This window comes from Marinobacter algicola DG893 (assembly GCF_000170835.1).
In the GTDB taxonomy this organism is placed as follows: Bacteria; Pseudomonadota; Gammaproteobacteria; order Pseudomonadales; family Oleiphilaceae; genus Marinobacter; species Marinobacter algicola.
Genome location: NZ_ABCP01000032.1, coordinates 1 through 40,604, shown reverse-complemented (window position 1 = coordinate 40,604; position 40,604 = coordinate 1). Strand labels below are relative to the sequence as shown.

General features: G+C 57.9%; 39 protein-coding genes. 23 read left to right on the top strand and 16 right to left on the bottom strand.

Annotated elements, in window-relative coordinates:
- Nucleotides 1-46 precede the first annotated feature (46 nt).
- Complete coding sequence (gene orn / locus MDG893_RS15910; RefSeq protein WP_007154836.1) at nucleotides 47-589, top strand: oligoribonuclease; 543 nt, start codon at nucleotides 47-49, stop codon at nucleotides 587-589.
- Nucleotides 590-606: 17 nt separating this feature from the next.
- Here the strand turns inward: orn and queG are convergent, their stop codons facing one another.
- On the bottom strand, nucleotides 607-1,671 hold the full coding sequence (queG, locus tag MDG893_RS15905; RefSeq protein ID WP_007154835.1) for a tRNA epoxyqueuosine(34) reductase QueG: 1,065 nt from the start codon (nucleotides 1,669-1,671) through the stop codon (nucleotides 607-609).
- 155 nt (nucleotides 1,672-1,826) lie between these two features.
- Here queG and MDG893_RS15900 point away from each other — a divergent pair, with 155 nt between their 5' ends.
- The 11 genes from MDG893_RS15900 to MDG893_RS15850 all read left to right on the top strand — a co-directional run bounded on the left by MDG893_RS15900 (nucleotide 1,827) and on the right by MDG893_RS15850 (nucleotide 14,880).
- Complete coding sequence (locus tag MDG893_RS15900; RefSeq protein WP_007154834.1) at nucleotides 1,827-3,398, top strand: bifunctional ADP-dependent NAD(P)H-hydrate dehydratase/NAD(P)H-hydrate epimerase; 1,572 nt, start codon at nucleotides 1,827-1,829, stop codon at nucleotides 3,396-3,398.
- Complete coding sequence (tsaE, locus tag MDG893_RS15895) at nucleotides 3,398-3,904, top strand: tRNA (adenosine(37)-N6)-threonylcarbamoyltransferase complex ATPase subunit type 1 TsaE (RefSeq protein WP_007154833.1); 507 nt, start codon at nucleotides 3,398-3,400, stop codon at nucleotides 3,902-3,904. The genes MDG893_RS15900 and tsaE overlap by 1 nt, the downstream gene beginning before the upstream one ends.
- A gap of 76 nt (nucleotides 3,905-3,980) precedes the next feature.
- Nucleotides 3,981-5,294, top strand: coding sequence for an N-acetylmuramoyl-L-alanine amidase (locus MDG893_RS15890; protein ID WP_007154832.1), 1,314 nt, complete (start codon nucleotides 3,981-3,983; stop codon nucleotides 5,292-5,294).
- A gap of 19 nt (nucleotides 5,295-5,313) precedes the next feature.
- Nucleotides 5,314-7,224 carry a DNA mismatch repair endonuclease MutL gene (gene mutL, locus MDG893_RS15885; protein ID WP_007154831.1) on the top strand — a complete coding sequence of 637 codons (1,911 nt, stop codon included), beginning with the start codon at nucleotides 5,314-5,316 and terminating at the stop codon, nucleotides 7,222-7,224.
- Nucleotides 7,225-7,231: 7 nt separating this feature from the next.
- Nucleotides 7,232-8,275, top strand: a complete 1,044-nt coding sequence (miaA, locus tag MDG893_RS15880) for a tRNA (adenosine(37)-N6)-dimethylallyltransferase MiaA (RefSeq protein ID WP_040474683.1) — start codon at nucleotides 7,232-7,234, stop codon at nucleotides 8,273-8,275.
- A 40-nt stretch (nucleotides 8,276-8,315) separates the two neighbouring features.
- A complete protein-coding gene (hfq, locus tag MDG893_RS15875) occupies nucleotides 8,316-8,564 on the top strand; it encodes an RNA chaperone Hfq (RefSeq protein ID WP_007154829.1) in 249 nt (82 codons plus the stop codon).
- A 119-nt stretch (nucleotides 8,565-8,683) separates the two neighbouring features.
- The gene (gene hflX, locus MDG893_RS15870; RefSeq protein WP_007154828.1) at nucleotides 8,684-9,982 is read left to right on the top strand and encodes a ribosome rescue GTPase HflX; all 1,299 of its coding nucleotides are present in this window, start codon (nucleotides 8,684-8,686) and stop codon (nucleotides 9,980-9,982) included.
- A 78-nt stretch (nucleotides 9,983-10,060) separates the two neighbouring features.
- Entirely contained in the window at nucleotides 10,061-11,257 is a 1,197-nt protein-coding gene (gene hflK, locus MDG893_RS15865; RefSeq protein ID WP_007154827.1) for an FtsH protease activity modulator HflK, read from the top strand.
- 2 nt (nucleotides 11,258-11,259) lie between these two features.
- Entirely contained in the window at nucleotides 11,260-12,135 is an 876-nt protein-coding gene (hflC, locus tag MDG893_RS15860; protein ID WP_040474686.1) for a protease modulator HflC, read from the top strand.
- Between the two features lie 184 nt (nucleotides 12,136-12,319).
- Nucleotides 12,320-13,501, top strand: coding sequence for an ATP phosphoribosyltransferase regulatory subunit (locus MDG893_RS15855; protein ID WP_007154825.1), 1,182 nt, complete (start codon nucleotides 12,320-12,322; stop codon nucleotides 13,499-13,501).
- A gap of 83 nt (nucleotides 13,502-13,584) precedes the next feature.
- The gene (locus MDG893_RS15850) at nucleotides 13,585-14,880 is read left to right on the top strand and encodes an adenylosuccinate synthase (RefSeq protein WP_007154824.1); all 1,296 of its coding nucleotides are present in this window, start codon (nucleotides 13,585-13,587) and stop codon (nucleotides 14,878-14,880) included.
- Between the two features lie 23 nt (nucleotides 14,881-14,903).
- Here MDG893_RS15850 and cmoB read toward each other — a convergent pair whose 3' ends face one another.
- From cmoB to MDG893_RS15825, 5 genes are read right to left on the bottom strand one after another with little or no spacing between them, the layout of a single operon-like run.
- Nucleotides 14,904-15,899 carry a tRNA 5-methoxyuridine(34)/uridine 5-oxyacetic acid(34) synthase CmoB gene (gene cmoB, locus MDG893_RS15845; RefSeq protein ID WP_007154823.1) on the bottom strand — a complete coding sequence of 332 codons (996 nt, stop codon included), beginning with the start codon at nucleotides 15,897-15,899 and terminating at the stop codon, nucleotides 14,904-14,906.
- Nucleotides 15,900-15,910: 11 nt separating this feature from the next.
- Entirely contained in the window at nucleotides 15,911-16,666 is a 756-nt protein-coding gene (gene cmoA / locus MDG893_RS15840) for a carboxy-S-adenosyl-L-methionine synthase CmoA (protein ID WP_007154822.1), read from the bottom strand.
- Nucleotides 16,659-17,030 carry a PA3694 family proteiin gene (locus MDG893_RS15835; protein WP_007154821.1) on the bottom strand — a complete coding sequence of 124 codons (372 nt, stop codon included), beginning with the start codon at nucleotides 17,028-17,030 and terminating at the stop codon, nucleotides 16,659-16,661. Before MDG893_RS15835 ends, cmoA begins: the two co-directional genes overlap by 8 nt.
- A 33-nt stretch (nucleotides 17,031-17,063) precedes the next feature.
- Nucleotides 17,064-18,065, bottom strand: a complete 1,002-nt coding sequence (locus MDG893_RS15830) for a serine/threonine protein kinase (RefSeq protein WP_007154820.1) — start codon at nucleotides 18,063-18,065, stop codon at nucleotides 17,064-17,066.
- A gap of 9 nt (nucleotides 18,066-18,074) precedes the next feature.
- On the bottom strand, nucleotides 18,075-18,497 hold the full coding sequence (locus MDG893_RS15825) for a hypothetical protein (protein WP_007154819.1): 423 nt from the start codon (nucleotides 18,495-18,497) through the stop codon (nucleotides 18,075-18,077).
- Nucleotides 18,498-18,642: 145 nt separating this feature from the next.
- On the opposite strand from MDG893_RS15825, the gene MDG893_RS15820 reads away from it, so the two are divergent.
- Nucleotides 18,643-19,758: an NAD(P)/FAD-dependent oxidoreductase gene (locus MDG893_RS15820; RefSeq protein WP_007154818.1), complete on the top strand. Its 1,116-nt coding sequence runs from the start codon at nucleotides 18,643-18,645 to the stop codon at nucleotides 19,756-19,758.
- Nucleotides 19,759-19,773: 15 nt separating this feature from the next.
- Here the strand turns inward: MDG893_RS15820 and MDG893_RS15815 are convergent, their stop codons facing one another.
- Complete coding sequence (locus tag MDG893_RS15815) at nucleotides 19,774-20,475, bottom strand: ComF family protein (RefSeq protein ID WP_244264441.1); 702 nt, start codon at nucleotides 20,473-20,475, stop codon at nucleotides 19,774-19,776.
- A gap of 127 nt (nucleotides 20,476-20,602) precedes the next feature.
- Here MDG893_RS15815 and bioB point away from each other — a divergent pair, with 127 nt between their 5' ends.
- From bioB to MDG893_RS15770, 9 genes are all read left to right on the top strand, one after another.
- Nucleotides 20,603-21,709: a biotin synthase BioB gene (gene bioB / locus MDG893_RS15810; RefSeq protein WP_050776515.1), complete on the top strand. Its 1,107-nt coding sequence runs from the start codon at nucleotides 20,603-20,605 to the stop codon at nucleotides 21,707-21,709.
- 28 nt (nucleotides 21,710-21,737) lie between these two features.
- Complete coding sequence (bioF, locus tag MDG893_RS15805; protein WP_007154815.1) at nucleotides 21,738-22,916, top strand: 8-amino-7-oxononanoate synthase; 1,179 nt, start codon at nucleotides 21,738-21,740, stop codon at nucleotides 22,914-22,916.
- Nucleotides 22,913-23,665: an alpha/beta fold hydrolase gene (locus tag MDG893_RS15800; protein WP_007154814.1), complete on the top strand. Its 753-nt coding sequence runs from the start codon at nucleotides 22,913-22,915 to the stop codon at nucleotides 23,663-23,665. The genes bioF and MDG893_RS15800 overlap by 4 nt, the downstream gene beginning before the upstream one ends.
- On the top strand, nucleotides 23,653-24,477 hold the full coding sequence (locus tag MDG893_RS15795; RefSeq protein WP_007154813.1) for a malonyl-ACP O-methyltransferase: 825 nt from the start codon (nucleotides 23,653-23,655) through the stop codon (nucleotides 24,475-24,477). The genes MDG893_RS15800 and MDG893_RS15795 overlap by 13 nt, the downstream gene beginning before the upstream one ends.
- Nucleotides 24,478-24,496: 19 nt before the next feature.
- Entirely contained in the window at nucleotides 24,497-25,189 is a 693-nt protein-coding gene (gene bioD, locus MDG893_RS15790; protein WP_007154812.1) for a dethiobiotin synthase, read from the top strand.
- 51 nt (nucleotides 25,190-25,240) lie between these two features.
- Complete coding sequence (locus MDG893_RS15785) at nucleotides 25,241-25,486, top strand: hypothetical protein (RefSeq protein ID WP_007154811.1); 246 nt, start codon at nucleotides 25,241-25,243, stop codon at nucleotides 25,484-25,486.
- 78 nt (nucleotides 25,487-25,564) lie between these two features.
- A complete protein-coding gene (locus MDG893_RS15780) occupies nucleotides 25,565-26,251 on the top strand; it encodes a putative metalloprotease CJM1_0395 family protein (RefSeq protein ID WP_208855212.1) in 687 nt (228 codons plus the stop codon).
- 237 nt (nucleotides 26,252-26,488) lie between these two features.
- A complete protein-coding gene (locus tag MDG893_RS15775) occupies nucleotides 26,489-28,288 on the top strand; it encodes an acyl-CoA dehydrogenase C-terminal domain-containing protein (protein ID WP_007154809.1) in 1,800 nt (599 codons plus the stop codon).
- 215 nt (nucleotides 28,289-28,503) lie between these two features.
- Nucleotides 28,504-30,294, top strand: a complete 1,791-nt coding sequence (locus MDG893_RS15770; protein ID WP_007154808.1) for an acyl-CoA dehydrogenase C-terminal domain-containing protein — start codon at nucleotides 28,504-28,506, stop codon at nucleotides 30,292-30,294.
- A gap of 67 nt (nucleotides 30,295-30,361) precedes the next feature.
- Here the strand turns inward: MDG893_RS15770 and MDG893_RS15765 are convergent, their stop codons facing one another.
- From MDG893_RS15765 to leuS, 5 genes are all read right to left on the bottom strand, one after another.
- Complete coding sequence (locus MDG893_RS15765) at nucleotides 30,362-30,997, bottom strand: endonuclease (protein ID WP_007154807.1); 636 nt, start codon at nucleotides 30,995-30,997, stop codon at nucleotides 30,362-30,364.
- A 188-nt stretch (nucleotides 30,998-31,185) separates the two neighbouring features.
- Nucleotides 31,186-31,449 carry a hypothetical protein gene (locus tag MDG893_RS15760; RefSeq protein WP_007154806.1) on the bottom strand — a complete coding sequence of 88 codons (264 nt, stop codon included), beginning with the start codon at nucleotides 31,447-31,449 and terminating at the stop codon, nucleotides 31,186-31,188.
- 87 nt (nucleotides 31,450-31,536) lie between these two features.
- Entirely contained in the window at nucleotides 31,537-32,544 is a 1,008-nt protein-coding gene (gene holA, locus MDG893_RS15755; RefSeq protein ID WP_007154805.1) for a DNA polymerase III subunit delta, read from the bottom strand.
- Nucleotides 32,541-33,131, bottom strand: coding sequence for an LPS-assembly lipoprotein LptE (locus tag MDG893_RS15750; RefSeq protein WP_007154804.1), 591 nt, complete (start codon nucleotides 33,129-33,131; stop codon nucleotides 32,541-32,543). The genes holA and MDG893_RS15750 overlap by 4 nt, the downstream gene beginning before the upstream one ends.
- The gene (gene leuS, locus MDG893_RS15745) at nucleotides 33,115-35,700 is read right to left on the bottom strand and encodes a leucine--tRNA ligase (protein WP_007154803.1); all 2,586 of its coding nucleotides are present in this window, start codon (nucleotides 35,698-35,700) and stop codon (nucleotides 33,115-33,117) included. Before leuS ends, MDG893_RS15750 begins: the two co-directional genes overlap by 17 nt.
- A 287-nt stretch (nucleotides 35,701-35,987) precedes the next feature.
- Between leuS and MDG893_RS15740 the strand changes: the two genes are divergently transcribed.
- Nucleotides 35,988-36,536, top strand: a complete 549-nt coding sequence (locus MDG893_RS15740) for a zinc ribbon-containing protein (RefSeq protein WP_007154802.1) — start codon at nucleotides 35,988-35,990, stop codon at nucleotides 36,534-36,536.
- Between the two features lie 153 nt (nucleotides 36,537-36,689).
- Here MDG893_RS15740 and lnt read toward each other — a convergent pair whose 3' ends face one another.
- From lnt to MDG893_RS15720, 4 genes are read right to left on the bottom strand one after another with little or no spacing between them, the layout of a single operon-like run.
- Nucleotides 36,690-38,240, bottom strand: a complete 1,551-nt coding sequence (gene lnt / locus MDG893_RS15735; protein WP_007154801.1) for an apolipoprotein N-acyltransferase — start codon at nucleotides 38,238-38,240, stop codon at nucleotides 36,690-36,692.
- Nucleotides 38,230-39,081: an HlyC/CorC family transporter gene (locus MDG893_RS15730; RefSeq protein ID WP_007154800.1), complete on the bottom strand. Its 852-nt coding sequence runs from the start codon at nucleotides 39,079-39,081 to the stop codon at nucleotides 38,230-38,232. The genes lnt and MDG893_RS15730 overlap by 11 nt, the downstream gene beginning before the upstream one ends.
- Nucleotides 39,078-39,551, bottom strand: a complete 474-nt coding sequence (gene ybeY, locus MDG893_RS15725; protein WP_007154799.1) for an rRNA maturation RNase YbeY — start codon at nucleotides 39,549-39,551, stop codon at nucleotides 39,078-39,080. Before ybeY ends, MDG893_RS15730 begins: the two co-directional genes overlap by 4 nt.
- Complete coding sequence (locus MDG893_RS15720) at nucleotides 39,548-40,531, bottom strand: PhoH family protein (RefSeq protein ID WP_007154798.1); 984 nt, start codon at nucleotides 40,529-40,531, stop codon at nucleotides 39,548-39,550. The genes ybeY and MDG893_RS15720 overlap by 4 nt, the downstream gene beginning before the upstream one ends.
- Nucleotides 40,532-40,604 lie beyond the last annotated feature (73 nt).

Genomic DNA, 40,604 nt, shown 5'->3' with positions numbered 1-40,604 from the left:
GCCCGGCCGTTGCCCGAATCACGAGTTAACCGCTGGAGACCAATGAATGCCAGAAGCCAACTATCTTGTCTGGATTGACCTGGAAATGACGGGCTTGGATCCGGAAAAAGAACGGATCATTGAAATCGCGACTATCGTCACCGATTCTGATCTGAATACGATCGAAGAAGGACCGGTGATCGCGGTGCACCAGTCCGATAAACTGCTCAGTGAAATGGATGAGTGGTGTACCCGTACTCACGGCGAGAGCGGACTGACCCAGCGGGTAAAGGACAGCAAGTACGGTGAGATCGACGCCGAACAGAAAACCCTGGAGTTTCTGCAACGGTATCTGGAGCCCGGCCAGTCCCCATTGTGCGGCAATAGCATCGGCCAGGACCGGCGCTTCCTGGTGAAATACATGCCGGAACTGGAAGCTTTCTTCCACTATCGCAACCTGGATGTGAGCACCATCAAGGAGCTGGCCCGGCGCTGGCGACCAGATGTGCTGGACGGGGTGAAGAAGAAGGGCAGCCATCTGGCTCTGGACGATATCCGCGACTCCATTGAGGAGCTACGGCATTACCGGGAACACTTTTTCCAGCTGTAGGCCACAGCGCTTTCAAGCTATAAGCCGTGTCTGCGCAGGGCCCAGTGCACATGCTCCCGAACCATCTCTGACGGAAAGTCAGCCCGCTGTTTCAGGGCCTCGATCACCGGAATGGTCGATGGCGCATTGCCAAGGCCTACCGCAAGGTTTCTTAGCCAGCCCTCGTAACCGGTGCGGCGGATGGCGGAGCCTTCGGTGCGTTTGAGGAACTGTTCCTCGGTCCACAGGAACAGGGTAGCCAATTCGCTGTTGTCGAGGCCGTGGCGGGGCTGAAAGTCTTGTTCCGCCGTCGGTTTGCTGAATTTATTCCACGGGCAGACCAGCTGGCAATCGTCGCAACCGAACACGCGATTGCCCATCTTGGAACGCAGTTGTTCCGGAATGCTGCCCTTAAGCTCGATGGTGAGGTAGCTGATGCACTTTCGGGCATCGAGTTTGTGAGGGCCTTCAAAGGCATCGGTGGGGCAGACGTCCAGGCACGCGGCGCAACTGCCGCAATGTTCCTTGTCGAAAGGCTCGTCCAGCGGTAGTGGCGCACTGGTAAAGATCTCCCCAAGAAAGAAGAATGACCCGGCTTTCGGGTGAATCAGCATGTTGTTCTTGCCAATCCAGCCCAGGCCCGCGCGCTGGGCAAGGGCCCGTTCCAGAACGGGGGCGCTGTCAACAAAGGCCCTGTAATCGTATCCGGATACCGCCTCGTCAATGCGCTTTGCCAGAGTTGCCAGTCGTTTTCGCATCAGCTTGTGATAGTCACGCCCGGTGGCATAACGGGTAACGTAGGCCTTCTCGGGGTTAGTGAGTATTCGCCCCGGATTATCGGGCGCAGGCAGGTAGTCCAGCCGCACGGAAATGACCCTTTGTGTCCCTTCCACCAGTGAGGTGGGGGTATAGCGTTTGTCACCATGATCTTCCATGTACGACATCTCGCCATGAAATCCTTTTCGGAGCCAGTCCTTCAGGCGTGCTCCATGGGCGCCGGTGTCCGGGAGGGTGATACCGACATCACTAAAGCCGAGCTCCAGGGCCCAGGATTGGATCTGTTCCGGCAGAAGTTCGAGGTTTTGGTCGATCGATTCGGTCATGGAATGCCAGTCGAGTGGCGGCCGGTTTTCCCGGCGGCCCGAACGGTAACGAAGTTTAATTTGATTAAGTTATGACCTTTTCCACTGTTTTGCTATTCTTTACAGGTATCTGGCCGATTTTCTTAATCCGAATTCTTTAGCGGGAGCCGACGTTCATGCCCCTGTCTGGTGGTCATAGTTTACCAGAAGACCTCTACTCCGCCGATGCGGTGAGGGAGATTGATCGCTATGTGATTGATCAACAAGGGGTTGACGGATTTGACCTTATGCAGGCCGCGGCTGCCGGTGCGTTTCGCAGGCTGGTACGCAACTGGCCTGAGCCGGGTAGGGTTCTGGTGCTGTGTGGTGCCGGCAACAATGGCGGTGACGGTTATCTGGTGGCGGCAAACGCCGTACGCCATGGTTTGGAGGTGGACTGTATTGCCGTTGCGCCGACGGGAAAGCTGTCCGGTGATGCCCGCAAGGCCTGGCAAAAATCCGTAGCCGACGGAGTAAACGTTCGGGAACTTGCTGACCTGGGTAGCGGCGATGCGCAGCGGTTCATTGCCGGCGCCGGGTTAATCGTGGATGCCATGCTGGGAACCGGCGTAACGGGTGCTCCCAGAGAGCCGTTTGCGGCTATGATCGACGCCTGCAACGAGGCGCCCGCGCCCGTTCTGGCGATTGATTTGCCGTCCGGTCTGAACGCAACCACCGGGGCGGTGGCCGGACAGGCGATACGGGCTGACGCAACAGTGACCTTTATTGGCCTCAAGAGCGGCCTGTTTACGGGGCAGGGGGCCGAGCGTGGGGGTGACATCCTGTTCGAGTCACTGGATACCGATGACTGGGCCTCCGAGAGCGGTCAGCAGCCTCTGGCCCGTCGGGTTGACTGGCCGTCGATTCGTGCGGTCATCCCCAGGCGATCAAGGGCCGCGCACAAGGGACGTTTCGGGCATGTGCTTGTGGTGGCCGGGGACCGGGGTTTTGGCGGTGCCGGCCTATTGGCAGCTGAATCAGCAGCGAGAACCGGGGCCGGACTGGTTACATTGGCCACGCGTCCGGAATACGTCTCACCGGCGCTCGCTCGCTGCCCATCGATCATGGTGCAGGGGCTGATTCATGGTTCTGAGTTGCCGCCGTTGATTGAAGCGGCGGATGTCATCGTCTGTGGCCCCGGCATTGGCCAGGGCGCCTGGGGTCAGCAGATGCTTCAGCAAGTCGTTGCGAGCGGTAAGCCAAGGGTGCTCGACGCAGACGCGCTCAACCTGATGGCCTCACGGGTGGCGCAGCCGGCACACAATCATATCCTTACCCCGCATCCCGGAGAGGCGGCGCGGCTTCTGGCGTGTGATGTGGCGGAAATTGAAGAGGATCGTGTAGGCGCTGCCGGGCGAATCTCCCAGATGTTTGGCGGAGTGGTATTGCTTAAGGGTGCCGGCACGGTGGTCGCAGGCGGAGGCGCAGTACCAGACGTTGTCAGCGGGAGTAATCCTGGCATGGCAACGGGTGGCATGGGGGATGTTCTTTCGGGCGTGCTGGGCAGTTTGTACGCTCAACTGAAGGATGCCCGTGTTGCAACGTCGGCAGGGGCCGCATTGCATCTGGCGGCTGCGAACCTGGCGTCTGAAACCCGCGGTTATATGGGGCTTTTGCCGATGGACGTTATTGAGGCCCTGTCACAGGTATTGGTGGATTCTGAGCGCCAGCCGGGTCGTCGTTCCGCTGGCGTCGGTGGAGACGAATGATGAACGTTACAGCGCAGGAGCTCTCGCTGTTCCTGGAAGATGAGGTGGCGACGGAAAACCTTGGAAGGGGGCTCGCTACGGTTGTGGTTCAGGCCGGGCAGAGAGCCACAGTGTTTCTCGAAGGCAACCTGGGTACGGGAAAGACAACCCTGAGCCGTGGAGTCATGCGTGGCCTTGGCCATGAAGGGGCTGTTAAAAGCCCGACGTACACCATTGTGGAGCCGTATGAGCACCTGAGCCCTCCCGCTTACCACTTCGACCTTTACAGGTTGGGTGATCCGGAGGAGCTGGAATACATGGGTATACGTGATTATTTTCAGGGCCAGTGCCTTTGTTTGATTGAGTGGCCTGAAAGGGGGCAGGGAATCCTTCCGGAACCTGACCTTTGGATACGTTTGAGCGTCAATGGAGATGGGCGTAGAGCGCTTGTCTCGGCGGTAACGGTTGTCGGTGCGGGGTTGCAGGCCAGCCTTGCCGCAATACCGTTGTCGAGTTATCGAGGTTAATTATGTGTGATCAGTGCAGGTGGGCAGAAAAATGATGGCAAGAATATTCTCCCGATGGTGCCTGGCCGGTAGTGTCATGCTGACGCTGTTGTTTCCTATAGCAGCAACGGCGGGCGTTAATGTGGAAGGCGTGAGGATCTGGCCTGCGCCGGACCATACTCGGCTGGTGCTGGATGTTGCCAACAAGGTTGATCATAAGGTGTTTGCCCTGTCGGGGCCTTCGCGTCTGGTGATTGATCTTGAGAATACGACGCTCAAGGCCGATTTTGACAAGCTCGATCTCTCCGGCAGTCCCGTAAAGCGTATTCGAAGCGCCCCACGCAACGGCAATGACCTTCGGGTAGTGCTTGATCTGAAGAGTGACATCAAGCCGCGCAGCTTCCAGCTTGAACCCAATCAGCAGTACGGTCACCGGTTGGTCGTTGACCTGATTGACGAAGGTGGACTGAAGGCTCGAAAGCCTTCGGAGCCGACCGTCACCGAGAACGCCAACGGCAAGCGGGATATTATCGTGGTGGTTGATGCCGGCCACGGCGGTGAGGACCCGGGAGCCATCGGACCTCGGGGCACCCGAGAAAAAGACGTGGTGCTGAGGATGTCAAAAACCCTGGCGGAACTGATTGACGCCAAGCCGGGTTATACCGCCAGGCTCACCCGTACCGGTGACTACTACATTGATTTGCGCAGCCGTACGTTATTGGCCAGGAAACACAATGCTGACCTGTTCGTATCGGTTCATGCCGATGCCTTTCGCACACCCCAGCCGCGTGGCGCTTCGGTGTTTGCGCTGTCACAGCGGGGTGCGACCAGTGAAACTGCCCGCTGGTTGGCCAAGACTGAGAACCGCTCTGACCTGATCGGGGGTGCCGGCGGGGTGTCCCTCGATGGTCGAGATGACATGCTGGCCGGCGTGCTGCTGGATCTGTCCATGACAGCCAGTATCAATTCCAGTCTCGGTGTCGGGGACTCTATCCTCGGCAGGCTTGGCAGTGTCGCCAAGCTTCACAAGAAAGGCGTCGAGCAGGCTGCGTTTGCGGTGTTGAAATCACCCGATATTCCATCGGTTCTCGTTGAGGCGGGATTTATCTCCAACCCCAAGGAAGAGCAGAACCTTTCCAGCGCCTGGTATCGTGAAAAACTGTCGCAGGCGGTGTTTCGGGGTATCGATGACTATTTCCAGAAAACGCCCCCGCCAGGCACGTTGCTGGCATGGCAGAAGCAAAACGGCCGTGGCGATGGCAGCGTCAGCCAATACCGGATTCGCCGGGGTGATACGCTCTCGGGTGTCGCTCGTGAGAACCAGACAACCGTCAGCGAACTGATGCAGTATAACGGCCTCAATGATGACCGTGTTATGGTAGGGCAAACCATTCGTATTCCTGCATCCTGACACGAGGTCCCCTGGTAACATGCCCTCCATTCGATTACTGACGCCCCGCCTGGCCAACCAGATCGCTGCCGGCGAGGTGGTTGAGCGCCCGGCTTCGGTCGTGAAAGAGCTGGTAGAAAATGCGCTCGACGCCGGTGCCCGCCGGGTCGATATCGAGGTGGAGCAGGGGGGCGTCAAGCTGATCCGGGTGCGCGATGACGGCATGGGCATTGACGAGACGGACCTGCCCCTCGCGCTCAGCCGCCATGCCACCAGCAAGATTGAAAATCTCGAAGATCTTGAAGCCGTGGCGTCCCTTGGTTTCCGGGGTGAGGCGCTGGCCAGTATCAGTTCGGTGTCCAGGCTGGCACTGACCTCACGTACAGAGCGACAGGAGGCGGCCTCACGGGTGGAAGTGGAAGGGCGCGACATGGACGCCAGCATTTCCCCGGCGGCCCATCCGGTGGGCACGACAGTGGAAGTCCGTGACCTGTTCTTTAATACGCCCGCCCGCCGCAAGTTTCTCCGTACTGAGAAGACCGAGTTCAACCATGTTGAAGAATGCATTCGTCGCCAGGCCCTGAGTCGATTCGATACCGGGTTTACGCTTCGACATAACCAGCGTGTGGTCCAGAGCCTCAGGCCGGCGGAGAATCCGCTGGACCGGGAGCGTCGGATTGGCTCTCTATGTGGTCAGCAGTTTATCGACAATGCCGTGGTGATCGATGCTGAGGCCACGGGGTTGAAGCTCTGGGGCTGGGTCGCCCTGCCAACCTTTTCCCGCAGCCAGGCCGATCTGCAGTACTTTTTCGTCAACGGGCGGGTGATAAGGGACCGGCTGGTGGCGCATGCCGTGCGTCAGGCTTACCGGGATGTGCTTTACAACAACCGTCACCCGGCGTTCGTGCTGTATCTGGAAGTGGACCCCGCAAACGTGGACGTGAATGTTCACCCCACCAAGCACGAAGTGCGTTTTCGCGATGGGCGCCTGGTTCACGATTTTATTTTCCGGACGCTTCACAAGGCGCTGGCAGATGTGCGCCCGGATGATCATCTTAAGGGAGCGGTGGCCCAGTCCCACGGTCGGGAGGCTGGTACGGCAACCGGTGGTTTTGGTGTTCAGGCTGCCATGCCCGGTGTCAATCATCAGCCCGCGTCCGAACCGTTTGCAGATTCCGGCGGCAGCTCACCGCATGCAGGTTTTTCCGGGGCTCCGAGGCCCTCGCAGCATGAATGGCAGGCCCGTGATCAGATGGCGTTCTACCAGTCCCTGAATGGGGGCGGTGGAACCGGGGCGCAGCCCGCGATGGCCGACTCCGGTGATTTGGCCGTTGCGGCTCCTACGCCACCGCAGGACAGCAGTGATGAGCCGCCCCTTGGCTACGCTATTGCCCAGTTGCATGGAATTTATATCCTGGCCCAGAGCCGTCAGGGCATGATCGTGGTGGATATGCATGCGGCTCATGAACGCATCACCTATGAGCGTATGAAGCGTGCCCTGGAGGCGCAGGACCTGAAGAGTCAGCCGCTGCTGGTGCCGGTTTCCCTGGCTGTCAGCCAGAAAGAGGCGGCGTTGGCGGAAACCCATAGTGAAGAACTTTTGCAGTTGGGGTTGAGGGTGGAGCGCATTGGCCCCGAAACCCTCGCCGTGAGACAGGTACCTGCGTTGCTGCGGGGCGCGGACACCGAGCAACTGGTTCGGGATGTGCTGTCTGACCTGATTGAGAACGGCGAAAGCGACCGTGTCGAGGCAGTTATACACGAATTGCTTGGCACCATGGCATGTCATGGCTCGGTGCGTGCCAATCGTCAGCTGACTATTCCGGAAATGAACACCCTGTTGCGGGACATGGAGGCCACTGAACGCAGTGGTCAGTGCAACCATGGTCGGCCCACCTGGACTGTGGTGACTCTCTCGGAGCTGGACAAATTGTTCCTGCGTGGGCGTTAACACCGGTATGACGGTATCAACAGCTAAAGACTCGAAGCCCCTTGTCATATGCTTGATGGGGCCGACGGCTTCGGGTAAGACCGACCTGGCCATCGAGCTCTGCCAGCGACTTCCCTGCGACATCATCAGTGTTGATTCGGCGATGATTTACCGGGGTATGGACATTGGAACCGCCAAGCCCTCGCATGAGGAACTCTCCCAGGCTCCGCACCGGTTAATCGATATCTGTGACCCTGCTGAAACCTACTCGGCAGCAGACTTTCGTCGCGATGCCCTGCGTGAAATGGACGACATTGTGTCCGCGGGGCGGATTCCGTTGTTGGTCGGTGGCACCATGATGTACTTCAAGGCATTGCTGCATGGTATGTCCGACCTGCCGTCTGCCGATCCGGGCGTTCGTGAGTCTCTTGCGCAGGAAGCCAGGGAGCGAGGTTGGGGGGCTCTTCACCAGGAGCTGGAGCGGCAGGACCCGGTGGCGGCCAGGCTCATTCATCAGAATAACCGGCAGCGACTCATTCGGGCGCTTGAAGTGATTCGTCTGACGGGGCGGCCGATTTCCTCAATATGGCAGGACAAGGCGAGCAGCGTTCAGGCAGAGGGCCGTCAGAACAGTGACGGCATTGAGGATTACACCTATTTCACCCAATGGCAGGCAGACGAATCGCCGTCTCTTCCGTATACTGTAGTGCAGCTTGCGATGGCTCCCGCCGAGAGGCGGGTGCTCCATGAAAGAATAGCCCTGCGTTTCAACGCCATGCTGAATGCGGGTTTTCTTGATGAGGTCAGGGTGCTGAAGGCCAGGGGTGATCTGAACGCTGGCCTGCCCTCCATGCGTTGTGTCGGATATCGCCAGGGCTGGGCTCATCTGGCCGGTGATTATGATTACGACACCATGGTGGACAAGGGCGTTGCTGCTACCCGGCAGCTTGCCAAGCGACAGCTGACCTGGTTGCGAAAGTGGTCCGATGTGGACTGGCTGGACAGTGGCGACAAACTTATATCAGACACTGCCTTGAAAATTATTGAGTTTCGCACCACATTTAACAATTGAAGTTGACGATCTGCCTTTACTTATAAACAGGAGAAAACACATGTCAAAAGGGCACTCCCTACAAGACCCTTACCTTAATGCATTACGCAAGGAACGCATTCCGGTTTCCATCTTTCTGGTCAATGGTATCAAGCTTCAGGGCCAGATCGAGTCTTTTGACCAGTTCGTGATTTTGCTGAAAAACACTGTCAGCCAGATGGTCTACAAGCACGCCATTTCCACTGTGGTGCCCGCGCGGAACGTTCGTATTCCGCCACAGGCCCCGGGCGGAGAAGAATCTGAAGACTGATTTATCCGGGCACACCGGTGTTGTCACCCGCGCTCCCGAAGGGCCCGAACAGGTTCTTCGGGCCGCGGGTGTTTGTTTTGGTGACAGGTGCGGCCTGACTGACTTGGAGTTGTTGCTACTTGTTTGAGCGTCCCGACGTTGGTGAACGGGCGATTCTCGTTCATATCGAGTTTTCCTCACACGAAGAAGCCGAGGATCTGGGTGAGTTCCGCGAACTGGTCTGGTCCGCCGGTGTCGAACCGGTGGGCGTTGTCACCGGTTCGCGCAAGCAGCCCAGCCCGAGACTGTTTGTTGGCGAGGGGAAGCTGGAAGAGATTCGTGATGCCGTGACCGCCAACGAAGCGGATGTGGTGCTTTTCAATCACGCGCTCAGCCCCAGCCAGGAACGAAACATTGAGCGTGAACTGAGTTGTCGTGTGCTCGATCGCACGGGCGTTATCCTGGATATTTTCGCTCAGCGTGCCCGTACCCATGAAGGTAAGCTCCAGGTGGAACTGGCTCAACTTGAGCACATGTCGACCCGCCTTATCCGGGGCTGGACGCACCTAGAACGCCAGAAAGGCGGTATCGGACTGCGTGGCCCGGGTGAAACCCAGCTGGAGACTGACCGGCGGTTGCTTCGGGAGCGTATCAAATCCATTCATCGCCGCCTTGAAAAGGTCCGTAAACAGCGCAACCAGGGTCGCCGGGCCCGAATGCGTGCGGATATCCCAACCGTCTCCCTGGTGGGTTACACCAACGCGGGCAAGTCCACGCTGTTCAACCGAATAACGACATCAACTGTTTACGCGGCGGATCAGCTGTTTGCGACCCTGGACCCAACACTCAGGCGGCTGGAACTTCCGGACATCGGCCCGGTCGTAATGGCCGACACGGTTGGCTTTATCCGTCACCTTCCCCATAAATTGGTTGAGGCCTTTCGTGCCACCCTTGAAGAAACCACAGAAGCTTCTATTTTGCTGCACATCATTGACTGCCACGATCACCGGCGTGACGAGAACATGGAGCAGGTAGAAGAGGTGCTGGCGGAAATTGGCGCCGACGAGATTCCGGTGCTGCAGGTTTTCAACAAGATCGACTTGCTGGATAACTTCCAGCCGCGGGTTGAGCGCAACGAAGATGGTGTTCCCGTTCGTGTCTGGGTTTCTGCGGTCACCGGGGAAGGGCTTGAAGACCTGTTTGATACCATCGTCGAGCGATTGGCGGAAGACGTGATCCACCAATTCGTGCTGCTGGGCCCGACGGACGGCAAGTTAAGGGCGCTTTTGCACGAAGCGGGCTCGGTAGTGACGGAAAATCACCGTGATAGCGGGGATTCGGTACTGGAAGTACGTCTTCAGCATCGCGACTGGTTACAGCTTTTGAGCCGCGCTGGCGTGCGCGAAAATGATGTAAGGCTTGACGAACAACGTACATAGGCCGGCTGTGCTATTGCCGGGGCGCTTATAAATCCCTAGTATTTGCAGCCATTCGATTAGTTTGGAACGGAGAACACTATGGCCTGGAATGAACCGGGTGGAAACCGCAACGACAATGACCCTTGGGGCACCGGTGGCGGTCGTGGCGGAAATGATCAGGGCCCACCGGACCTGGACGAGGCGCTGAAAAAGGGTCTCGACAAGCTCAACCGTTTGTTGGGTGGCAAGGGCAACAAGTCCGGAGGCAATGGCGGCAGTTCGTCCTCGGGCGGCGGTGCCGGCGGTTTTGGGGCCATCCTGGCGCTGGCGGCCATCATTTTTGCCGGATACGTGATCTTTCAGTCGTTCTACACCGTGAACGAGCAGGAGCGCGCGGTTGTACTGCGCTTTGGCGAGTTCAGTCGTACTGAAACGCCGGGCCTGCGCTTCAAGGTTCCGTTGATCGATAGCGTGTATCTGGTCCGGGTGACAAACGTCCGGAATGCGGAGTCCACTGGCCAGATGCTGACGCAGGATGAAAACCTCGTCTCTGTTGACCTTCAGGTTCAGTATCGTGTTGGCGATGCCAAGTCTTACGTGCTGAACGTCCGTGATTCCAATCAGGCATTGGCTTTCGCTACTGACAGCGCCTTGCGCCATGAAGTTGGCAGTTCAACACTCGACGACGTGTTGACGGAAGGTCGTGCCGAGTTGGCTGTTCGTGTGGAGCAGCGCCTGCAGAGCTTTCTGGAAGAATACGGTACTGGCTTGACCATTGTTCGTGTCAACGTCGAGAGTACTCAACCACCCGATGCGGTGCAGGATGCCTTCCGCGAAGTTCAGCGCGCCCGTGAGGACGAACAGCAGGTCAAGGAAGAAGCCGAAACCTACCGCAATAAAGTGGTCCCTGAAGCCCGTGGCCGGGCACAGCGCCTGACTGAAGAGGCCGCGGCCTACAAGGAGGAGGTGATTGAGCGTGCCCGTGGTGAAACCTCACGCTTCCTGGCGGTTCTTGATGTGTACCAGACCGCACCGGAAGTCACCCGTGAGCGCATGTATATCCAGGCGCTTGAAGGTGTTCTGTCAAATACCAGTAAAGTGCTGGTGGACACCCAGAGCAGCGACAATATGATGTATCTGCCTCTGGATAGGCTGACGAATCGTTCCGGTGCCAACACCGGCGGCCAGGGTGGTTCCGGAAGCTCCGGCAGTGACATCGACATCAAGACCCTGTCAGACCAGGTAATTCAAGAGCTGCGAGGCAGGCAGGATAGCGGCGTTCGGAGGAGCAGATAATGTTGGGACCCAAAAGTATTGTAGGCCTTGCTGGTGCCCTGATCGTCGTACTCGTTACGCTCTCCAGTGTGTACATCATTCCGGAAACCCACCGGGGTGTGCTGCTTCGGTTTGGTGAACTGATCGAAACAGACATCAAAGCGGGTATTCATTTCAAGGTGCCGGTGATTGATCAGGTGCGGGAGTTTGATATCCGCCTGCTGACCACCGACCTTCCGTCGCGTCAGTACCTGACGATCGAGAAGAAGCCTCTTGATGTGGACTCCTACATCGCCTGGAAGATTCGCGACGTGGACCAGTTCTACCGTGCCACCGGCGGTGACGAGTACCGCGCCTCCGAGTTGCTGTTGTCGCGGGTGGACAATGGCTTACGGGATGAGTTCGGTGTTCGGACCATGGTTGAGGTTGTGTCCGGTCAGCGTGACGAGCTGATGCACACCCTGCGGGACCGTGTGAACGAGACCTCGCTCAAGGAATTTGGCATTGAAGTGGTGGATATCCGCGTTAAAGCCATCGAGTTCCCGGGGCAGGTAAGTCAGAACGTTTATCGCCGCATGGCTACTGAACGTGAAAAGCTGGCGCAGGAGTTCCGCTCTCGCGGTCGCGAGTTGGCCGAGGGTATTCGTGCGGATGCTGATCGCCAACGCACCGTTATCCTGGCGGAAGCCTTTGCCAAAGCAGAGGAAATGCGCGGTGAAGGCGATGGGCAGGCCGCTCAGATCTATGCCGATGCGTACGGTTCAAATAGCGAGTTCTATAGCTTCTATCGCAGTCTGGAAGCCTATCAGAACACCTTCGCCAACGAAGACGACATCATGGTCATCGACACTGATAGCGACTTCCTGAGGTTCCTGAAGGACCCCCAGGGCAACCGCTAACCACGACGATGGCAACGACAAAACCGGAATACCTCGGTATTCCGGTTTTTTTGTGCCTGCCAACAGTGTAAAATTCTGCCGGTTTTGGTTCGGGTTTTTATCTTTCCCCGAGCATCGCCCTAAATCCTGTGCACTCTCGTGGCAAGAAGCTTCCGCCCCGGGACAGAACGGACAACCGAATCTCATGACAGTATCTGATCGCTGGCTACTGCCGGACGGTGTGGAAGACATTCTTCCGCCGCTGGCTGGACAGATTGAATCCCTGCGCCGGGATGTAATGGATACCTGCCAGCGTTGGGGTTACCAGCTGGTTATCCCACCGTTGATCGAATACCTCGAATCACTTTTTACTGGCACCGGCCACGACCTGGAGCTCCAGACCTTCAAGCTGACTGATCAACTGACCGGTCGGATGATGGGGCTTCGTGCCGACATGACGCCACAGGCGGCGCGCATTGATGCCCATACCCTAGGCCAGGAAGGCATCACTCGGCTGTGTTATGCCGGGCATGTACTCCATACCCGGCCACGCCATATGCTGACGGGACGTACGCCTATCCAGGCTGGTTGCGAACTGTTCGGAAGTGCTTCCGAATCGGCGGATATGGAAGTGATCAGCCTGATGCTCGAAACACTGCGAGTGTCGGGTTTACCCCGAATCCATCTGGATCTTGCCCATGTCGCGATCTACGAGACGTTGGTCGGAGAAGCCGGGTTTGATCGCGATACCGGCGCGGCGATCTTTGATGCCATGGCCCGCAAGTCGGTGCCGGAACTGGATGAACTGCTTGGCGGGTGTCCCCCGGGTTCCGCTGGGAGCATGCTCAGGGAGTTGGCCCGCGTCAGTGGTGGAAAGGACGCCCTACGTGAGGCAAAGCGCATACTTGAGGGTGCGCCGGAACCGCTTCGTCAGGCGCTGGATCAGCTGGATCGGGTGGCGGATATGCTGGCCGGAAACTATCCAGAAGTAAGCTTTGGGTTCGATTTTTGTGAGCTTCGTGGATACAACTATCACACCGGGCTGGTGTTCGCGGCCTACGTGCCGGGGCACGGCGATGCGGTTGCCAAGGGTGGCCGCTACGATGCCATTGGCAGCGACTTCGGCCGCGCACGTCCGGCGACGGGCTTCAGTCTTGATATCCGCGCGCTGGTCTCACTAGGTCAGCGAGCTAGCCGCGCCGGTAAGGCAATATGGGCGCCAGCCACCGAAGACCCTGCGCTGGTTGGTGTGATTTCCGGCCTGCGGATGACGGAAACGGTTATCCGTGCCCTGCCGGAAGACGAAGGCGTTGATCCGGGCTCGCGTAATTGCGACCGCGCCCTGGTGAAGCGTGACGGCCAGTGGGTCGTGGAACAGCTGGACTGATGACCTTCGGGGTCGGGCCACTCATTTACAGGTAAACCTGCGGGCACCCTCGTCGTTTGACGAGGCCGCATTGAGAGAGAGTCATGGGTAAAAACGTTGTAGTGCTGGGCACCCAATGGGGTGATGAAGGAAAAGGCAAGATTGTTGACCTGCTGACCGATAAGGTTGCGGCGGTGGTACGCTTTCAGGGCGGCCATAATGCCGGCCATACCCTGGTTATTGAAGGCAAGAAAACCGCCCTTCATCTGATTCCGTCTGGCATTCTTCGCCAGAACGTTCAGTGCCTGATCGGCAACGGCGTTGTGCTCTCTCCGGAAGCGTTGCTGAAGGAAGTCCGAGAACTCGAAGGCAACGGGGTTGCTGTGCGGGAGCGTCTGAAAATCAGCCTGGCATGCCCGGTCATCCTCAAGACCCACGTCCGTATCGATCAGGCGCGCGAGCGCGCGCGAGGTGTCGACAAAATCGGCACCACCGGCCGCGGTATTGGACCGGCCTACGAAGATAAGGTTTCCCGCCGCGGGGTTCGCGTTGGGGACCTGTGTGATCCGAAAAGCTTCGAAGAGAAGCTCCGGGAAATCATGTCCTATCATAACTTCGTGTTGACCGAGTACTTCAAGGAAGAGCCCGAGGACATTGATCAGGCCTTTTCCGAGCTGATGGCCATGGGCGAGGAAATTCTCCCCATGTCTGCTGACGTCACGGATATTCTCCATGACCTTCGCAAGCGCGGCGAGCACATCCTCTTTGAAGGTGCGCAGGGCTCGCTGCTGGACATTGACCTGGGTACCTACCCCTACGTCACTTCCTCAAATACCACGGCTGGCGGTACTGCCACGGGGTCTGGTTTTGGGCCGCTGTTCCTGGATTACGTGCTGGGGATCACCAAGGCCTACACCACTCGTGTCGGTTCAGGTCCGTTCCCGACCGAGCTGTTTGACGATATGGGCCATCACCTGGCGGTCAAGGGCAACGAGATTGGTACCACCACCGGGCGTTCACGCCGTTGTGGCTGGTTTGATGCGGTTGCACTGCGTCATGCCATCCAGATTAACAGCGTATCGGGTATCTGCCTGACCAAGCTGGACGTACTCGATGGCATGGACACGGTGAAGGTGTGCATTGGCTACAAAACGCCTAATGGCGAGATTACCCGCCCGCCGATCGGTTGCGACACCTACAAGGACATCGAGCCGGTGTACGCGGAGCTTCCGGGGTGGCAGGAGAGCACTGTAGGCCTGACCGGCCTGGACCAGTTGCCGGAGAACGCCAGGGCCTATATCCGTTTTCTGGAAGAGCAGATCGAAGCACCGATCGATATCATTTCCACCGGTCCTGACCGGGTGGAGACGGTCATTCTGCGCCACCCCTTCGGCGAGTAACACCTGGCTTATCGCGGGCAGCTTCAGGGCTTGTCCGCGATAACCGTCGCCCTTTTCGGGCCCGGATAACCTTCCACGGTCTTCGTTGGGTCGTCCGGGTCAAGAAAGTCCTGCAGCGACTGGAATTGCATCCAGTCAGTGCTGCGTTGCTCCTCGGTCGTTGTTTCTGTCACATCCACCACGCGAGCATTGCGAAAACCGGTACGATCCAGCCAGCGTAACAGCGTGTCGCAACTGGGCAGGAACCAGACGTTGCGCATCCGGCCGTAGCGGTCCTCCGGCATCAGACTGTAACCTTCCGGCCCATCCGCTATCAGCGTTTCCAGCACCAGTTCGCCTCCCGGACGGAGTGTGTCTTTCAACTCCAGTAAGTGGTCCAGTGGTGAGCGGCGATGGTAGAGCACGCCCATTGAGAAAGTGGTATCGAACGCTTCCAGCTTTGGTGGCAGATCTTCCGCGCGCACCGGCAGCAGGTCAATGCGCTGCTCCGGGCCTACATACTGTTTGACGCTGAGAAACTGGAACAGGAAGAGCAGTCCCGGGTCGATACCGATCACCCGGCCGGCTCCTTCGCCCAGCATACGCCAACAGTGATAGCCAGAGCCGCAACCGACGTCCAGTATCTGCCGACCACTCAGGTCAGACAGGTAGGGGGCCACCCGGTCCCACTTCCAGTCAGAACGCCACTCGGTGTCGATATAGGTGCCAAAGAACTCAAACGGGCCCTTACGCCATGGCATCAGTCCTCGCAGTCCGTCTTCAAGATTTGCACGGTCTTGCGCGCTGAGGGTCTGGCCGGTGTTGAGGGCAATGGCCGACTGGTTCAGATTCGCATTGACATCATCAATGTGGGGCAGGGTGTCCAGAGCCCGCTTCCATCGGGCAATATCCCCATGGGGGTTGTCGTCAAAGCGCTTTTGTAGCTGCTGTTGCAGCTGCTTCCGCCAGCGTTCAAGGCCACGGCTATCAAGATCGTCAAGCAGCGGGGCAAAGCATCCCTGCCAGTCGAAGGTCGTCATGAAAGCTCCGTTCAGTGCGATTTAATGGCGAGCATGGAAACAAAGTTGAAACACTGGTACCAAACCATCACCTGACTGAACCCCGCGTTTATCAGTCTCTCACGGTGTTCGGCCAGGGTTTCCGGTATCAACACCTGTTCCAGGGCGGAACGCTTCTGGCTGATCTCCAGGTCGGAATAGCCGTTGGCCCGCTTGAACTCGTGATGGAGTTGCGTCTGTGTTGATTGCTCGGTATCGGATTCAAAGCGAATTTTCTCGGAGAGAATCAGTACTCCGCCAGGCAGAGTGGCGCTGGCAATTCGGCCCATCAGTTCTGCGCGTCGGTCTGGCGCCACGAACTGCAGTGTGAAGTTCAGGGTGGTCACCGACGCGTTCTCAATCGGCGTGTCGAGGATGTCCTCGCACCGCAGTGAAACCGGCAATGGGTGGTCATCCAGAGCAATGTAGTGCTCGCAGCGCTCAATCATGGCAGCCGAGTTGTCCACGCCCGTGAGGGTGCAGTCGCGGTCCCCAATGCCATGACGCATGGCCAGAGTGGAGGCGCCGAGCGAGCAGCCGAGATCGTAGCAGTAACTGCCAGGGCGGGCGTACTGTTCGGTGATTACTTCAATCATCGGAATAATCGTGGTGTAACCCGGCACTGAGCGCCGAATCATATCCGGAAATACCCGAGCCACCGATGTGTCAAACCGGAATTCTCCGGTTTCCCGTTCATTGGCGAACAGGCGGTCCAGCGCCTGGCCCGGCTTTTTGTTCCTGTCACCCATTGTCTGCTGGCTCCTGGCCCTCATGGACAGGCCTGTCGTGTGCGGGTGCCGGGCCTCGGCTGCAGCGTACACCCCGGTTCTTGTAATCCACGAGGATGCCCCGGAAATCCGGGTCCACATCGGCGGCGATGGCCAGATAACCCTGCTCGCAGACCGCATGCAGTTCCGAAGACTTGGGCGACATGCGAAACTCCTCACCGGGTTTGATATGAACGGCCTCGAACTCGCCCACTGGTACGTGATCTTTGTTGTCGGCGTGATCTATCCGCCCGCTGGCCTCCAAAACCACAATGGTGACTATGATGGTGGTAATGGCAGTGGCAATCAGGCTGCGGATGGTAAATCGGGCCTCACTCTGGCTCATCAGTCGTGCTCCGGTCTGTCGGTAATAGCGGCCTCAGTATTGGCCGGGTACATTAATGGAAGGGGCCTGTAGCGCTGCCAGTTGTTCCCGAAGTGACAGGATCTGGTCGGACCAGAAACGCGGCTGGGCAAACCAGGGGAAGAAACGTGGGAAGGCCGGGTCGTCCCAGCGCTTGGCCAGCCAGGTGCAGTGCGAAATCTGGCGGAAGCAGCGCATGGGTTCAATCAGATGCCGCTCGCGACGATTGAAATCGCGGAACATTTCATAGCCTTCCAGTAGTTCACCGAATTGCTGGCCGCGCTCAACGTCATCACCGTTCAACAACAACCAGAGGTCCTGAATCGCCGGCCCGGTGCGGCAATCGTCCAGGTCGACAAACAGCATCTGCTCCTCGCGGCAGAGGATGTTGCCGGCGTGGCAGTCACCATGAATTCTCAGGGAGTGCACCTCGCCAGCGTCATCGATCCGACGGGCGCAGTGGTCGACAAGATCGGGAATCAGCGAGTCCCATGCTGGTCGAAGGTCGTCTGGAATCCAGCGGTTTTCCGTAAGGAATCGGTTGTTGTTCTCAATGCCCGAAAGAATCGACATGACCGGGCGATGGTTGAAAGACTCCGTGTCACCCATATTGTGGAGCTGGCCCAGCCATTGGCCGAGACGATACAGGGTATCTGTCACGCTGGTGTCGGGTGCCTGCCCACCCCGTTGCTGAAACACGGCAAACAGAAAGTCCCCGCAGCGGCCCAGCGTATCGCCGGAAGGCATAGTCATTGGCGCAACGACCGGAATACTTGCGTCGAGCAACTGGACGGTAAACTGATGTTCTTCCCGGATCTGGGCTTCGCTCCAGCGACCCGGGCGATAAAACTTGGCGATGACCGGTGGCTGGTCTTCAATGCCAATCTGGTAAACACGGTTCTCGTAGCTGTTGAGGGCAAACAGACGTCCACTGACCACAAACCCGGCGTCTTCCAGGGCATCAAGGATGGTATCGGGGGTAAGGGCGTCGTATGGATGGCTGGAGGTTTCGGTCATAAATAAGGTTTAGTATCTCGAATTCTGTTGGGACTTCATGCTGGCAAGGTGATACCAGTTTTCGTCCAGCTCCCATCGCACCCGATCAATGCCAGACGCGCTGAGGACGATGTTGCCAGCCTGGGCCTGGACTTGGGCCAATTCGCGCTCGGCCCGTTGCCAGTCACGATCATTGTCTCCCAGGTTACGCATGCTCGGAAAAATGGTGGTGAGTGCTTCGTGCGTCGAGGTTTCATGGGAGCGCAGTGAACTCATGATGGCGGTCCCTCCTTCAACCCTGAGGACGCGATGCTGATAAGGGTAGTTGGCCACCATTTCATCGGCCTTCAGTGCCTGGTTCAGGCTGATGACTTCAAAGCCTCTCCAGCCAAGCCAGCCAACAAATATGGCCGCCACCAGCATTACAATAATAAACTGCTTCCTGTCAGACATCGGTTCCCTGCTCCGTGCACTCAATTCACGGGCAAGTATAACGTTTCGGGGGCGACACCGTAATGCGATTCGGGCTTTTTAGCCACCGAGCGTGCAGGTGATGCTGACAAACGATCGAAACACAACGCGGGTGACTTCAAGTCATATGACAGGGCGAGACATATTTCAGGCAGATACCGTGGTGATCGGCGCCGGCATTGTCGGCCTCGCAGTGGCCAGAGCGCTGGCCATGCAGGGCAGGGAGGTGCTGGTGTTGGAATCCGGTGCTCACTTTGGCGAAGGGGTGTCGTCCCGCAATAGTGAGGTTATCCATGCTGGCATCTACTATCCCGAGGACTCCCTCAAGGCCCGGCTGTGTGTTCGTGGTCGTCGGATGTTGTATGAGTATTGTCAGACGCGTGGTATTAACCACCGTCGATCTGGTAAGTGGATCGTTGCCAACGGGGTGTCCCAGGTGGAGCGGCTAGATACCATCGCCAGCCAGGCCCTTCGCAACGGTGTTCCGCTCCAGAGGGTAACCCGCAGGGCCTTGCAGGTGTCTTTGCCGGACGTTACTGCCCAGGAGGCGTTGTACTCACCGGAAACGGGCATTGTAGACAGTCATGGGGTGATGCTGTCGTTGCTGGGAGATTTTGAGGGCCATGGCGGTCAGTTGGTATGCCAGGCGCCGGTGGAGCTTGCGGTAACCGGCCACGGAGAACATCGGTTGTGGATTGGAGGGCAGGCGCCCTGTGAGCTCAGGGCGCAGCGGGTGGTGAATGCAGCCGGGCTGGGCGCCGTGCCACTGGCGACGAGCTGGGAGGGTGTACCCGCGGATATTGTGCCCCGTCAGTGGCTGGCCCGTGGTGTCTATTTCAGCTATTCCGGCCACCACCCTTTCAAATCGTTGGTGTATCCGATTCCTGAATCGGGTGGCCTTGGTGTTCACCTGACGCTCGATCTAGCCGGCCAGGCGCGATTCGGTCCGGATGTCGAATGGATAGAGCGGGAGGACTTCTCGGTTGACCCCGGTCGGGCAAAGTCGTTCGCCAATAGTATTCGCCGGTGGTGGCCAGCGTTGGATGAGTCCCGCCTGAAGCCCGCCTATGCCGGCATTCGCCCCAAACTTCTTGGCCCGGATGGTGGGTTTTCGGATTTCCGTATCGCTGGAGAATGTCGGCACGGTGTTCCCGGGCTGGTGCACCTGTTTGGCATTGAGTCACCGGGATTAACGGCTGCTTTGGCCATCGCGGATGAAGTGGCAGAGCAACTCGCTGATTGAAGCGTTTGTGTGCCGTTATCCAGGGGTTCTTGCCAGTGCCCAGATCTGAACCTCCCTGGCGCCGGCCTCAAGCAGCGCTTCAGTCAAGCTGCGTGCAGTCGCTCCGGTGGTGATCACATCGTCAACGATGGCAATACTGGCCGGTGGTGAACGAGTAACCTGATAGATCCCCCGCAGGTTGGCCAGGCGCTCTTCGCGGTTCAGCCCCCTTTGCGGTCGGGTGCGCCGGTTCCTGACGACAAGGTCGGCGCTCCAGGGAATGCCCGATTGACGGCTGATGTGCTCTGCAATATCCGCTGCTTGATTGAATCCTCGTTCCCGTCGACGGGCCGGGTGCATCGGGCTGGCCAGAAGCAGGTCCGGCGTGCGTTCTGGATAGTTTTCCAGCATCAATACCAGGTGGGCGCTCAAATCATGGATCAGGGGCCGGGCATAAGCGCGCTGGCCGTTGTATTTGTAGCGCTGGATCATGCCATCAACCGGAAAGCGATAACGCCAGGGGGCGACGATACGGCTGAAGGGCGGTGGGTCATTCAGGCATTGACCGCAGATGAGCTCATCGCCAGCGTAGGCGATAGGCAGCGCGCAGCAACGGCAGTGCGAGTGGTTGGCGGGCAAGTCTTGCCGGCAGGGAGTACAAAGTCCGAAATGGGCATGGGGTTCGAGGCAGGCCACGCATTGCCCACCGTGTAGCGGAAATAGGCCTTTGGTGTTCATTTGAGAGCGCGAAATCCTTTTCGTGCTGTTAACCTTTGGTGTTATCAAGGTTGACAGCGATCTCAGTCCCTTTATCATCTGTTCAATCCGTAAACCAGAATCCCGCTAAAGTTAACAGGACTGAGTCATGACTGCCACCGCACACGCTGATGCACCCTCTATAGCGCCTTCTGCCACGCCTTCTAGTTCACCGCGCCACGATTGGACCATGCAGGAAGCCCGTGCGTTGTTCGAACTGCCATTCAACGACCTGCTGTTCCGGGCCCAGAGCGTCCATCGTGAGCATTTCGATCCCAATGAAGTGCAGATCAGCACGCTACTGTCCATCAAGACCGGTGCCTGCCCGGAGGACTGCAAATACTGTCCCCAGAGCGGTCATTACAATACCGGCCTGGAAAAGGAAAAGCTGCTGGAAATTGAGAAGGTGGTTGCAGAGGCTAAAGCCGCCAAGGCAAAGGGCGCATCCCGTTTCTGTATGGGAGCGGCATGGCGTAGCCCGTCTAAGAAAAATATGGAATATGTGGTGGATATGGTGCGCCAGGTGAAATCCCTGGGCCTGGAAACCTGTATGACCCTCGGCATGCTGGAGCAGGAGCAGGCGGACGAACTGGCTGAAGCCGGGCTGGATTACTACAACCACAATCTGGACACGTCCGAGAAGTACTATAGCCACATCATTACCACTCGCACCTATCAGGATCGGCTGGACACTCTGGAGAATGTCCGTAACGCCGGCATGAAAGTATGTTGCGGCGGCATCGTAGGCATGGGCGAAGATCCTGATGATCGTGTGGGCTTACTGGTTCAGTTGTCGAATCTGCCCCACCACCCCGAGAGTGTTCCGGTGAACATGCTGGTGAAGGTGGCAGGAACGCCGATGGAAGATGTGGAAGATCTGGACCCGTTTGACTTTATCCGCACCATCGCTGTTGCTCGAATCATGATGCCGGCCTCGCACGTGAGACTGTCTGCGGGCCGCGAAAATATGAATGAGCAGATGCAGTCCCTGTGCTTCCTCGCTGGTGCGAACTCGATTTTCTATGGCGAAAAGCTGCTGACGACCGCCAACCCCGAGGCGGATGCGGACCGCGAACTGTTCAAGCGTCTGGGCATTCGGCCTGAGGAGCGCGAGCAGTCCTGCACCGAACAGGAAGCGGAAGAGGCCATCGTTGAGGCGGTCGAATACGAACAGACCCGTCACATGTTCTACGATGCCACCCGTGAGTCTGCCTAGGCAGGCAATGTGCCTGTGAGAACTGACCATGCGTGACTTCGCGGCAGAGCTGGAAGAGCGAAAACAGGCGGGGCTTTACCGCACCCGCCGCCAGATCAGCGGTCCCCAACAGCCCGCATTGGTTTCCGATGGCGTGCCGCTGTTGTCGTTCTGCAGCAACGATTACCTGGGGCTGGCAAATCACCCCGAGATCATTCGGGCCGCCACCGACGCCATGCCTAGCACCGGTTTTGGCGGCGCCGCTTCACACCTGATTTGTGGTCACCACGATGCCCATCACCAACTGGAACTGCGGCTAGCGGATTTTACCCGACGCAGTTCGGCACTGTTCTTCTCAACCGGCTATATGGCCAATATGGGCGTGATCTCGGCGCTGGCGGGTCGCGGCGATACCATCTTCTCGGATCGCCTGAACCATGCCTCCATCGTCGATGGCTGTATCCTCAGCCGCGCCAGGCTGCGTCGTTATCGCCATAGTGATATGAATGCCCTGGCCGACATGCTTGCCGCTACCGATGGCCACAAGTTAGTGGTGACAGACGGCGTATTCAGCATGGACGGGGATATCGCGCCATTGAGGAAGTTGGCGGCATTGTGTCGGGCGCACGATGCCCTTTTGGTGGTGGATGACGCCCATGGGCTGGGCGTATTGGGGCCTCAGGGGCGTGGCAGTCTTATGGAGTTGGGGCTGTCTGAAGAGGACGTGCCCATACTGATCGGCACCCTGGGCAAGGCGGTGGGCACCAGTGGCGCTTTTGTGGCCGGCCCGCAGCTGTTGATGGATTACCTGGTACAGAAAGCCCGCACCTACATCTACACCACCGCCATGCCTCCGGCCATTGCACTGGCCACCTGTGCCAGCCTTGACCTGATCGAACGGGAAGACAGCCGTCGCAGTCACCTGCAGATGCTGGTTTCAGAGTTCCGTCAGGAAGCGTCGGCATTGGGCTATGAGTTGATGCCATCGCGCACACCAATACAGCCAATCATGGTGGGCGACAACTGGGCGGCCCTCGCATTGAGTCGGGCCCTGGAAGAGAGAGGGCTGATGGTTACCGCGATCAGGCCACCGACTGTGCCGGAAGGCCAGGCTCGTTTGCGGGTCACCTTCAGCGCCGCGCATTCGTCGCAAGACCTGGCAACGTTGCTGTCCGCGTTGGCGGACTGCCGTTCACTGCTGAGCAAGCCCTCTGCAGAGGTGGTATGAACGCTGTGGAATCACGAATCCCGCTGGTGGTTGTGGGTGGTTGGGGTGTCGATGCCGCCATGCTGCTCCCGTTGTTTGATCGCTGGCCAGGGGAGATTCATCTCATATCACTGAACGATGCCCTGATGTCCCGATGCGATTCGGTCACTGAGGTGGCGGATTATCTGCTGGAGCGTTATCCGTGCCCGTCAGTTTGGGCGGGTTGGTCCCAGGGGGCACAGGTGGTTATGGCGGCTGCCTCGCGCAGTTTTGCTCAGGTCAGCAAGGCAATCACTTTGGCCGGGTTCCCCCGCTTTGTAGCCGGGCCGCAGTGGCCTGCCGGAATGGCAGTGGATAGCTTTGAAGCATTCCGGGGACAGGTGTCTCAAAACGCCGGTCTTGCCTGGCGGCGCTTTCAGCAACTTTTGATTCACGGCTGCCCCGATGGCTCACAAGCCCGGCAGGAATTGCGCCCGTGGCTCGCAAGAGGGCCTTCAGTCAGCGACTTGAACCTGGCTCGGGGGCTGGAATGGTTGGGTAGCGAAGATCAGCGGTCTCTGTGGAGTGCTCTAGCTGTGCCGACACTTCATCTCCAGGCGAGCGAGGATGTGGTCGTTCAGTGCTGGGAGCACACGTTTGATCCGTCTCAAGTCGCCAAGGTCGTTACGGTCCCCGGTATGACGCATTGGCCTCGGGGGCAGTCGCTTTCGCGTTGCCAAGACGAAATCCTTCGGTTTGTTTTCGGCAAGGAGGTTCAATGGACCCTGTAACAACCAGTGCCCACGACTGGGTGCCTCCGAAATCCACGATTGCTCGCGATTTCGGCTCAGCTTCCCACACCTACAATCCCGCTGCCCGGCTGCAGCGCTATATGGGTCAAGTCCTGCTGGACCAGTTGAAAGAAGGGCTTCATCAGGCCCCGTGCGCGGATGGACTCCAGATACTCGATCTGGGTAGCGGCACCGGGTGGTTTACGGGGCAGTTGGCGTCGATTCCTGGGAGCCAGGTGACAGGCGTTGATATTGCTGCAGGCATGCTTCGTTACGCCCGATCGGTTAACCCGACCGGCATTCGGTGGATCGAGGCTGATGCCGAGGCGTTGCCGTTGCCGGATAACAGTGTGGACGTGGTCTTCAGCAATTTGATGATTCAGTGGTGCCGTGACCCGGCCGGTGTGCTTGCCGAATGCCGTCGGGTTCTACGCCCAGGCGGTCGGCTACTGGTATCGACATTGCTGGAGGGTACCCTCGACGAACTTCGGGAAGCCTGGTACAGGGCAGACCCTGGGCATCAGCACGTGAATCGTTTTGAACCGGAAGCGCGTTTTCGGGAACTGGCACTCGAAACGCTCCCGGCCCCGCAACTGACGATCGAGACGATTTCACTGGATTATCCCTCACCGCTGGCCCTGCTGGCGGAGCTCAAGGCTATCGGCGCCGGGTACAAAGGCGTATCGCGGCGTCAAAGCGCAACTGCGCCTGGCCGTTTGCGGGCCATGTGCCGTTATTACCCTCGAGACGGGGAAGGCCGAATACAGGCATCTTACACATCGGCATGGCTGGGTTGCCGTCTGCCGGACTGACATGGGGATTCATTGATCTATGGCCAGAAAGAGTTACTTTGTGACGGGGACCGACACAGGCGTGGGAAAAACACTGGTGTCTGCTGCGATTCTTGAGGCGGCCGCAACCCTGGGGAAGAAAACGCTTGCGATGAAACCGGTGGCGTCTGGTTGCGACGACACACCGGAAGGTCTGCGCAATGAAGATGCGTTGATACTGATGGAATCGATGTCGGAACCGTTGCCTTACGATCAGGTGAACCCGGTAGCCTTGCTGCCCGCCATCGCGCCCCATGTGGCAGCTGCCCAGGCGGGGCGGCACCTCACGGCGGAACGTTTGGTTGGATTCTGCCGCGGGCTGCAGATGCGTCCCGCGGATTTGCTGTTGGTGGAGGGCGCAGGCGGCTGGCGGGTGCCGCTCAATGACCGTGAAACCTACGCCGCCATGCCCGTCGCTCTGGGCATGCCTGTCATTATGGTGGTACCCCTGAAGCTGGGCTGTATCAACCATGCATTGTTAACCGCTGAAGCTATCCGCCGTGATGGCCTGTCTATAGCAGGTTGGGTGGCCAACCGGCCGGACCCAACGGCCATGACCTGTGAGCAGGAAACCCTTGATTATCTGATTCAGAACCTGCCCGCACCATGCCTGGGCGTGTTGCCATGGCAGGAGCGTGCCAATCCGCGGGAGCTGGCTAAAGCATTGGATCTTTCCATTTTGTTTGAAAATTGACCAAGTTTATGGCTTACTGGTGTCAATATATGGTCATTGGGCTGCGCGGTTATGATCAGCAATACATTAGGCATTGGTATTCAGGGTATCCAGGACGGCATGCAAGGCATGGAAAATGCCGCCCGCAGGATTGCCCGCGGTGGTGTTGATGGCCCCCAGGGCACGGCAGAAGGTGTCGGTGGCCTCGTGGAACCAATCATTGATCTAAAACTCTATGAGCGCAGCGTTGAAGCCTCGGCCCAGGTAGTGAAAACCGCCGACGAAACCCTGGGAACGCTTCTGGATATTACGGCCTGAACCCTCTCAGGGCGATCCAGGCCCTCATGATGTGACAACTTGTCTGCTGACATGATGATTTCGGGCTCCCTTCCGTCAATGACTTCTGTCTTTCCCTCGCCTTCCGGTGGCGCGGGTGCCGCCCTCCAGCCGTCTTCGGACGTACCTCCTTCATCTCGAACTTCTCCTGAAACCTCTGGAACCGACCGTGTTGCCGACGGCAATGCTGCGGAGGATCCTACCCGCCCGGAAGGTTCCAGTGTTGAGAAGGTTCAGGGACTGGATGAGGCGGAGCTGAAACAACTTACGGAACTGAAAGCCAGGGATCGTGAGGTTCGCGCCCACGAGGCGGCCCACCAAGCGGTTGGTGGCCAATACGCCGGTTCCATTTCCTATGTCTATGAGCGAGGCCCCGACGGTGCTCAGTACGCTGTCGGTGGCGAGGTCTCGATCAGCACCTCGCCCGTGCGGGGAGATCCCCAGGCGACAATCGATAAGATGCGTGTGGTCAGGGCTGCTGCGTTGGCACCAGCAGAGCCTTCCTCGCAGGACCGCGCGGTGGCGGCAGAGGCCATGCAATTGATGTTGCAAGCACAAGCTGAGCTCTCCTCAGAATTGGGTCGCACTGACGAGCCCGGGCAATCTGGAGTGTCCGAGGATGAGGCGGGTGACGAAACCAGTGCAAACCAGTCGCGGCAAGCAACGAATGCCTATCAGGTCATCTCCGGCGTCGGGAGCAACGATGTAAGCGCCAACCCCTCTGTCTCCTTCCGGGCAACCGCCTGAAAACAAGCTGCTTTTTGTTCTCAATCCTCCCCGTTTGCCGAAATCATCGGTAAACATTCGCGACAAAACACAACACAAATTTTGATTGCGCCTATTGACAATTCTGTGCCTCTAAACGTATGTTTCAAACAAGTGTTTTATTGGCGTTCAGCATCCCTTGCTGAGCGTATGAGTAAATCCCGAGGCTGAGTGCTGTGACCGTGTCGCAGCTGAGACCGAAAACCTGAGGTGGATTCCATGCCTGACTACAAAGCGCCCCTGCGTGACATTAAATTCGTAATGAACGAGCTGCTGGACAGCGAGCAGCACTACGCCAATCTGGAAGGCGCCGAAGATGCAACTCCGGATATGGTCGATGCCATCATCGGGGAAGGTGCCAAGTTCTGTGAGCAGGTTCTGTCTCCACTGAACCAGGTGGGCGATAAAGAAGGCTGTACCTGGAGCGAAGATGGCGTGAAAACGCCAACCGGCTTCAAAGAGGCCTATCAGCAGTACGTGGAAGGCGGCTGGCCGTCCATGACGGCTGATCCCAATTATGGCGGCCAGGGCCTGCCGCACTCCCTTGGCCTGGTGATGAGCGAGATGGTCGGTACCGCCAACTGGTCCTGGGGCATGTATCCCGGCCTGAGTCATGGTGCGACCAACACCATTGAAGCCCACGGCACCGAAGAGCAGAAGCAAACTTACCTCACCAAGCTGATCAGCGGTGAGTGGACCGGCACCATGTGCCTGACCGAGCCTCACTGTGGTTCCGACCTGGGCACGCTGCGTTCAAAGGCCGAGCCAAACGCAGACGGCACCTACAGCATCACCGGTACCAAGATCTTCATTTCCGCCGGTGAGCATGACATGGCCGAAAACATCGTGCACATCGTGCTGGCCAGGCTGCCAGGCGCTCCCGAAGGTACCAAGGGCATTTCACTGTTTATCGTGCCCAAGCAATTGCCTAATGACGACGGCTCTTCCGGTGAGCGCAATGCCGTTTCCTGTGGCTCCATCGAACATAAGATGGGTATTCACGGCAACGCCACTTGCGTGATGAATTTCGACGGCGCCAAAGGCTGGCTGATCGGGCCTGAGAACCGGGGGCTGAACTGCATGTTCACCTTCATGAACACGGCACGTATCGGTACGGCCATCCAGGGTCTGGGTGCTGCGGAGCTGGGCTTCCAGGGCTCTCTGGCCTACGCCAAAGACCGTCTGGCCATGCGTTCGCTGAGCGGGCCGAAGAACCCCGAAGGTATCGCTGACCCGATCATCGTTCACCCGGATGTCCGTCGCATGCTGCTGAGCCAGAAAGCGGTTGCAGAAGGCGCCCGTGCTCTGATTTACCTGACTGCGCAGCAGGCTGATATCGTTCACAGCGGTAAGACTGAGGAAGATCGTAAAGCGGCCGATGAGGCCCTGGGTTTCCTCACCCCGATCGCCAAGGCGTTCCTGACCGAAATCGGTTACGAAGCGGCCAACCTGGGTATGCAGGTCTTCGGTGGCCACGGGTTTATCTCCGAGTGGGGTATGGAGCAGAACGTGCGTGATGCCCGTATCGGCATGATCTACGAAGGCACCACCGGTATTCAGGCGCTGGATCTTCTGGGTCGTAAAGTACTGATGACCCAAGGTGAGTCCCTGAAAGGCTTCACCAAGCAGGTTCACGTGTTCTGTAAGGAAAACGCCGACAACGAGCAGTTGAAAGAATTCGTTGAGCCGTTGGCCGCCATGAACAAGGAGTGGGGCGAACTGACCACCAAGGTCGGCATGTCCGCCATGAAGAACCGCGAAGAAGTTGGCGCGGCCTCCGTGGACTACCTGATGTACTCCGGTTACGCTGTTTTCGCGTATCTTTGGGCCCGTATGGCCAAGGTGGCGCTGGACAAAATGGTGGAAGGCACCTCTGAGGAAATGTTCTATAACGCCAAGGTCCAGACAGCGCGCTTCTACTTCAAGCGCATGTTGCCGCGGGCCAGGGGGCATGCGGAAAGCATGCTGGCGGGCTCGGACAGCCTGATGGACATGCCGGAAGAAGCCTTCGCCCTCTAAGGCGGGTTTCAGGAAACTCAAAAAGCCCGCTCTCCCAGGAGGCGGGCTTTTTTGATGACAGGGCCGCCGGTGCTCCATGAGTTGGGGGCGCTGATAGGGTAGAATAGGCCACCATAAAAAATAACCTGTGCGGACACATAGCCGAGGAAGTGATCAGGACCGAAGGTCCAACGTTGTTCATTTCGCAGACTGACTGAATTGTGGAGAGTTTTGAGATGGCTGATTATCAGGCACCTTTACGTGACATGCGCTTTGTCCTGAATGAAGTATTTGATGCGCCGGCTCTTTGGGCGTCTCTGCCCAAAGTGGCAGAGAACGTTGACCCGGACACTGCCGACGCCATTCTGGAAGAGGCCGGTAAGATTACCAGTGGTGTGCTGGCTCCTCTGAACCGCGAGGGTGATGAGCAAGGTTGCAAGTGGAATGATGGTGAGGTGTCCACACCCGAGGGGTTTCGCGAGGCCTATCAGACCATCGTTGAGGGTGGCTGGAACGGCCTGGGCGGCAATCCGGAGTTTGGTGGTATGGGCATGCCAAAAACTCTGGTGGCCCAGTTTGAGGAAATGATGCAGGCTGCCAACATGGCTTTTGGCCTCGCCCCGATGCTGACAGCGGGCGCCTGCCTGGCCCTGGACGCCCATGGCAGTCAGGAGCTCAAGGAAAAATACCTGCCCAATATGTACGCGGGTACCTGGTCAGGCGCGATGGACCTGACAGAACCTCATGCAGGCACGGATCTGGGGATTATCCGCACCAAGGCCGAACCGAATGGCGATGGCTCCTTCAGTGTAACGGGCACCAAGATTTTCATTACCTGGGGCGAGCACGACATGGCGGAGAACATCATCCACCTGGTGCTGGCGAAGCTGCCGGATGCTCCCAAGGGGCCCAAGGGGATTTCCCTGTTTTTGGTGCCCAAGTTTGACGTAAACGAAGACGGTTCCCTTGGCGAGCGCAACAGCCTGAGCTGTGGTTCCCTCGAGAAGAAGATGGGCATCAAGGGGTCCGCTACTTGCGTAATGAACTTCGACGGCGCCAAGGGCTGGCTGGTTGGCGAAGAGAATAAGGGGCTGGCGGCCATGTTCACAATGATGAACTATGAGCGCCTGGGCGTCGGCATTCAGGGCATTGGCGCTGCTGAAGCCTCACTGCAGAGCGCTCGTGAATACGCCCTTGAGCGCATCCAGAGCCGAGCGCCCACGGGTGCCCAGCAGCCGGAGAAAGCTGCTGACCCGATTCTGGTCCACCCTGATGTGCGCCGCATGCTGCTGACCATGAAAGGTTATGTGGAAGGAGGGCGTGCTTTCTCCACTTACGTCGCTCAGTGGCTCGATATCGCCAAATATTCCGACGATGACGAGCGCCGCAAGCATGCCGAAGGTATGGTGGCGCTGCTGACACCGGTGGCGAAGGCTTTCCTGACTGATCGCGGTCTGGATGCCTGCATCATGGGGCAGCAGGTTTTCGGTGGCCACGGTTTTATCCGGGAATGGGGCCAGGAACAACTGGTTCGCGACTGTCGCATAACCCAGATCTACGAAGGCACGAACGGTATCCAGGCGCTGGACCTGATGGGCCGGAAAGTGGTTGGCAGCCAAGGCAAGCTTTATGAGCTATTTGCCGAGGACGTGGCTACCTTCATCGAGGAAAACAGCAGCGACGAGAACTTGCGCCCCTACCTGGAACCATTGGCGGCAGCATTTGAGCGCCTGTCGGATGTGACCGAGCATGTGATCAAGCAAGCTGGTGACAATCCGGATGCTGTTGGCGCGGCTTCCGTGGACTACCTCGACCTGTTTGGCTTGACGGCCCTCGGCTATATGTGGGCCAAGATGGTTAAAGTGGCGGCACCGAAGGCTGATAGCGACACCTCCGGCTTCTACACTGGCAAGGTGAAGAGCGCACGCTTCTACTTCGATCGATTGCTGCCGAAAACCGTCGCACTGGCGGAAGGCATTCGCAGCGGTAGCGACTCGATGATGGCGCTGACGGCTGAGGAGTTCTGAACCGTCGGCAGTCAGCAAAAAGGCAGGCCCGCGGGCCTGCCTTTTTTATGCTGCGCTATGTACTCGCTTACAGATTTTCTATCCGGCCTGGATCAAGAACAAAAGGATTTTCGTTACCCTGGATGTCGGCCACCTGGCGATGGCGGACAAGCTCCCGGTCATCCGGTGGGTCAATCTGGTTCCAGCTCTTGAACACCCGGGAAGCACCTGCCCAGGGCAGGTCGTAGGTGTCCACCATATAGGCCACCGTGCGGGCGATATCGCCTTTTACCCTTTGCGGGGGCTCGAAAAACTGCGCGCTCTCGCGAATTCCGCACTCGTCCGGGCTGCTTGTGTCGCCCAACTCTTCGTAAATCGCGTTTCTCCGGGACATTTCAATGCGACTGCGCACGGGAACCATGTTATGAAGATCTGATGCGATCTGCCGGTACCTGTCATCATCGTCGCATTGGCTGCTGGTTCCGCACCCAAGCGCGTTGCGAACTTCCGCCAGAGGGTATACATAGCCTTCCGTAAGGACAAAGCCTTTGCGCTCGAAGGGTGTGCCGCAGAAGAAGGAAGTGCCGCCCTGGGCATACAGGTTGCCCCAGAACTCATTGTTCACAACGGTGTCCGGATCACTGAAGCGGGTGTTCTGGCTGATAACGAGAGACGGGACAAGCAAGGCCGCCAATGCGACCAAAACAACGTTTTTAGTTTTCATGAGCCATTTATACCTCTCAGCGCGTGATAGCGCCTTTGCTGATCGGGCCAGGATGGGAAGTGGACAGATTCGGCCGGTCAGAAAAATGACGGTTTATTCATTTATAATTGAGAAGTATGACACAGAGGCTCTGCCGGGAGAGAGCCTCTGTGTGGCTATTTGTGGCATTATGTTAACTGGTTAACACTTCACTTCTTTCGGTTACGTAGATTCTGATAACCCGTTCTCAAATCTTCTCCCAGCTTATGAGCGGTCTGGCGAGCCTCTTTTGATGCATCTTCAGCATCGTGAAGGATGTGGTCGAGTTTGCTGCGAAACCGTTCCCAGTCCTTCTCCAGATCGTCCCACTCGTCTTTCACGTCTTCATGGGCCAGATGCATCTGAACCCGCGCTTCGTCACGGTACTGTTTAATCTTTTCGGACAGTTTTTTCAGTTCGTCCTGGAAGCTCATATCATGCACCTCCTTTAGCCGTTAACAACTATACGATGCTACCGAATATTGAAAGCTGTCAAGCTGGATGACGGCCATTTCTCTACGTCAGGCGGGCCTTGCGAGCAAGGTGATCAGGTCATGCAGATAATGCCAGGGGGAGAGCGTATCAAAGCCTTTGGCGGCCCTGTCAGTGGTGCTGCATAATTCCAGTGCGGTATTGAGCTGGTGGCGGTTCAGGCGTCTTGCTGCCTGTTCAACGGCCCTTGCGCGCTGGGGCTGGAACACGCCGCGCTTTTTGAGGAAGCCAGCGGTATTTTCCCGTTTGGCAGCAGCGATATTCAGTTCCATGGTGAGGTTCAGGTCCCGTGTGAGTACCGCTAGCAATCCCAGCGGGTTCTCGCCTTCCTGCTGCAGTACTCCAACGATTTTGCGAGCGTGGGCCGCCCGGCCGGCGAGGAGTTCCGTCACCAGCTCAAAACCATTGAAGCGGGAGCTGTCCTGGACAGCCTGTTCGACGGTGTCTTCATCGATGGTGGCACCGGTGCCCAACAACGCCAGGCGATCCAGTTCCTGGCTTGCCGCCAGGAGGTTACCCTCGAGGCGTTCCGCCAGGATGTCCAGTGCGCCGCGGGTAAGGCTGAGGCCGTGATTGCGAGCCCGCTGCTGCAGCCAACCCGGGAATTTATCAGTATCAATGGGCCATACCGGTACGTGTACGCCTTTGTCCTGCAATTCCTTGTACCACTTCCGGCGGGTTTCGGCGGCGTCCAGCCGTGCACTGATCAGTAGCAACACAATATCGTCGGGAGGGTTCTGCAGCACGCTTTCGAGAACGGCGCGGCCATCACCCAGTTTGCCGGTAGGCAGGTGTATTTCGATACGGCGCTTCTCGGCAAACAGCGACAGCGCACCAAACTCTTCGCCCACGCGGTTCCAGTCCAGCTGCTGGTCGGCGTGGAAGGTTACCCGGTCCTGATAACCCGCTTCTCGCGCAATCTTCCGGATCTGGTCGCAGCATTCCTGAACCAGCAGGGGCTCATCGCCTGACACCAGGTAGACAGGTGACAGGCCTTTCTGAAGAAGCTGGGGTAGCTGGTGGGCCTGGGTCTTCATGGTTGGCCGCTGTCTTGATCGCGGGTCTGTTCCGCTTCCTGTTTCAGCCGGTCTATGCGATCCCGGTCAAGGGGCGCCAGGCGAAAGATAATTTGCTGGGCCAGTCGGTCATAGAGTTGCTCCTGGAGGGCTTCCTCTTCCCGTTGCTTGGCCAATACATTGGATTCGTCGTAGCGATAGGTTTCGCTGCTATTCAAGTCGGTTGGGGCAATCAGAGGAACCTTGTCGGAGGTCAAAACCTCAATATCGACCGTTTGCCGCAACGTATACTCGGCAGCCGCGGCGCGCACGGTGATGGCGCTGGCACGACGTTCCCGGCGGAAATTGCTGATGTTGAGCACATAATCGGCTTTTTCGGAGGGCTGAAGGTCGATGTTGCCCAGAGACAGCTGTTCCTTCACCGAGCCACACAGTTGTTCTGGCACATCGCCGGAGCAATCAACAGCCAGCGGCTGCAATGCGGATGATACCGGCGGGGCGCCCCGTAGCTGAAACCCGCATCCTGACACCAGAAGTGACAGGGCGAGGCCAGCCGGAAGTACCTTGGGGAGGCTCGCCAGGAGGTTCATATCAGTTTGCCACCACATTCACCAGTTTACCGGGCACAACGATGACCTTTCTTACTGTCTTGCCCTCGGTGAAACGAACAACGTTCTCGTTCTCGAGGGCCAGGGCTTCCAGTGCACTCTTTTCGATGTTTGCTGGAACGTCGGCCTTTGCCCTGACCTTGCCGTTTACCTGCAGAACAACCTGAATCTCGCTGCGGACCATGGCGTCCTTGTCTGCCTCGGGCCAGGACGCGTCTACCACAGGCTCTTCGTGCCCCAGTGCGTGCCACAACTGATGACAGATGTGGGGGACGATGGGAGACAGGACAAGTACCGCGGTATCCAGTGCTTCCTGGCGAACCGCCAGGCTCTGGGGCTCATCGTCTGTCAGTTTGCTGACATCGTTGAGCAGTTCCATTACCGCCGCGATGGAGGTGTTGAACGTCAACCGTCTGCTGACGTCATCGCTCACCTTGGCAATGGTTTCATGGGTCTTGCGACGAAGGTTGCGCTGGCCTTCACCGAGGTCGGTGGTATCCAGAGCAGGAACCGTTCCGCTTTCAGTGTGTTCGCTGACCATGCGCCACAGGCGTTTGAGGAAACGATGGGCACCCTCAACACCGCTGTCGGACCATTCCAGGGATTGCTCAGGAGGCGCCGCAAACATCATGAACAGGCGCACGGTATCGGCGCCGTGTTCATCGATAATGGCCTGGGGATCAATCCCGTTGTTCTTGGACTTGGACATTTTGGTCACGCCACCGGCAACAACCGGCTTGCCGTCGTCTTTATGAACGGCACGAGTTACCTGGCCCTTATCGTCCTTCTCGGTGACCACATCTGCCGGCGAGATCCAGATCTTGCCGCCGTTGTCGTCCTCGCGGTAGTAGGTTTCCGCGAGCACCATGCCCTGACACAGCAGGCGGTTGAAGGGTTCGGAACTGTTGACCAGCCCCACATCCCGCAGCAGTTTATGGAAGAAGCGCGCATAAAGCAGGTGCAGAATGGCGTGCTCGATGCCGCCGATATATTGATCCACCGGCAGCCAGTAGTTGGCGGCAGCCGGGTCCAGCATGCCCTTGTCGTAGTTGGGGCTGCAGAAGCGGGCGTAGTACCAGGACGACTCCATAAAGGTGTCGAAGGTGTCCGTTTCCAGTGTTGCAGGCTGGCCTTCGTAACTGGTTTTGGCCCACTCCGGGTCAGCCTTGATGGGTGACTGAACGCCGTCCATCTCCACGTCTTCGGGCAGTGTGATCGGCAACTGATCGTCTGGCACCGGACGTTCCGTGCCGTCTTCCAGTGTCATCATCGGAATCGGTGCGCCCCAATAGCGCTGGCGTGACACGCCCCAGTCACGCAGGCGGTAATTGACCGTGCGCTTGCCGATGCCGTTCTCTTCCAGGTAGTTGGCGATGGCATCGAAGGCTTCTTCGCTGGTCATGCCGTTGTATTTTCCAGAGGATACCAGAACGCCTTTTTCGGTGAAGGCGCGCTCCTGAACGTCGATTTCGCGGCTGTCCGTGGCAGCGATAACCTGTTTGATAGGCAGGCGATACTTGAGCGCGAACTCGTGGTCACGATCGTCATGGCCGGGCACGGCCATAAGTGCGCCGGTGCCATACTCCATCAGCACGAAGTTGGCGACGTAAACAGGAATTTCTTCCTGCGTCAGTGGATGAATGGCCTTGTAACCGGTATCGATGCCTTTCTTTTCCATGGTTGCCATGTCGGCTTCGGCAACCTTGCTGTTGCGGCACTGCTCGACAAATTCAGCAACTTCGCGATAGCGCTCGGAAGCGGCCTTGGCAATGGGGTGTTCGGCGGCCACGGCCATGTATGTCACGCCCATGAGTGTGTCCGGGCGGGTGGTGTAGACGTCCAGTGCGTCCTCGCGGCCTTTGAGGGGAAAGGTCAGCTCGGTGCCCACCGATTTGCCAATCCAGTTCCGCTGCATGGTCTTGACCTGTTCGGGCCAGTCTTCCAACTCGTCCAGGTCATTCAGCAATTCTTCGGCATAGTCGGTAATGCGGATAAACCATTGGGGAATCTTTTTCTGTTCGACCAACGCGCCGGAGCGCCAGCCACGGCCATCAACCACCTGTTCATTGGCCAGCACCGTCTGGTCAATGGGGTCCCAGTTGACGGTGGACATCTTCTTGTACACCAGGCCTTTTTCGTAAAGGCGGGCGAAGAACCATTGCTCCCAGCGATAGTAGTCCGGTTTACAGGTGGCCAGCTCGCGGTTCCAGTCGTAACCGAAGCCCAATTGCTTGAGCTGGTTTTTCATGTAGGCAATATTGGCGTGGGTCCACTTTGCGGGCGCAGTCTTGTTGGCGATGGCGGCGTTTTCAGCGGGCAGGCCGAACGCATCCCAGCCCATGGGCTGCATGACGTTCTTGCCCTGCATACGCTGGTAGCGGGAAATGACGTCGCCGATGGTGTAGTTGCGCACGTGCCCCATGTGCAGTTTGCCGCTGGGGTAGGGGAACATGGACAGGCAGTAGTATTTGGGTTTGCCCGGTTCTTCCTTCACCGTGAACGTGTTGTTCTCTTCCCAATAGGTACGGGCTTGTTGTTCAACATCGCGCGGATTGTATTGCTGGTCCATTCCTGCCATTACCAAAGTTACCCTTTATCAGACCGTATCAAAAAAGATGTGCGAAGCGGCCGGACATTCTAACGCACACAAGGCTTAACAGGTAGTCTGCCAATTTGCCGATACTGTGCCATGCTTGGGGGGAAGGCGGGCAGGTGCGGCTGACTGGGGCACGCCGTGAATACGTCCCTGTAGGCTCGTAAAAAACATGGATGTTTTTGTCAAGCGTACATGGACGTATTCACAGCGTGCCCTGATCAGCCATAGCCACTCCGACCGTACACCATGAGGGAGCAGTCATGACCGAACCAGAACGCAATCATCTCTCAGGCAGGGCCCTCGAGGCCTACGACCGCATGTTGGAGCGGGTCCAGGCCCGGCTCAGTGATATGGAGAATACCACCCGCGATACCCTGAAAGAGGAAATCGAACGGGCGGTGGAATTCGAGTATGAACTGGCAGAGATGACCCGCGAAGAAGCGGACCTGCTTGGCGCGTACCTGCAGCGTGACCTTGAACACCTGCTGCATTTCGTGGAAGAAACCGGAGAAGGCCTGAAGGAATGGTTGCAACTGGACATCTCCCTGCTGGAGCACCAGTTGGCGGATATGCTGTTCTCGGTGGCGGACAAGACCCGACTGGATACGCTCGAGCTGAACCAGAAACTGGAAAACCATGAGCCCAGCCAGTATATCAGCGGCGAAGTGGCCACCGCCGGCATGTTCAAATGCCTCAACTGCAGCCACATGCGCTGCCTGACTGCAACCAGCCATCTGGAACCCTGTGACGCCTGCGGCTCCCACTACTACGAACGCGTCACCAGCCGCTGGCCACGGAAGTCCGAATAGGGATAGGAAGACTAGGGGAGTCCAGCACAGAGCCAGAACGGCCATGGGGTGGGGGTACTTTTTCTGCCAGAAAAAGGTGTCCGAGCGCAGCGAGTTCTTTTTCCAAAGAAAAGGTACCCCCACCCCGTGGCCGGACACCAAAATGCAGGCTACTCAGTTCCGCGGAATCACCCGCTCCCGAACAAACACGATAAGAATCGCCGCCAGCGTCAACACCGGCCAGGACCCGGATTGCATGTAGGGCGTATTGCCCTCCGCCGCATAGACCTCGCCAGTCATCACCGCGCGTTCAAACTGAGGGATGGTTTCGGTGATCTGGCCTTTCTCGTCAATAATAGCGGTTACGCCATTGTTGGTGCCCCGCAGCATATAACGACCGGTTTCCAGAGCTCGCATACGGGCGATCTGTAGGTGTTGCAGCGGACCAATAGAATCGCCAAACCAGCCATCGTTACTGATGGTCAGCAGTATGTCACTGTTGCGGGCGTTGGTGGCGACAAAATCCGGATAGGCCACTTCGTAGCAGATAAACGGCATAATGTTCGTGCCACTGGCCTCAAGTGGCGACTGATTGGCTGGCCCCCGGCTGAAGCTGGACATGGGCAGGTCGAAAAAACCGATCAGGCCGCGAAGCCACTGCTGCAGCGGCACATATTCTCCGAAAGGCACCAGCTTCTGCTTGTGGTAGATGCCGCCGCCATTACCAATCGCCATGATGCTGTTGTGATAGGTAAAGTCTTCAATGCGATCACTGAAGCCATACCAGGGGATGCCGGTAATCAGTGTGCTGTTCTCTCCCAGCTCTGCATTGATATGGTCGATAATCTTGCCAGCCTGGTCCTGGGGAATTGGAATAGCGGTTTCCGGCCACAGAATCAGATCGGTATCCCAGTGGTCTTCCGTCAGTTCCAGATACGCCACGATCTGGTCCCGAAGAAAGTCCGGGTCCCATTTGATTTGCTGAGGGATGTTGCCCTGCATCGCGACAAACGTGGTTGGTTCCGAGTCCAAGGCCGTCCATTGTGCTTGCGAGACGGCCGGGCCGGTGACCCAAGGTAGCAACGCCACACCGGCGACGAGGGCAGCGCTGGCATAGCGGGTTGTCCTCGCCAGCCACCAGCAGGCAATGACGGCACCACCGGTGACAGTTACCCAGAAGGTAACACCGTAAACACCAATAAGGGGGGCAAATCCACCCAGTGGGCCATCAACGTGAGCCGTTCCCAGGTAGAGCCAGGGAAAGCCCGTGAGTAACCAGCTCCGGACCCAGTCACCGAGTATCCAGATGGCCGGAAACAGAAGCAGCCGCCTGACCGTGCTGACTTTGGCCAGTTTGCCCCAGGCCCAGAACGCCAGACCATGGAAAAGGGCAAGCCCCGCCACAAAAATAACCGTCAGGACGAAAGCCAGCGGAACAGACGTGTTGCCGTGTTCACTGATACTGATGTAGACCCAGCTTGCGCCGGTACCGAACAGCCCCAATCCGACCAGCCAGCCCGCCCGAAACAGCTTTTGCGGTGCCAGCGGCAGGCAGCAAAACAGTATCAGCGCGACTGACAACGGCCCCAGCCACCACCAGTTAAAGGGTGAAAAAGTGAGTGTTTGCAATGCACCGGCAACAAGCAGTGTCGCCGCTCGCAGCCAGGCATGTTCAGAAAGGGCGGATGTCAGCACGGAGGTTTGGGCTGTCGTGTTACTGGTCATCACCACGCGTTACCTGCAGCAGACGGATGACACGGTTATCGGCGTTGGCAATAGTAAACTGCAACCCGCCAAACTCAACCGACTCGCCCCGTCTGGGCAGATGGCCGAATTCCTTGAGCACAACGCCACCGATGGTGTCGAACTCTTCCTCGTCAAGCTCGGTTTCAAAGAATTCGTTGAAGTCGTCCACCGGCGTTACGGCCTTGACGGCGTAGGTGCCATCGCCACGGGCCTTGATGTGGGTCTCCTCGTCGAAGTCATGTTCGTCTTCGATTTCGCCCACGATCTGTTCCAGCACATCCTCAATGGTGATCAGGCCGGCAGTACCGCCGTATTCATCCACCACAATGGCCATGTGGTTGCGGGTTTCCTTGAACTCTTTTAATAGCTGGTTCAGGCGCTTGCTCTCCGGTACGAACGTGGGAGGGCGAAGAATCTCGCGGATGCGGGCCCAGTTGAGGTCGTTGTTCAGGGCCAGGGGGAGCAGATCCTTGGCGAGCAGCACGCCAATCACATCGTCCTGGCTGTCGCCAATGACCGGGAAGCGGCTGTGGGCGGATGAAATGATTTCCCCCAGGAACTCTTTCGGGTCCTGGGATGCCTTGACGGTGACCATCTGGGAGCGGGGAATCATGATTTCATCCACCCGCATGTCGATCACCTGCATGGCACCTTCGATGATGCTCATGGCATCGGTATCGATGATTTCCTGGGACTCGGCGTCCCGCAGGATTTCCAGCACGTCCTCGACGGACTCAGGCCCGCTGGAGAAGGCCTGTGATATACGCTCCAGCCAGGACTTGTTGCTGCCCTGACTGCGACTCGACTGATCGTCGTTCATGAGTCTTTTTCCGTTTCCTCTGTCTCGTAAGGATTGCTGAACCCGAGTTGCCCAAGCAACCGGATCTCGAGGGCTTCCATGACCTCGGCATCATTGTCTTCAATGTGGTCGTAGCCCTGAAGGTGCAGCATACCGTGCACCACCATATGGGCCCAGTGTTCCTTCAGTGTTTTTTGTTGCTCGGTTGCTTCTTTTTCAACAACCGGAGCACAGATGATCAGATCACCGGCCAACGGAACCGTTATACCGGCTGGCGCTTCAAATGGGAAGGACAGTACATTGGTTGGCCCTGATTTCCCGCGATACTGGCTGTTCAGGTCGGCGCTCTCATCACTGGCAACGATGCGGATCGTCACCTCGGATGGATTCTCACCCAACCACGCGGCCCGTGCCCAGCGCTCGAACTCGACGTCTTCTGGCACTCCGGGCGCTTCGACGGCCCGCTGCAAATCCACTGTCAGTTCACTCACTGGCCTGTGGCGCTCCCGTCGTCAAAGGAATCGTATGCCTCGACAATCCGCTGCACCAACGGGTGGCGGACCACATCCCGGGCCTCGAACCGTGTGAAGCCAATACCGGACACCTTGCTTAGCACTCCGGCCGCATGGATCAGGCCGGAATTCTGCCCGCGAGGGAGATCAACCTGGGTGGTGTCGCCGGTGATCACGGCGGTGGAGCCAAACCCGATCCGCGTGAGGAACATTTTCATCTGTTCGCGGGTGGTGTTCTGGCTCTCATCCAGGATGATAAACGAATTGTTGAGCGTGCGGCCGCGCATGAAGGCGAGTGGCGCGATCTCAATCACGCTTTTTTCGATCAGCCGTGTCACATGATCAAAGCCCAGCATTTCGTAGAGGGCGTCATAGAGTGGGCGAAGGTAAGGGTCTACCTTCTGGGCCAGATCACCCGGCAGGAAGCCGAGCTTTTCGCCGGCTTCCACGGCCGGCCGGACCAGCAGGATGCGCTTTACCTGTTCGTCTTTCAGTGCCTCAACCGCGCAGGCCACTGCCAGCCAGGTTTTGCCGGTACCGGCGGGACCAATGCCGAAATTCACATCGTGGGTACGAATGTTGTGTACGTATTTCTGTTGGTTCTCGCCTCGGGGCTTGGCCTGCAGTTTCGGGGTTTTGATAACGGTCACGGCGCCCTTATAAGGCACGTCATCCGGCAGCCGTTCGAATCCGGTCTCGCGGATAAACAGGTGAACCATGTCCGGCGAGATATCATCGTTGGCTTCGGTTTCCCGATACAGGTGCCGGACAACTTCAGTAGCGGCTGCCACGTGTTCAGTTTCACCTTCCACCCGGAAATGATGGCCACGACGGCCAATCTTGACGTTCATACGCCGCTCAATGTGCTTCAGGTGCTCATCGAACTGGCCGCAAAGGGTGGTTAGCCGGCGCTGGTCTACCGGGTGCAGGTCGAATTGTCTGTGATCGTTGGCGTTCAAAAGTGCTCCGTTTTGATGACTCCCCTAGTTTAGGGGGTAGGCATTTTGTGTTTGGTGCTATCGGAAGCTTGCC

What these genes read in the sequence shown, in the direction of transcription:
- orn (WP_007154836.1), top strand. Translation starts at nt 47, where the DNA reads ATGCCAGAAGCCAACTATCTTGTCTGGATTGACCTGGAAATGACGGGC.
- queG (WP_007154835.1), bottom strand. Translation starts at nt 1,671, where the DNA reads ATGACCGAATCGATCGACCAAAACCTCGAACTTCTGCCGGAACAGATC.
- MDG893_RS15900 (WP_007154834.1), top strand. Translation starts at nt 1,827, where the DNA reads ATGCCCCTGTCTGGTGGTCATAGTTTACCAGAAGACCTCTACTCCGCC.
- tsaE (WP_007154833.1), top strand. Translation starts at nt 3,398, where the DNA reads ATGAACGTTACAGCGCAGGAGCTCTCGCTGTTCCTGGAAGATGAGGTG.
- MDG893_RS15890 (WP_007154832.1), top strand. Translation starts at nt 3,981, where the DNA reads ATGCTGACGCTGTTGTTTCCTATAGCAGCAACGGCGGGCGTTAATGTG.
- mutL (WP_007154831.1), top strand. Translation starts at nt 5,314, where the DNA reads ATGCCCTCCATTCGATTACTGACGCCCCGCCTGGCCAACCAGATCGCT.
- miaA (WP_040474683.1), top strand. Translation starts at nt 7,232, where the DNA reads ATGACGGTATCAACAGCTAAAGACTCGAAGCCCCTTGTCATATGCTTG.
- hfq (WP_007154829.1), top strand. Translation starts at nt 8,316, where the DNA reads ATGTCAAAAGGGCACTCCCTACAAGACCCTTACCTTAATGCATTACGC.
- hflK (WP_007154827.1), top strand. Translation starts at nt 10,061, where the DNA reads ATGGCCTGGAATGAACCGGGTGGAAACCGCAACGACAATGACCCTTGG.
- MDG893_RS15855 (WP_007154825.1), top strand. Translation starts at nt 12,320, where the DNA reads ATGACAGTATCTGATCGCTGGCTACTGCCGGACGGTGTGGAAGACATT.
- MDG893_RS15850 (WP_007154824.1), top strand. Translation starts at nt 13,585, where the DNA reads ATGGGTAAAAACGTTGTAGTGCTGGGCACCCAATGGGGTGATGAAGGA.
- cmoB (WP_007154823.1), bottom strand. Translation starts at nt 15,899, where the DNA reads ATGACGACCTTCGACTGGCAGGGATGCTTTGCCCCGCTGCTTGACGAT.
- cmoA (WP_007154822.1), bottom strand. Translation starts at nt 16,666, where the DNA reads ATGGGTGACAGGAACAAAAAGCCGGGCCAGGCGCTGGACCGCCTGTTC.
- MDG893_RS15835 (WP_007154821.1), bottom strand. Translation starts at nt 17,030, where the DNA reads ATGAGCCAGAGTGAGGCCCGATTTACCATCCGCAGCCTGATTGCCACT.
- MDG893_RS15830 (WP_007154820.1), bottom strand. Translation starts at nt 18,065, where the DNA reads ATGACCGAAACCTCCAGCCATCCATACGACGCCCTTACCCCCGATACC.
- MDG893_RS15825 (WP_007154819.1), bottom strand. Translation starts at nt 18,497, where the DNA reads ATGTCTGACAGGAAGCAGTTTATTATTGTAATGCTGGTGGCGGCCATA.
- MDG893_RS15820 (WP_007154818.1), top strand. Translation starts at nt 18,643, where the DNA reads ATGACAGGGCGAGACATATTTCAGGCAGATACCGTGGTGATCGGCGCC.
- MDG893_RS15815 (WP_244264441.1), bottom strand. Translation starts at nt 20,475, where the DNA reads ATGAACACCAAAGGCCTATTTCCGCTACACGGTGGGCAATGCGTGGCC.
- bioB (WP_050776515.1), top strand. Translation starts at nt 20,603, where the DNA reads ATGACTGCCACCGCACACGCTGATGCACCCTCTATAGCGCCTTCTGCC.
- bioF (WP_007154815.1), top strand. Translation starts at nt 21,738, where the DNA reads ATGCGTGACTTCGCGGCAGAGCTGGAAGAGCGAAAACAGGCGGGGCTT.
- MDG893_RS15800 (WP_007154814.1), top strand. Translation starts at nt 22,913, where the DNA reads ATGAACGCTGTGGAATCACGAATCCCGCTGGTGGTTGTGGGTGGTTGG.
- MDG893_RS15795 (WP_007154813.1), top strand. Translation starts at nt 23,653, where the DNA reads ATGGACCCTGTAACAACCAGTGCCCACGACTGGGTGCCTCCGAAATCC.
- bioD (WP_007154812.1), top strand. Translation starts at nt 24,497, where the DNA reads ATGGCCAGAAAGAGTTACTTTGTGACGGGGACCGACACAGGCGTGGGA.
- MDG893_RS15785 (WP_007154811.1), top strand. Translation starts at nt 25,241, where the DNA reads ATGATCAGCAATACATTAGGCATTGGTATTCAGGGTATCCAGGACGGC.
- MDG893_RS15780 (WP_208855212.1), top strand. Translation starts at nt 25,565, where the DNA reads ATGACTTCTGTCTTTCCCTCGCCTTCCGGTGGCGCGGGTGCCGCCCTC.
- MDG893_RS15775 (WP_007154809.1), top strand. Translation starts at nt 26,489, where the DNA reads ATGCCTGACTACAAAGCGCCCCTGCGTGACATTAAATTCGTAATGAAC.
- MDG893_RS15770 (WP_007154808.1), top strand. Translation starts at nt 28,504, where the DNA reads ATGGCTGATTATCAGGCACCTTTACGTGACATGCGCTTTGTCCTGAAT.
- MDG893_RS15765 (WP_007154807.1), bottom strand. Translation starts at nt 30,997, where the DNA reads ATGAAAACTAAAAACGTTGTTTTGGTCGCATTGGCGGCCTTGCTTGTC.
- MDG893_RS15760 (WP_007154806.1), bottom strand. Translation starts at nt 31,449, where the DNA reads ATGAGCTTCCAGGACGAACTGAAAAAACTGTCCGAAAAGATTAAACAG.
- holA (WP_007154805.1), bottom strand. Translation starts at nt 32,544, where the DNA reads ATGAAGACCCAGGCCCACCAGCTACCCCAGCTTCTTCAGAAAGGCCTG.
- MDG893_RS15750 (WP_007154804.1), bottom strand. Translation starts at nt 33,131, where the DNA reads ATGTGGTGGCAAACTGATATGAACCTCCTGGCGAGCCTCCCCAAGGTA.
- leuS (WP_007154803.1), bottom strand. Translation starts at nt 35,700, where the DNA reads ATGGACCAGCAATACAATCCGCGCGATGTTGAACAACAAGCCCGTACC.
- MDG893_RS15740 (WP_007154802.1), top strand. Translation starts at nt 35,988, where the DNA reads ATGACCGAACCAGAACGCAATCATCTCTCAGGCAGGGCCCTCGAGGCC.
- lnt (WP_007154801.1), bottom strand. Translation starts at nt 38,240, where the DNA reads ATGACCAGTAACACGACAGCCCAAACCTCCGTGCTGACATCCGCCCTT.
- MDG893_RS15730 (WP_007154800.1), bottom strand. Translation starts at nt 39,081, where the DNA reads ATGAACGACGATCAGTCGAGTCGCAGTCAGGGCAGCAACAAGTCCTGG.